We start from the raw sequence: 45,773 nt of genomic DNA, 5'->3' as shown, positions 1-45,773 counted from the left end.
GTATGAGCAGCGAATAACTTATGCGATACTAGCTCAGTTGGTAGAGCGCAACCTTGCCAAGGTTGAGGTCATCGGTTCGAACCCGATGTATCGCTCCAGCTTTCTTCTAAAAAAGCTAATAAGTACTTTAAACCTCTGTGTTTAAAGGCGACCGCAAAGGTCACGCTCTTTCTTTAATGCTGCGAAGCATAATCCCCCAAAAAAGCAAATAATCCTCCATCATGGTGGATATTTTTTTGTCTTAAATTTTTCTTAGCAACTGAAATGCTAGTAAATATCAGGTCTCTGAAGCAGACACTTGAGGTTTTTCACATCTATAAACAGACTTATCCACAAAATGTTAGGTGTGGATAACTTGGTTGATAAAGTTGTTTCAGGCTTAATTCTTTACCTATCCCTAAAAGATCTTTCTTGTTTTCAATATATTAGATGAATTGCAGCGATCGTAACTTGTTGTTTTTTATCAAGTTGGATGCCTATCTTGGATTTAATAAAAGATCGTTAACTTGTTGTTTTTTGATCTTAATCATTTATCGGTACTGTGTTTAACTTTGCTCGGGTGTCGGAAGTTTACGAGAGTTCTGAATTTTTTCCACATTGTTAGAATTGAGAACAAGGTCAAACATTGTTCTAAAATTATGTGCAACGAGTTGTCTTAAATATTGGACTATCGATGTGGGTGTCGCTGTCAATCGTTGATACCAAAAGGGCTAGGCGTCTCTTGGTAGTCCTTTCTCTACTATACGTATCAGTCTGTGCTTTTTGGTGGAGATTTTGCTGTTACTTTTTTGCACACAGCTATTTTTCTGCGTAGAGCTATCTTCTTGCACACTGCTAGCGTTGGGTAACTGCTGTAGTTGTTTATTCAAAGCCCACTCAATATGCACATCAAGCATTTCGTTTTTGCCTTGATGAGACTCCAGGGTTTCAATAATGCGTTGTTGAAATGGTGCATTGCCCATCGCAACAAAGATATTGCGTAACCACTGGGTGTGGCCGATACGTCTGATTGCTGAGCCTTCCATTTTCTTTAGGAAGGTTGCTTCGTCCCAACTTGAAAGTGAAACCAGATCGGCTTCTTGGAAATCTTCTCTGCGGTGAAAGTCTGTTTGCTCTGTGAGTTCGGCATGACGATTCCACGGGCAAACTAACTGACAATCATCGCAACCGTAGATACGGTTACCAATGGCATCTCTATACTCTTCAGGGATCACACCATCATATTCAATGGTTAAGTACGAAATACATTTGCGCGCATCAACCACGCCATCAGCAATAATGGCACCCGTTGGGCAAGAAGTGATACATGCGGTGCATTTGCCGCACTCATCAACACTGGGTTCATCCGTGGGAAGAGGGATGTTAACTAACAGCTCCCCTAGAAAGAACCAAGAGCCAGCGTCTTTATCAAGAATTAATGAGTGTTTACCTGTCCAGCCCAACCCTGCTTTTTGAGCGAGTGGTCTTTCCAAAATGGGCGCTGAATCGACGAAAGGGCGTGAGTCTAAACCCTCGACCTCTTTTTCAATTCTTTGTCCTAGCTTTTTCAACTGGTTACGGAACAATTTGTGATAGTCGCGGCCTAAAGAATAGCGGCTGATGTAGCCTTGAGTGGTATCGCTTAGGTTAGAGGCGAACTGAGCTTCTGGTGGTAGGTAGTTCATTCGAGCGCTGATCACTCGAATTGTGCCTGGGTGAAGTTCATCAGGACGTGCACGCATCATCCCATGTCGAGCCATCCAATCCATTTCGCCGTGGTTGCCAGCATCTAGCCATGCTTGAAGAGGGGCTTCGTGTTCACTTAAATCAATATCGCAGATGCCAACTTTTTGAAAGCCCAGCTCTTTTCCCCAGATTTTAATTTTTTCAGCAAGATGGTCTAGATTCATGGCTTATTTCTTATTTTCTCTGTTTTACAATTAGAGATAAGGCTAATTAAAATTAGGTTCGGCAAAAATGGGGGCGGATCTTAACGGATCTTAGTGGTGTTGACCAGAACAGACGCGTTTTGAGCAGTATTTTTCATAGAACTTACACTTGAGTGCTTGTCTCCCAAAAGCATCACGGTTTACTATTCTTGTTCTTTTGATTTTTATATAGTCAACGATCGATTTTTAGAGAACGTATTCATGAGCACGAAACAATTTACTTTGAAAGATGAACAAGCAACGATTCAATTAGGAACGGAGCTTTCGAATCTTTGCTCACAGCAGACGACTATTTATCTGCATGGTGATCTTGGCGCAGGTAAAACGACTTTCAGTCGTGGCTTTGTAAAAGCACTTGGCCATCAAGGAAATGTAAAGAGCCCAACGTATACTCTAGTTGAACCTTATCAACTTGCAGATTGGCAGGTGTACCACTTTGACCTTTATCGCCTAGCCGATCCTGAAGAGTTAGAGTTTATGGGAATTCGTGACTACTTTACTCCGGATGCTATCTGTTTGGTTGAATGGCCTGAGAAAGGTTATGGGATGCTACCAGAAGCCGATTTGGATATTGATATTCGTTACCAAGACGATCACCGTATTGTTTCTTTAACCGCTAATAGTGAATACGGACAGCGCTTACTTAGTCAGTTGGAGTTATGTTGATTTCTAAACGCCTTATTTCAACAGTGGCCATGATGGCTGCTGTTTTTTCTATACTGTTTTCTTCACTTGTTTCTGCAAACTCACTGAAAAGTTTAAGGGTTTGGCCTTCTCCAGAAGAAACTCGTGTGGTTATCGACTTAAAATCAGAAGCGGACTTTAGCTATTTCACCCTGAGTAGCCCGAGTCGCTTAGTGGTTGATTTAAAAAATACCAGTCTTGCGACTAAGTTACCGGTCGAGGTGAAAGACAGCCCTGTTCTATCTAAGATTCGTAAGAGCTCACCGCCAGACAAAAACACCTATCGCTTGGTTTTTGAGTTAAAGAAGTCGTCTAAAGCAGAATTATTCAAACTGAGCCCGACCCCAGGTGGTCAGTATGGACACCGTTTGGTGATCGACTTACCTCATGGTGCGGCAAGTAAAGCGACATCGACACCGAGTAAGCCAACGGTAAGTAAGAACATTAATCAGGTTAAGCGCCAGAAAGATATTCTAATTGTGATTGATCCTGGCCACGGTGGTGAAGACCCAGGTTCGATTGGTCCTACGCGTAAATACGAAAAAGACGCGACTCTGAGTATTTCTAAGAAGTTAGCAGCTCAACTGAATGCGGTCCCGGGGATCAAAACTCGTATGACTCGGAATGCTGATTACTTTGTGAACCTGAATCGACGTGTTGCGATTGCTCGAGAGAATGAAGCTCACCTGTTGATCTCTATTCACGCCGACGCCTTTACGACGCCTCAACCAAGAGGTGGTTCAGTGTTTGTATTGAACACTCGACGCGCAAATACAGAGATCTCTCGTTGGATTGAGAATAAAGAGAAACAGTCTGAATTGCTTGGTGGTAGCGGTGCAGCGTTCACAAGCAATATTGATGATAAGAACGTAAACCAAACCCTGCTTGATTTGCAGTTTAGCCACTCTCAAAAAGAGGGCTACAAACTGGCAACGGCAATTCTGTCTGAAATGGGTAAGGTTGCGAAACTGCACAATAGCAAGCCGATTAACACCAGCTTAGCAGTATTACGTTCACCACAGATCCCATCAGTACTGGTAGAGACAGGTTTTATTTCGAATCCGACGGAAGAGAAGCTTCTTTTCCAACGTTCGCACCAAGATAAATTGGCACGAGCAGTGACTAAAGCGGTGGTTAAGTATTTGAAGGCTAACCCGCCTGAAGGGATTATCTTGTCTAACGCAACGTCATCAACGGGCAGCGTGAGCCAACATAAAGTCTCTCGTGGTGAGTCTTTGTCTGTGATTGCGAGCAAGTATGGTACGTCGACACAGACGTTGATGAAGTTCAACAATCTGAAATCGAGCAGCCTAGCAATTGGTCAAGTACTTAAGATTCCAGGCAGTGCTTCAACTTCATCATCAAGCAGTGCGGTTAAAACGAAGACCATCACTCACACGGTTAAGTCTGGAGAGTACCTAGGTAAGATCGCCAGCCGCTATAAAGTGTCGGTGGCTGATATTAAACGTGAGAACCGTTTGAAATCAGAGACGGTGAGAGTAGGCCAAAAGTTACGTATTACGGTTGAAGTTAAAGATGTTCCTCTGCGCAAACACAAAGTTGCAAGAGGTGATTACCTTGGCAAGATAGCTTCGAAATACGGCGTGAGCGTCAACAGCATTCGCCAAGCGAATAAGCTAAGATCTGACAGTCTAGCTATCGGCCAAGTGTTGATTATTCCTCACAAGTAGTCTTGGGAATGCTAAACAGCTTCAGGTATATCAATGATAAAAAATAAGAACTAGTGCAAACGTAGCAGCGTTTCCATCAATGGCAGTAAGGTAGCTATAAATATGACGATCAAAATACTGCCAGCTCGGTTAGCTAACCAAATCGCAGCGGGTGAGGTGGTAGAAAGACCCGCTTCTGTTGTAAAAGAGTTGGTTGAGAACAGTTTGGATTCTGGTGCGACACGTATCGATATTGATATCGAGAAAGGTGGCGCCAAGATGATCCGCGTTCGTGACAATGGTAAAGGCATCGTAAAAGATGAGCTTGCCTTGGCACTGAGTCGTCATGCTACCTCCAAAATCCACACTCTTGATGACCTAGAGGCGATCGTCAGCCTCGGTTTCCGTGGTGAAGCGCTGGCGAGTATTAGCTCGGTTGCGCGCTTAACCATGACGTCACGCCCTGCCACTCAAGATCAAGCTTGGGCAGCACACAGTGAAGGCCGTGATATGCAGGTGAAACTGCAGCCTGCGGCGCATCCTATTGGCACTTCGGTTGAGGTGTTGGACCTGTTCTTTAATACGCCAGCACGCCGCAAATTCTTACGCACCGAGAAAACTGAATTTACTCATATCGATGAACTGTTGAAGCGCATCGCATTGAGCCGTTTTGATGTGACGATCAATCTTCGTCATAACGGTAAGATGATTCGTCAGTACCGCGCTGCAAAAACACAAGTTCAAGCAGAAAAGCGAATCGCTGCGGTATGTGGCAATCCTTTTGTTCGTCATATGCTTAAGATCGAACTTGAGCATCAAGGCCTAAAACTTCATGGCTGGATCACCACGCCAGAAGGAGCAAGACAACAAAGCGACCTGCAATACTGCTATGTGAATGGTCGTATGATGCGTGACAAGCTGATCAATCATGCGATTCGTCAAAGCTACGAAACCAGCCTGCGTCCAGACCAATTCGCGACGTATGTGTTGTTCATTGAACTCGACCCACATCAGGTGGACGTGAATGTCCACCCTGCAAAACATGAAGTGCGTTTTCATCAAGCGCGCCTTGTGCATGACTTTATTTACCAAGCATTGAGCGATGGTTTAGCGCAGAGCAAGCAGATCGATGCTGTACCAATCAATCAGTCGGCTTTTCATCAGTCAGAAGTGATTCATCATCAGCAAGATAGTACGAGCTCTGCAGTTGATGGTGTTGCAAGTTTCGCTGAGCCAGAAAGCGTAATGCCTAGCAGTTCGGATCAAACCCAAGTTTCGGATAGGGTGCGACACGCTATTGAGCAAACGCCTGCCTACCCGAGAAAAGCAGAATCAGAGCACGCTTTTGATAAGCCTCAACACAGCGTTAATGATGGTGGGCGACATTATGTTTCATCAATTAGCCCAAGCTCATCAACCAGTCCAAGTTCATCTGCTGGCCGAAGCTCGGCTACTAGTGACAGCAGTTTTACCGGTTCCTCTCGCCAAGAGTGGATAGAGTCTCGACCTGAACCTAAAAAAGAGAAAGAGCCACACCAACATCATGGTGAACCCGCGCCATCTAAGCGAGAAGTGAAAGCCTATAAAGAGCTTCTGAAAACGCCAGATTTTGATGAGCAAGTTGTACAGCCTTCACTTTCTCAAGAGCATGTGGCACCAGTAGAAACCAGAGACAACTTAGAAAATAAAGATAATAAAGAAAATAAAGAAAATAAAGAAAATAAAGAAGCTAAGCCTGCTCAACAGAATCCTGTTCATTTAAAGCCAAGAGCAGCAGTGACGGATTTGGGGAAAGCGGTCTCGGTTGTTGAACGTCAATATCTCGTGATGGGCAACAAGAATGGCTGTGTTTTGGTTTCCTTAGCTAAGGCTGAATTATTACGTGTTGTTGGTCAGCTTGATACTCGAGGTGGCGCGTTAAAAAGCCAACCGTTATTGGTGCCTTTATCGATTAAGCTGGGTAGTGAACTTGTCGAAGTTGCTAAGGCGCTGAGTCAAACTCTGGCATTACTGGGGATTGAGCTTAAGGCGCGAAACAGCGAGGCGGTAATGGTGATGGGCGTGCCTTCTCCTTTAAGGCAGCAAAACTTACAAATTTTGATCCCAGATCTGTTATCTTACGCGGCTTCAATAAATGCCCAGGGTGCAGTGAAGCAACCTAATGACATGTTGTCAGCTTTGGTTAACTGGATCGGGATTCAAACCGCACAAGTAAAAAGCGACTACACTTTATCTGAAGCGGTTCAACTAGTTGGGGAACTAGAACAACTTTGGCATGGTCTACTTCCATTAGATGATCCAGAGTTTGTTAATCCTATCGACTTTTCAGCGACTATAGCCGCGTTTACGGTTTAATTTTTTCGCGACGACCTTTGTCTTTTTAGCTGAATACGTCGCGACACAAAGCCCTTTGCTAAAAAGCGCTAAAACAGAGAAGCAAATACAAAATATCATGACTGAAAAATTACCTTTAGCGTTGTTTTTAATGGGCCCAACGGCGTCAGGAAAAACAGATTTAGCTATCCGCTTACGTCAGAAATACCCTGTAGAGATCATCAGCGTCGATTCGGCATTGATCTACAAAGACATGGATGTTGGTACCGCTAAACCGGATGCGGAAGAGCTTGAGCTCGCGCCTCATCGCTTGATTGATATTTTGGATCCAAGCGAAGCGTATTCTGCGGCAGATTTTCGTCGTGATGCGATCAATGAAATGAATAAGATTGTAGCGGAAGGCAAAATCCCGTTACTTGTTGGTGGCACAATGCTGTACTACAAAGCATTGTTGGAAGGTTTATCGCCATTACCAGCCGCGGATCAAGAGATTCGTAAGCAGATTGAAGCGGAATCTATCGAACAAGGTTGGCAGGCATTGCACGATCAATTAAGAGAGATAGATCCCGTATCCGCTGAAAGAATACACCCAAATGATCCACAAAGGCTTTCAAGGGCATTGGAAGTTTACCGAATTTCGGGTAAAACATTAACAGAGCTAACTCAAACGAAAGGCGATAGCCTGCCATTTCGTGTAAAACAATTTGCAATAGCTCCCAAGGAAAGGACTGAACTCCATCGCCGCATTGAGCTGCGTTTCGAGAAGATGATAGAAGCTGGGTTTGAAGATGAAATGAAGGCGTTGTACGCCAGAGAAGATCTTCACCCTGAACTGCCATCGATCCGATGCGTTGGTTATAGGCAGATGTGGGATTATTTAGACGGTAATTGTGATTTAGACGAAGCGGTTTTCCGTGGTGTCTGTGCAACCCGTCAGTTGGCCAAGCGACAAATCACCTGGTTGCGCAGTTGGGATGATTTAACTTGGTTAGATAGCGAAAACATTGATCAAGCGTTAGAAACTCTTTCAGATGCAATAGCATCTGATTAGTATTGCTGTGTATAATGTGATCGCTTTTGCGTGAATATACTCTGGAAAGGATCCGTTATTGAGGCTTTTAAAAATCACAGCCTTTCAATAACAACGGAGTTTTTTTATTCATTTAGCTCAGATGCAAAGGCCGCACCTTTTTGTGCACCACTAGCTAAATAATTACAACAAAATACAAATAAGGAAAATAAAATGGCTAAGGGGCAATCGCTACAAGACCCATTCCTAAATGCACTCCGTCGTGAGCGCATTCCAGTCTCTATCTATCTTGTTAACGGCATTAAGCTGCAAGGTCAGATCGAGTCTTTCGATCAATTCGTGATCTTATTGAAGAACACAGTAAACCAAATGGTTTACAAGCATGCGATTTCTACTGTGGTACCTGCTCGCGCAGTTAGTCACCACAGCGGCGAGCAACGCACGCCATCTGATCGTCCAGAGAAGACTGAAGATTAATCGTTCAATTTGTACAGCTTGCGCTGTAATAAGGAGTTGGTTGCTTGTTTGACCGTTATGAATCCGGCGAGCGAGCCGTACTTGTTCATATCAACTTCACGCAAGAGGGAGAATGGGAAGATCTAAGCGAATGTGAAATGCTGGTCTCCTCAGCGGGGGTAGAAACGCTACAAGTGATTACTGGTAGCCGACAATCCCCACTCCCTAAATACTACGTTGGAGAAGGTAAAGCCCTAGAAATCGCACAAGCTGTTCAGCTGACCGGTGCTGAAATTGTGATTTTTAACCACTCCCTCTCTCCTGCCCAAGAGCGCAACCTCGAGCAATTGTGTAAATGTCGTGTGATTGATCGCACGGGTTTGATCTTAGATATTTTTGCACAACGTGCGCGAACTCATGAAGGTAAGCTACAAGTTGAGCTCGCTCAGCTTCGTCATATCTCTACCCGATTGATTCGTGGTTGGACTCACCTTGAAAGGCAGAAAGGTGGTATTGGTCTTCGTGGTCCAGGTGAAACTCAACTGGAAACCGATCGACGTTTGTTGCGTGACCGTATAAAGGCAATACTACGTCGTTTAGCGAAAGTTGCTAAACAGCGTGAACAAGGACGACGTGCTCGTAATCGAGCTGAAATCCCAACAATTTCTTTGGTTGGTTATACCAACGCAGGGAAATCAACACTTTTCAATCGCATCACAAGTGCTGGTGTTTATGCGGCAGACCAACTGTTTGCAACCCTAGACCCAACACTACGTAAGATTGATTTGGCAGATGTCGGGCCTGCAATTCTCGCAGATACCGTAGGTTTTATCCGTCATCTACCACACGACTTGGTCGCTGCGTTCAAGGCAACATTACAAGAGACGCAGGAAGCTGACATTTTGTTACATGTTGTTGATGCCAGTGATGACCGTTTTCGTGAGAACATTCAGGCTGTTCATGAAGTATTAGAAGAAATCGATGCTCATGAAGTGCCAACCCTTGTAGTCATGAACAAAATTGACTGCATGGAAGACCAAAAACCTCGAATTGAAAGAGACGAAGAGGGCGCACCTCGCGCTGTTTGGGTTTCTGCAATGGAAGGAGAAGGTATTGAACTGCTGTTTGAAGCTTTAACTGAGCGTTTAGCTAGCCAGATGGTTCAATTCCGGTTGTGTATTCCACATCAACATCAGGGCCGTATTCGCAGCTTATTCTTCGAGATGAAATGTATTCAACAGGAAGAGTATGATGAAAATGGTAACTTGTTGATAGATATCCGAATGCAACAAATAGATTGGTCTAAACTTGAAAAAAGAGAAGGGGCGCTCTTAGGTGACTTTATCGTTACCAAAGAGACTGCTACAGTATAACGTCATATCAAATGATGGAGCTTTCTAATGGCGTGGAATGAGCCTGGAAATAACAACAACGGCGATAATAACGGCCGCGATAATGACCCTTGGGGTAATAAAAATAATCGCGGCGGCCGAGATCAAGGACCGCCAGATCTAGACGAAGTGTTTAATAAACTAAGTCAAAAGTTAGGTGGCAAGTTTGGTAAAAAGGGTGGCAACGGTAACGGGCCATCTATTGGTGGTGGCGGTGCAATTGGCTTTGGTGTCATTGCCGTTATTGCTATTGCTATCTGGTTCTTCGCTGGTTTCTACACCGTTGGCGAAGCAGAAAGAGCAGTAGTACTTCGACTGGGTCAGTTCGACCGTATCGAAGAACCTGGTCTTAACTGGCACCCACGCTTCATCGATGAAATCAGTGATGAGCAACTAGTAAACGTTCAAGCGATTCGTTCTCTACGTGCTGCTGGCACGATGCTAACGAAAGATGAAAACGTTGTGACCGTTGAAATGGGTGTTCAATACCGTGTTTCTGACCCATACAAGTACTTGTATCGTGTAACGAATGCAGACGACAGTTTACGCCAAGCAACCGATTCTGCGCTTCGTGCGGTAATTGGTGACTCACTAATGGATAGTATCCTGACAAGTGGTCGTCAGCAGATTCGTCAAAGCACTCAAGAAACGTTGAACCGTATTATTGATAGCTACGATATGGGTATTCTGATTGTTGATGTGAACTTCCAGTCAGCACGTCCACCTGAGCAAGTGAAAGATGCATTTGATGATGCTATCGCGGCTCGTGAGGATGAAGAGCGTTTCGAGCGTGAAGCTGAAGCTTACCGAAATGACATTCTTCCAAAAGCAACAGGTCGTGCTGAGCGTTTGAAGAAAGAAGCGGTGGGTTACTCAGAGCGCACAGTTAATGGTGCTCTAGGTCAAGTTGCTCAATTCGAGAAACTGCTACCTGAATACCAAGCTGCTCCTGAAGTAACACGTAACCGTATGTACCTAGATACAATGGAAAAAGTGTACTCAAGCACATCGAAAGTCCTGATTGATTCTGAATCAAGCGGTAACTTGCTATACCTACCAATTGATAAGCTAGGCGCACAAGGTGGTTCTCAGTCGGGCTCTCGCCCTGCAAAAGCATCATCAACTTACGATCAAATTGAGTTAGAAACTCAAGCGGATCCAAAGCCTAGCACTCAAACTCGTTCAGACAGTTCACGCCAAGGGAGATACTAATAATGCGTAAATTAATGATCCCTGTATTAGTTGTGACGATTGCCCTTCTATTGATGTCAGTGTTTGTGATTCAAGAAGGTGAGCGTGGCATGGTAATTCGTTTTGGTCGAGTTCTCGATGACAACGGCGTATCACGAATCTATGAACCAGGTCTGCACTTTAAACTACCGATGTTTGATCGCGTAAAAGTACTTGATGCTCGTATTCAAACGATGGATGGCCGTTCTGACCGTTTCGTAACATCAGAGAAAAAAGACGTTCTAATTGATACTTACGCAAAATGGCGTATTGCTGATTTTGGACGTTTCTATCTGAGTACCGGTGGCGGTAATATCATGACGGCAGAAGCACTTCTTGAGCGTAAAGTGACAGATGTTCTTCGTTCTGAAATTGGTTCTCGTGAAATTAAGCAGATCGTGTCAGGCCCTCGTAACAAGGACATCCTGCCAGACTCTGCTGATAGCGAAGTCGTCACAACGGTAGCGGCTGCAGAAGCACTAGAAGTTGATGGCGAACGCGATAAGATCATGGAAAACGTTTTGTCTGGAACGGCAGAAAGTGCGATGGCTGATTTAGGTGTTGAAGTTGTTGATTTTCGTATGAAGAAGATTAACCTTCCTGACGAAATCAGTGAATCTATCTACCGCCGTATGCGTGCAGAACGTGAATCGGTTGCTCGTAGACACCGTTCTCAAGGTCGTGAGAAAGCGGAAGTTATCCGTGCTCAAGCTGAGCTAGAAGTGGCAACAGTTCTTGCTGAAGCTGACCGTACAGCTCGAATCACTCGTGGTGATGCGGATGCAGAAGCAGCGAAGATCTACTCTGATGCGTTCAGCAAAGATCCTGAGTTCTACGGCTTCATGCGTTCATTGCAAGCTTATGAGACATCATTTAGCGATAAGAGCGACATTCTAGTACTGGATCCGAAGACTGACTTCTTCCAATACATGAATCAAGCAAGCGGCGCTCCAGCAAAATAAGCTGATGCGTTAGCGAATGCTTAGCTTAATAAGCAAAATACGTTAAAACTTAAAAGGCTCCCATTGTGGGAGCCTTTTTGTTTTCTATGACTTCTTTCAGGAGGAGACATGTTTGTGGATTCACTATTGGGGCGCGAGGGAAGGCGCTTAACAGAGTGGTACTTATAAACAGATTAGTACTTATAGGAACCTAACGGTAGGTCATGAAAGCGATAACGGCGCCAGCGACCACAAGACAGCCTCCAATGCGGCGCAGTTGCGTGTCTGGTTGCTCGCTCAGTTGCGCGACCATGTTTCTCCAGCCATTGGGTGCAATCAAGGGGCCGAGCCCTTCCACAATAAGTACGAGCCCAATAGCGAGCCAAATTGATTGAGACATGGTTCTGCCTTTTGTCTGTAAAAAAGCAATGATATCAGTATCTTTACACATCTGTCCCCAGTTATGGCTGGTTTATTTTTGTACAGCGTTAACGTTTATGAACAAAAAGTGACTGCAAGAAGTGTGATTCAGTGCTAGAATCCATTTTTAATTAGCAACAGAAATTGGAAAGATGGGAAATAACGTAGTCGTTCTAGGCACCCAATGGGGTGATGAAGGTAAAGGTAAAATCGTTGACCTTTTAACTGAAGATGCAAAATACGTGGTTCGCTACCAAGGCGGTCACAATGCAGGTCACACACTTGTAATTGACGGTGAAAAAACCGTTCTTCACTTAATTCCATCAGGCATCCTACGTAATAACGTTAAATGTGTTATTGGTAACGGTGTAGTATTATCGCCTGACGCACTTCTAAAAGAAATGAAGCCTCTTGAAGATCGCGGTATTCCAGTACGTGAACGTCTTTTCATCTCTGAAGCTTGTCCTCTAATTCTTCCGTACCACATTGCAATCGACAACGCGCGTGAAATCGCTCGTGGCGCTAAAGCTATCGGTACAACGGGTCGTGGTATCGGTCCTGCTTACGAAGATAAAGTTGCTCGTCGCGGTCTACGCGTTGGCGACCTTTTCGATAAAGAAGCATTTGCTGAGAAGCTAAAAGAAGTGATGGAATTCCACAACTTCCAACTAGAGCACTTCTACAAAGCTGAAACAGTAAGCTACGAAGAAGTTCTTGAGCAAGCGATGAGCTACGCAGACATGTTAACTGCGATGGTTATCGACGTAACTGACGAACTAGACGCAGCACGTAAGCGCGGCGACAAGATCATGTTCGAAGGTGCTCAAGGTACGCTACTAGATATCGACCACGGTACTTACCCATACGTAACGTCTTCTAACACGACTGCTGGTGGTGTTGCTGCAGGTTCTGGTTTCGGTCCTCGTCACATCGGTTACATCCTTGGTATTACTAAGGCTTACTGTACTCGTGTTGGTTCAGGTCCATTCCCTACTGAGCTATACGATGGCCTTGAGAAGCAAGACCCAGTTGGTAAACACCTAGGCGATGTTGGTCACGAGTTTGGCGCAACAACTGGTCGTCTACGTCGTACTGGTTGGTTTGATGCTGTTGCTATGCGTCGTGCAATCCAAATCAACTCTCTATCTGGTATGTGTCTAACTAAACTAGACGTTCTAGATGGCCTAGAAGAACTAAAAATCTGTACTGGTTACAAGATGAAAGATGGTTCTATCCTAGAAGTTTCTCCAATGGCTGCTGAGTCATTCGAAGAAGCGACGCCAATCTACGAAACAATGCCTGGTTGGTCTGAAAACACATTTGGTGCTAAATCTATCGACGCGCTTCCACAAGCTGCTCTAGATTACATCAAGCGTATCGAAGACCTAACTGGCGTTCCAATTGATATCGTATCAACTGGCCCAGATCGTAACGAAACTATCATCAAGGTTCACCCATACGGCGCATAATGCCTGCTGAGTGATTACCAGGCACGAACAGTGCTTTGATAATAAAATAGTTTTCTAAAAGCCGACTTTATTAAGTCGGCTTTTTAATACCTGCAATTTAGCCGTTCACTCTTTGATGGTGATCTTTTAAGCGTCATCAGGCAAAATATTGCCCATTAGCGGCAAGTTTTGTCTAAAGCCGTCGGGGTTATTGCCGATACAGATATCATGGAAAGTGAAGTTCACCCTGTTTTGTGCGTGTAGAAATCCTCTGCATTCCTCAATAGATAACTTTAGCGACAGATAATAGAGTGCAGGTATGAAGCTACGAATTGTGGCAGCTTCATTAATAATGGCGCTGAGCTCACCCTTGAGTCATGCTAATTTGGCTGATGTGGGAGAGCCCGTTCCAATATATACAGAAGCTGAACTGATTAATTTAATCGAAAATAATCAACATCTAGAGCGAGTGAAAGCTGATAAGTGCCAGTTAGTTGAAGATATCGTTGCTCGTGCAACGCGTATTAGCTTGCCTTCTTATGAGTTTTTATACGGTGATATGTTGGCTTGGGGTGTGTGTGTTCCACAAGATGTAGAGCTTGGCCTTTACTATATGGAGAACGCGGCACATCAAGGTTTACCCGCTGCATTAGAGCAGTTAGGTCGTTATTACTCTCGTGGTACTTTGGTACAACAAGATCAAGAGCGTGCGATTCCGTATCTACGTGAAGCGGCCTCTATGGGTAACTTAAGTGCGAGCATTCACTTAGCGGAACTCTTGTTACGTGACTACGGTAGCCCATTGGATTATGAAGATGCTTACCGTTGGTTGTATAACTCGGTAACCGCAGACCAAAGACAACACAGACGTATCACTGTGCTTCGTAGCGGCCTGGAACAGAGAATGCCAGACAATATTATTGCTCGAGCAAAACGTCGAGACGTGTTCTGGTAATACCGAGCAAGAAGCCTGTAATGATCCCTGCACTCATTGTTACAGGAAACAAGACTTAAAAAGCCCCGCCTAATTTAGTTAGTGCGGGGCTTTTTACGTTTAGGAGGTCATGCTATTCGATTGCGAGTTTATTGAACAACCTCACCAGACTCAATTACCGTTTCACGAACAACCTTAGTGAAATCGAGTGCTTCTTGGCGGATCTTATCTTCGTCTACCGTTAGCATGTCGCGATCTTGCATGATGATCTTGCCATCAACGATGGAATGACGAACATTGCCTGAGTTAGCTGAGTACACCAGTGCTGAGTATGGGTTGTAGACCGGAACCATGTTTGGCGCCTTAGTATCGATCACTATGATGTCAGCCAGTTTGCCTGCTTCAAGAGAGCCGATCTTATCTTCCATGTGCAGCGCTTTTGCTGCGCCCATGGTCGCCATGTCGATCACTTTGATCGGCGGCATCGCAGCACGATCTTTGTTAACTAACTTGTGAACCTTAGCGACTTGGTTGAATTCATCAATGGTGCTCAGTGTGTTACCAGACATTGGGCCATCAGTACCTAAACCAATACGAACATTTTCGTCATACATCTTAAGTGCAGGAGATACGCCTTTTGCTGACTTGATGTTGGCACTCATGTTGTGAGCCACACCCATATCCGATTTTTTCACCAGCTCGATATCATGATCGTCAACAAGGATCATGTGTGCACCCACCAAGTTTTTGTTGAGTGCGCCAATGCTGTCCATGTATTGAACCGGTGATAGCCCATCTGAACGCTCGGCGATTTTCTCTTCTTCACGGTGTGATTCTGCTAGGTGAATCATTACTGGTACATCGAGCTCTAGAGAGAGCTTAGAGATCTTCTGCAGGATCTCTGTGGTGTTGGTGTAAGGCGCATGCGGTGCAAACGCTGGTGTGATTCGCGGGTGATCTTTGTATTCTTCAATGAAGTTCAACGCGTACTTAATGCCTTCTTCGGCGTTGGCCGCATCGGCTACAGGGAACTTAATCACCGTTTCACCTAGGATGGCACGCATACCGATCTTATCGACGGTTTTTGCGACTTCATCTTCGAAGTAGTACATGTCGGCGTAAGTTGTCACACCGCCTTTCACCATTTCAACGTTACCTAGGTTCGCACCAATGCGTACCATGTCTCGCGATACTAGCTTCTTCTCTAGCGGAAAGATGTAACGGTGCAGGCGATCTGGCACATCATCGGCTAACGAACGGAAAACTGTCATTGATACATGAGTATGGGTATTGATGAGACCTGGCATAACGATATCGCCATCAACGTCTAACACTTGCTTAGCTTGGTACTGCTTCTCTAGTGAAGCATCACCAACCGCAATGATTTTGTTGTCTTTGACGACAACAGTACCGCTTTCATAAACCGTTTTGTCTTGGTTCATGGTTAGAACCATCGCATCGGTAATCATCAGGTCAGCCTTTTCCATTGCCGAACTTGCGAATGGGAACAGCGCTAGGCTCGCCATAGCTGAAGCCAATAAAGTGCGTTTTAGTTTCATATCATACCCAGAACAGGAGTTGGTAAAGTGCGTGGATAATAGTGTATTTCATTCATGGCGCAAACGTTTGTTTTATCGTTTGCTTGAAATTTTGATGATAATCCACGTCTATGAAGCGATGTTTCACAAAGTGAAGATATGTATCAATCTGAGGTTATTTGAGTGTTTTCTAAAGCATATCTGTAGCTTACCCCTAGCATCAGATATACTAGGGGTATATACCTTCCTTGCTTAAGCAGGCCCGCCTATGTCAAAAAACACACCAACGTCAGAAAATACGACAGCGACAACCACTGTTGATCCTTTTGCCGACCGAGAGTCGAAAAATTACGATAACCCAGTACCAAGCCGAGAGTTCATTATTTCGTTTCTAACAGACGCGAATATTCCGATGAACCGCAACGATCTATTCGAAGCTTTGGGTCTTGCTGGAGAGGAACAATATGAAGGGCTGCGTCGTCGTTTGCGTGCAATGGAGCGTGATGGACAGCTTATCTTTACTCGTCGTCAGTGCTACGCATTGCCTGAGAAGATGGAACTGATCAAAGGCTATGTGATTGGTCATAAAGACGGTCATGGTTGGGTTCGCCCAGACGGCAGTGTGGGTAAAGACAATGATATCGTGCTGCCGCATCATCAGATGAAAACCATCATGCACGGTGATTACGTATTGGTTCAGCCTACTGACAACAGTAAGCGTGGCCGTCGTGAAGGTCGCTTGGTTCGTGTGCTTGAAGAGCGTAAAACGCCACTTGTTGGTCGCTTCTTCCTAGAGTACGGCCATTCTTACGTTGTTGCTGATGATTCGCGTATTAGTCACGACATCCAGATCCCTACTGAGCATAAAGGCGGTGCTCGAATGGGTAATGTGGTTGTGATTGAAATTACGGATCGCGGTGGTCGTTCTCGTAACATGATGGGGAAAGTAACCGAAGTTCTTGGTGAAAACATGGCGCCGGGTATGGAAACGCAGATTGCGATCCGTACTCACCAGATCCCACAAGAGTGGCCTGAAGCGGTAGATAAGCAAATCGAAAACCTAGGTGAGCATGTTCCTGAAGAAGCAAAAGAAGGACGTGTAGACCTGCGTAAACTGCCATTGGTTACCATTGATGGTGAAGATGCGCGTGACTTCGATGATGCGGTTTACTGTGAAGCGAAGAAAGGCGGCGGCTGGCGTCTATGGGTAGCGATTGCTGACGTAAGTTACTACGTTCGCCCAGATACAGCGCTAGACAAAGAAGCGATTAACCGTGGTAACTCGGTATACTTCCCGTCACAAGTCGTGCCAATGCTGCCAGAAGTGCTTTCAAATGGTTTGTGTTCATTGAACCCTCAGGTAGACCGTTTATGTATGGTGTGTGAGATGACTATCTCAGACAAAGGTAAACTGTCAGGCTACAAGCACTACGAAGCGGTAATGAATTCTCATGCTCGTCTTACTTATAACAAAGTAGGCGCGATCTTAGATGGCAATGAAGAATTACGTGAGCGTTACGAACCTGAAGTACCACATCTTGAAGAGCTTCATAAGATGTATAAGGTGCTTAAGAAAACGCGTGACGAACGTGGTGCGATTGAATTTGAAACGGTAGAAACTAAGTTTATCTTCAATGCGGATCGTAAGATTGACCGTATTGAGCCAGTAATTCGTAACGATGCACACAAGATCATCGAAGAGTGTATGATTCTGGCGAACATCGCATCGGCATCTTACGTAGAGAAAGCGAAAGAGCCTGCTCTGTACCGTGTTCACGAAACTCCGGGCGAAGAGCGCTTAATGGGCTTCAAGAGCTTTTTAAGTGAATTAGGTTTAACACTGGAAGGTGGTTTGTCGCCATCACCAGTAGACTATGCACAACTGATGCAACAGATTAATGAACGTGAAGATCGTGAATTAATCCAAACCATGCTGCTACGCTCAATGAAGCAAGCGGTATACAACGCGGATAACGCGGGTCACTTTGGTTTAGCTCTTAAACGCTATGCTCACTTTACCTCGCCAATTCGTCGTTACCCAGATTTGCTATTGCACCGTGCGATTAAGTACCTTATTGCGAAAGAAGAAGGTCGTAACAGCGAACGTTGGACGCCAACTGGTGGTTACCACTACACTTTCGATGATATGGACTTCTACGGCGAGCAGTGTTCAATGACTGAACGTCGTGCTGATGACGCAACGCGTGAAGTAAACGACTGGTTGAAGTGTGAATACATGCAAGACCATGTCGGTGAGGTGATGGATGGTGTGATTGCCAACGTGACTGGTTTTGGCTTCTTTGTTCGTCTAACTGAACTGCACATTGATGGCTTGGTACACATCTCAGCGCTAGCGAATGATTACTACCAATTTGATGCTGTTGGTCAGCGTCTAGTGGGTGAAAGCTCAGGTAATATCTACCGCTTGGGTGATTCGGTTAAAGTGAAGGTTTCTGCGGTTAATTTAGAAACTCGCCAAATCGACTTTGACTTAGAAGACACTGATCGTCAGCCGCGTGGCAAAGGCAAAACAGCCAAGAAGCGTGCAGCAGAAGCGATGAAAAAGGCGAAAAGCAAGAAGCGCTCAGCAGTGAAGAGTAATAAGCCAGGTGTATCAGCGAAGCCTATGGTTGAGCCAACTAAGCGACCTGACGGAAGCAGCGAAGGCCCTGCTAAGAAGAAAAAGCCAGCGAATAAAACCGGTGCTGCTAAAGCTCGCGCTAAGAAAAAGCGTGCTGCAAGCCGTAAGCCAAAGGCTGATAACTCTTAAGACTGATAGATCTTAAGGCTAAATAAGGCGCTCTGCTAATCAGGTTTAGCGCCTAACTGATTTAATTTAATGCGAGAGTATCAGGCGTAAGACGCTACTCTCGAAATGAACAACACAGAGAGGGATGCATCGGCATTGATGTCATTCTTCTCTGAGCAATAAGAGTAACTTGAGACAATGAGTAACGAATTTATTTACGGTATTCACGCGGTGAAAGCCGTACTAGAAAAAGATCCTGCACGTTTTATCGAAGCGTATGTATTGAAAGGTCGCCAAGACGAGCGTCTTCTTCCATTACTGAACCAACTGCAACAGTTTGGTGTGTCGATTCAACAGATGGGTCGTAAGCCGTTGGATGAAAAAGCACAAGGTGCGAATCACCAAGGTCTTATTGCTAAGGTGAAGCCTGCTAAGCAGCTTAATGAAACTCACCTAGACGATATCCTAGCGCAGCACGAACAGCCTTTGCTGTTGGTTCTAGACGGCGTAACAGACCCTCACAACCTAGGTGCTTGTCTGCGTAATGCGGATGCCGCGGGTGTTGCTGCTGTTATCGTACCGAAAGACCGCTCTTCGCCGCTAACGGCAACGGTAAGCAAGGTAGCGTGTGGTGCGGCTGAAACCGTTCCTCTAGTACGTGTAACCAATCTCGCTCGTACAATGCGTGCTCTGCAAGAGCAGGGTGTATGGTTTGTGGGTACCGCAGGTGAAGCAACGCATGATATCTACCAAGCGAAGTTAACAGGCCCTCTTGCTGTGGTTATGGGTGCTGAAGGTGACGGTATGCGTCGTCTAACGCGTGAAACCTGTGATGATCTGATTAAGATCCCAATGGCTGGTAGCGTGTCGAGCCTGAACGTTTCAGTGGCGTCGGGTATTTGCCTGTTCGAAGCGGTAAGACAGCGTTTAGCTCAGTAATGCGTTAACGCTGCTTTAAGTCTATGAATTTATTAGCGCTCACCACTTGCTGGTGGGCGTTTCTTTTTAGGCTGTTATAGCAAAATCCATCGGTTTGTCGGATGGCTAGATGGCGACAGAAAAACTGTTTCATTATTCACCAAATAGCGCTTGCCAATACCGGGTTCTTTCTATAACATTTGCCGTCCTTAAAACTCGGTCATTTATCTTTAGTTCCTTGCTTCCTCTGGACGACCGGGCCACTCGTGGAAGCTAATAATCCGTAAGGAGCAACCAAATGCGTCATTACGAAATCGTATTCATGGTTCACCCTGATCAAAGCGAGCAAGTTGCTGGCATGATCGAGCGTTACACTGGTTCTATCACTGAAGCTGGCGGTACTATCCACCGTCTAGAAGACTGGGGTCGTCGTCAAATGGCTTACCCAATCAACAAGCTTCACAAAGCTCACTACGTTCTTATGAACGTTGAAGCTGGTCAAGAAGTGATTGACGAGCTAGAAACTGCTTTCCGTTTCAACGATGCAGTTCTACGTAACATGATCATGCGCACTAAAGGCGCTGTGACTGAGCAATCTATTATGCTTAAGCAAAAAGAAGAGCGTGCAGAGCGTGCTCCTCGTCGCGAAGAGCGTACAGAAGCTAAACCAGAAGCAGCTGCTGAGTAATTCTTTTTTGGCTTAACGCCTTAAAAAATTCTCAACTTGTTTTAGGTCATTGATAGTTATTTCGATAATTGTGAAAGACCGCTTTACTAAATTTAAGATCAGGAGATAGCCCATGGCTCGTTTCTTCCGTCGTCGTAAATTCTGCCGTTTCACTGCAGAAGGCGTACAAGAGATTGACTACAAAGACGTAGCAACTCTTAAAAACTACATCACTGAAGCTGGTAAAATCGTACCTAGCCGTATCACTGGTACAAGCGCTAAGTACCAGCGTCAACTAGCTCGCGCTATCAAGCGTTCTCGTTACCTAGCTCTACTACCGTACACTGACAAGCATCAGTAATCGGTAATAGTTAATAATAGTTTAAGAGGACTAAGATAATGCAAGTTATTCTACTTGATAAGATCGGTAACCTAGGTGGCCTTGGCGACCAAGTAAACGTTAAATCTGGTTACGCTCGTAACTTCCTTATCCCACAGGGTAAAGCAGTTATGGCAACTAAAGACAACGTTGCTATGTTCGAAACTCGTCGTGCTGAACTAGAAGCTAAAGTTGCTGAGCAACTAGCTGCTGCTGAAGCTCGTGCAGAGAGCGTTAACACTCTAGAAGGCGTTACAATCGCTTCTAAAGCTGGTGACGAAGGTAAACTATTCGGTTCTATCGGTACTCGTGACATCGCTGACGCTATTACAGCGGCAGGTGTTGCAGTAGCTAAGAGCGAAGTACGCCTACCTGAAGGCGCTCTACGTAACATCGGCGAATTCGAAGTAAGCATCCAACTTCACTCTGAAGTTTTTGCTACTGCGAAAATCGCTATCGTTGCAGCTGAGTAATTTCAGTACCAAGACGAATTCTTTCTTTTGAAAGTTTTAAACACCAGCTTCGGCTGGTGTTTTTTTATGTCTGGAATATAGGAAAGTACAAGGAAGGGCTACAGTAGGTAAAAAGCTTACGGTGATCCATAAGCTGTTATTGCTGAACAAGTTGTTCTCAAGGTTAGAGGTGGCCTAAGATTAGAACTGGAAGAGCAAGTTGATCGATAGAACAGAGTCTTGTTTGCTTAAGCCTTCAGGCACTTTATCGTGGTACTGGCGAGAGTGAGCGATCTTCAGCGCGATATTGTCAGTAATATCGTTGATGGCTTCTAACTCAGTATCAAACTTTAGGTTACTGTGACCAGAGACAAGCGTCACATCTGCCTTGAGCTGCAAATTCTTCAACACCTGCCATGACGTATTCACGTTGCCACGGAAAATTGCCTCTTCAACAATCTCTGGGAAGATGATGTCATCATCGTCGATCTCATCGAGGTTTGGCTCTTGGTAACGAAAACCTGGGCCCACTTCGACTTCCAATACAAACTCTTCGGTATTCGAAAACTGGTAACCCAGACCACTCGAAATTGTGTAGTCCTTAAAGTAAGCACTGTATCTCGAGTCGACTCCTTTGAAACTGCCGTAAAGGTAGGTTTTAGGGCTTAACTTGTAGTCACTCTGAGCTGAGTAAGTCGATTGCCTTTTATCTTCTTCGCCATCTTTGTAGAGGTTGTAGTATTTCCATTCACCACTGGTTCTATGACGGCCAGCCGTGTACTCACCGTTAAGGCGTGCGTTAAGCGCTCGTGAATCAGAGTTACCAGTATGCGACTGATATCCAAATTCGACTTCCGTTTTTAGCGGGCTCGGTAGTTCTGTATCACTTGTATCACTCGGTGCGATATCCAACTCTTTTTCTTCAGGTGTCGGTGCAACGACGATCGGCTCAGAAGTAGGTTCTGAAACTACTATAGAGTCGAGAATAGAATCAACAGAGGTATTAGCATCAACAGAGGCTTTAGCATCATCAGCTAAGGCCAACGGAGCGCTCAGGAGACCGATGCTTAGAAGACTAGAGCTTAGAAGACCAGTGCTCAGAGCCAATAATTTGGACACGCATACCTCTAGTTATACAGTGAGTGAATGGCAGGATCGTAATGCTACCCTTGGTTAATTCCGTCAGCAATAGGTAAATTCTTCCTGAAGAATAAAACAAACTCATAGGATCGGATTACAAACGGATGTTCTTGGGTATAATGAACGATCATTATTAGTTATTGAGTGTAGTCATAGTGGATACCAAAAGTCAGAAATCAGCCAACGATCAGGTGGACGCCATCAAGGTCCCGCCACATTCATTAGAAGCTGAGCAATCTGTTATTGGCGGTTTGTTATTAGATAACGAACGCTGGGATACAGTTGCCGAAAAGGTTGTGGCCAAAGACTTTTATAGCCGTCCTCACCGTCTGATCTTTGAAGCGGTAAAGGATATCCTTGAAGAAAGTTCTCCTCTGGATCTTATTACACTCTCTGAACATTTAGAGCTGCGTGAGCAACTTGAAGAAGTGGGTGGCTTTGCTTACCTTGCTGACTTAGCGAAAAACACACCAAGTGCCGCAAACATCAATGCGTATGCGGATATCGTAGCGCAACGTGCACTTGTTCGTAGCCTGATTGGTGTCGCGAATGAGATTGCTGATTCTGGTTATGACCCTCAAGGTCGTACTTCGGAAGAGCTGGTTGATCTTGCTGAAAGTAAAGTCTTCGCGATTGCCGAAGGCCGTGCAAGTGAAAACGAAGGTCCACAAAACGTTGATAGCATTCTAGAGAAGACGCTAGAACGTATCGAGATCCTATACAAAACGCCGCAAGATGGTGTGACAGGTGTCGATACTGGCTTCAACGACCTCAACAAGAAAACAGCAGGTCTACAAGGCTCTGACTTAATTATTGTTGCTGCTCGTCCATCGATGGGTAAAACCACATTTGCGATGAACTTGTGTGAAAACGCGGCGATGAAGCAAGACAAACCGGTTTTAATCTTCTCGCTAGAGATGCCAGCCGAACAGCTGATGATGCGTATGCTTGCGTCACTTTCTCGCGTAGACCAAACCAAGATTCGTACTGGTCAGCTAGATGATGAAGATTGGGCTCGTATCTCGTCGAGTATGGGTATTCTGATGGATAAGAAGAATATGTATATCGATGACAGCTCGGGTCTAACGCCAACAGAAGTGCGTTCTCGTGCTCGACGTATCGCTCGTGAACACGATGGTATCTCTATGATCATGATAGATTACCTTCAATTAATGCGTGTACCTTCGTTATCTGATAACCGTACTCTTGAAATCGCCGAGATTTCTCGCTCATTGAAAGCGTTAGCAAAAGAGCTCAACGTTCCGGTTGTGGCACTTTCTCAGCTTAACCGTTCCCTAGAGCAACGTGCTGATAAGCGCCCAGTAAACTCGGATTTGCGTGAATCAGGTTCGATTGAGCAAGATGCCGATTTGATCATGTTCATCTATCGTGATGAGGTTTATAACCCAGATAGTTCCTTGAAAGGCATTGCTGAGATCATCCTTGGTAAGCAACGTAACGGTCCGATCGGTTCTGTTCGTCTTACGTTCCAAGGCCAACACTCCCGATTTGATAACTATGCAGGCCCTGCATTTGATGATGAGTAATCGCTAATGACTTACATGAAAGCGGCGACGGCGAGCATTGACTTAAACGCGCTCGAACATAACCTGAACCAGATAAAGTCGAAGGCTCCTCAGTGCAAGGTCATGTCTGTTGTGAAAGCCAATGGCTACGGACACGGCTTACTGCATATAGCCAAGCATTCAAAAAGCTCTGATGCTTTTGGTGTGGCGCGTATTGAAGAAGCGTTACAACTTCGTGCTGGTGGCATTGTTAAACCTATTTTGTTGCTGGAAGGATTTTACTCTTCGGGCGATTTGCCAATCTTGGTGACCAATAACATTCAAACGGTGGTGCATTGTGAAGAGCAATTAAGCGCGCTAGAGAATGCGGATTTGGAAACACCCGTTGTGGTATGGCTAAAAGTCGACAGTGGTATGCACCGATTAGGTGTTCGCCCTGAGCAATACCAAAACTTTGTTGAGCGTTTGCATCAATGTGCGAATGTTGCCAAACCTCTACGTTACATGAGCCACTTCGGTTGTGCTGATGAACTGGATAGAGCAACCACCGTTGAACAGACAGAGCTTTTCTTGTCGCTTACTGAAGGTTGTGAAGGGGAGCGTTCACTTGCTGCCTCTGCGGGTTTACTCGCTTGGCCAGACAGCCACCTTGATTGGGTTCGTCCGGGAATCATATCTTACGGTGTCTCTCCGTTTGTTGATAAATCAGCGCAAGAGCTTGGATTTTTGCCTGTGATGACCCTGACCTCACACCTAATTGCCGTTCGCGATGTGAAAGCCGGTGAAAGTGTGGGTTATGGCGGAAACTGGACCAGTGAACGTGATACCAAGGTTGGTGTTATCGCGATTGGTTACGGTGATGGTTATCCTCGTACTGCACCTAACGGTACTCCAGTGTTCGTTAACGGTCGAAAAGTACCGATCGCAGGACGTGTATCAATGGACATGCTAACGGTTGATCTAGGCCCTGATGCGGCAGATAAAGTGGGTGATGAAGCGACTCTGTGGGGTAAAGATTTACCTTCAGAAGAAGTGGCTGAACATATCGGCACTATCGCTTACGAGTTAGTCACTAAGCTGACTTCGCGTGTTGCGATGGAATATGTGAAGTAATCATGGATCTTGATAAGTAAATTATGTTCAAGCGAACGACTCGAAACTGGCTAATGTCTGCAATGACATTACTCGGTGTCAGCTTTTCTTCTTCCGCTGCGAGTGAAGAAAAAGATTCAGCTTTTGTCCCTTTCTACTTCAGCACCGAAACCATGGGTAACACCTTTGGGGTTGCGGGTGTCGCAAAGGGTGTTTGGCAACCTCAAGCCGCTCTGTTTGGTATGGCACTCTATTCAGACAAAGACAGTTACGTCGGTTTTCTATCGGCTTTTAACTATGCCTTGTCTGAGAACGTATTGTTTAGCACTCAGATGTATCAAGCGCGCTTCAACGACAACCCGTATTACATTGGTTCTCAAGGCGATAATGATTCATCTATCGATGACAAAACCATTGCTGATGGCTTAGAGCAAAACTATCAGTTTGAGTTTAAGTATTTGCTACCTTGGGGCAACGTTGCAGAACACGGTTTACTCGGTGCTTTTCAGCCAATCAAAGATGTGAGCTTTGCTTCGCCAATCGAATCGGGTGTCAGTTCGATTCTATTTACGCCTTTTTATACTGCTCGTGAGTTGGAAGGTTTAAATAATACCGAGGAGGCAACAGGCTTTAGTTTGGCGTTTGATTGGGATAACAGTGATAGCACACGCAACCCGACCAGAGGTTCTCACACTAACCTTGAGTTCACCACTGGCGCAGAGAGTTGGTCTAACGATGACTTGTGGCTTAAGTGGACCTTCCAAAATAGCCAGTACTTTGCTTTAGGTCCTTTAGGGGACTTATTCGATCAACAAGTTTTAGCATTTGATTTCTATACCGCTGACACGCCAACGTGGGATAACTGCTCTGGGCAAGATTGTGCTCGCCCACCAGAAACGGAGCAAGCTCGATTGGGTGGCTTGTATCGTTTACGAGGTTATACCGGAGGTCGTTATCACGGTCGCTCTGCAGTTCATTATTCTGCTGAGTACCGAGTACTTCCTGACTGGCAACCACTTGGCGATATCCCACTGATAAACTACTACGATTTGCCTTGGTGGCAATGGGTAGCGTTTGCTGAATTAGGGCGCGTTGCCGATGAGTACGACATCAAAACACTGCACTCGGACATGAAATGGAGCTTAGGTGGCGCGGTGCGTTTCCAAGTGGAAGGTATTGTTGTACGTGCTGAGTTGGCGCGAGGTGGTGACGAAGGGGCCTTTAGGGTTATGATAAACCAGCCCTTCTAAACCTTTCGGCCTACAGTAGGCCAAATACTATTTTTATAAGAGTGGTCGTGGAAACACATCACTCTTTTTTATTAACAAGATATTGTTTTTATTAAGGAGATCTTGTTTTCAAGCAGTCTACTCACCTTGCATCGTAGCAATCACAGTTCGGCTTCCACCACAATCTCGGTGCTCTCCTAAGTAAATACCCTGCCATGTTCCTAAAGCTAAACGACCATTGCTAATTGGTATTGTCACACTGGTGCCAAGTGTCGATGCTTTAATGTGGGCAGGCATGTCATCATCACCTTCATAGGTGTGTCTGTAGTAGGGCGCTCGCTCTGGGACAAACTTATTAAAGTGCGACTCCATATCGGTACGGACGGTAGGATCAGCGTTCTCGTTTAGCGTGAGGCTGGCAGAGGTATGTTGGATAAAAAGATGTAATAAACCAACAGATAGAGAATTGATATCGTGTATCTGTTGTTCAATTTCATCAGTAATGAGATGAAATCCACGCTTTCGTGCATTTAGGTGTATAGTCTTCTGAATCCACATACGCCATCCTTTATAATGTATTTGGAAAAAAAGTGGTTTAACGCTATCTTTTGAACTTGAATTTATCAGGTATCGCTCACATTTAATTATGTTAGAGCTAGAGTCTGTACCGATTCTTCTGTCAGGAAATCTAATCCTGATTTATCTCAAGGTACAGCTCTTCATATGCGGCATAATACGTCGTGAAAAAAAATTACAAAGAATCTTTCAGTGGTGACGCGGTTTGGTCATCACAGAAAAATATAAACTTTCGCCTAATCGGGGGTTCTATTCATCACCCAGGTGACGTTTAGAATAAAACCTACAGTAACATCGGGATAGATACCATGTTGAAAAATATCAACCCAACGCAAACACAAGCGTGGAAAGCTCTAACGGCACATTTTGAGTCTGCTCAAGATATGGATATGAAAGAGCTGTTTGCTCAAGATGCAAAGCGTTTCGAGAGCTTTTCTACTCGTTTCGGTTCTGACATCTTAGTGGATTACTCTAAGAACCTTATCGATGCTGAAACTATGCAGCACCTATTTGCTCTTGCGAACGAGACTGAAGTTAAGTCTGCAATCGAAGCAATGTTCGGTGGTGATGCAATCAACAAGACTGAAGGTCGTTCAGTACTTCACACTGCTCTACGTAACCGTAGCGACAAGCCAGTAATGGTTGACGGCAAAGACGTAATGCCAGCAGTTAACGCTGTACTAGCAAAAATGGAACTGTTCACACACCGCATCGTTTCTGGTGAGTGGAAAGGTTACACAGGTAAAGAGATCACTGATGTTGTAAACATCGGTATCGGCGGTTCGGATCTTGGTCCATACATGGTGACTGAAGCACTAACGCCATACAAAACTCGCCTAAACATGCACTTCGTTTCTAACGTAGATGGCACTCACATCGTTGAGACACTTAAGCCTCTTAACCCAGAAACAACGCTATTCTTAGTGGCATCTAAAACATTCACGACTCAAGAAACAATGACTAACGCGCACTCTGCACGTGATTGGTTCTTGGCTGAAGCGGGTGACAACGCACACGTAGCTAAACACTTCGCAGCACTATCAACTAACGCAACTGCGGTCGCTGAGTTTGGTATTGATACTGACAACATGTTCGAATTCTGGGACTGGGTTGGTGGTCGTTACTCACTATGGTCTGCAATCGGTCTTTCTATCTCACTATCTGTTGGCTTCGATAACTTCGTTGAGCTACTAGAAGGTGCTCACGAGATGGATAACCACTTTGCTTCAACTGAGTTTGAAAGCAACATTCCAGTAATCCTTGCGCTTATCGGTATTTGGTATAACAACTTCCACGGCGCTGAGTCAGAAGCAATTCTACCTTACGATCAATATATGCACCGTTTTGCGGCTTACTTCCAACAAGGCAACATGGAATCGAATGGTAAATTTGTTGACCGTGACGGCAATCCAGTAGAATACCAAACTGGTCCTATCATCTGGGGTGAACCAGGTACAAACGGTCAGCACGCTTTCTACCAACTGATTCACCAAGGCACTAAGCTGATCCCATCAGACTTTATTGCTCCTGCTATCAGCCACAACCCAGCATCTGATCACCACCAGAAGTTGATGTCTAATTTCTTTGCTCAAACTGAAGCACTAGCATTCGGTAAGACAAAAGAGACAGTGGAAGCTGAATTCCTAGCGGCTGGCAAAACAGCTGAAGAAGTGGCTGAGCTTGTACCTTTCAAAGTATTTGAAGGTAACCGTCCAACGAACTCTATTCTTGTTAAGCAAATCACCCCTCGCTCTTTAGGTAACCTAATCGCGATGTACGAGCACAAGATCTTCGTTCAAGGCGTTATCTGGAACATCTTCAGCTTCGACCAATGGGGTGTAGAACTTGGTAAGCAACTAGCAAACCAAATTCTTCCAGAGCTTGCTGACGATGCTCAAGTAACGTCTCACGACAGCTCAACTAACGGTCTAATCAACGCATTTAAAGCGCTTAAAGCTTAATTGAGTTGATAGCACCAAAAAAACGCCAACCTTCGGGTTGGCGCTTTTGTATCTGTATAGCAAGCATTGGTTAAATCGCAGGTAATAAAAAAGGCTGGCATGATGCCAACCTTCTTTGAGTTGATACTCAGTACTGCTAGAAATAAACAGCTGTTATTCGAAACAGATCTCGATGAAAGCATTACCCCATTGAGATGAGAAAGGCATGATGATGATTGCCCCATCACACTTGTGACGAATCGTATGACCTTTACCGGAAACCACGATTGGTGTTGCCATATCGAAGTCAAAACCGCTTTCCGCAAGAATACGTTTCGCACCGCCAGTCACCATGTTAGTGATTTCACCCACCATATCGGTCACTTCTTCGTTGAGGCCGTTTGGTCGTTCACCAAGCATGTTTTCCATGATTTCGAGAGCGAGACCTTCATCAAAGGTGATCGACATAGAGCCACGAGATTGTGTACCCACCATACCAATTAGGCCGGATACATCACCACGAGCGATTTCATCTTTCTTAACTCTCGGTTTTTGTGGCTTCAATTCTAGAGAAGCCATCGTTTTTAATACGTTCATCAAAGAAGCTAAAAACGGGTTTACAAATTCAGCGCGCATAATGTTCTTCTATAATCTTATTCTTTCATCTCGGAGGAGCAAGATTGGCAAATGCCATGCGATTCAATGACATGATTCGTCAATTGAAAGCCATGCTTCTCAGCGTTACTGGCGAGTAGGGTGACAAGCGCATCGTCCTGCAGTTCTATCACAGTGCCACATTTATCGCAGATCAGTAGTTGGGAGAAATGTTTGTTGGCATTGCAAGAGCAGCAGCATATGAAGCTATTGGTTGACTCAACTCTGTGAATGAAACCTTGCTCCAACAAGAAATCCAAAGCGCGATATACTGTAGGTGGCTTGGCTTGCGGTTCACTGACTTTCAACTGCTCTAATAATTCATAAGCACTGGAGGCTTTTTTATTAGAGAGGATGAGCTCAAACACTCGCTTTCTTTGAGGTGTTAATCTAACGCCTCGCGATGCGCATATCCCTTCAACTTGCTCTATTAATGTGTGGTCCAAATTTTTCACCATTCAATCGGACATCCCTAATCAAACCTTATTTCTAGGTTACTACGTTTTGGGAGCCAATGATTTCTATTAAAGTCAGGTACAGAGCGTATTGTGACCCACGACTTTGAATAAGACAAGGTAACTCAAAATGACAGTGTGACTCAAGGCATAACTGATTAATGAGGTTGAATTAGAGATCTGGTGAATAGGTTTATAAAAAAGTATGAGGTAAAGTTGATATGACATCTTCATTTGAGTTCAATTTAGCTCAATTAATTTTTCTTACAATAATGTGCTGTTTTAAATCACATTTCTTATCGCATATTGTTCCTTATTCGCTAAAATCGATGCCTAATATAGACTAGAAGAAGACTATTGACCCCTCATGTCAACATGAGCTTGTCATGGTGTATTGTAGTTTTAGTCTTTAATTTCAAATGCTTGGAGTTAAGCTGTGGAGCAAGTAAACAAAGAATCATTTCTGAAACTGTTGTCCATCTATAATCAAAGAGAAAAACGTTATCAACAACGTTTGGATGACTTTAAGGCCATGAGGGATAAGCTTGAAGAAGTGGAAGAACCAAGAGTTAAAAAAAATGAGCTATACATCAAACTGGCTATAGCCGCAGCTATTATTTTAGTCATCGCCTTTATCTTTATTTAAGTCGTCAAATTGGAAGGGAATAAAATGAAAAAGCATTTTGACGCTTTGGCTAAAGCTTCATTAGAAAGTAGTCATCTTAACCTTGGTGAATGGTATGAAAGCTATGGTTTAGCACTGCACTTATTCAAGTCTGATAGCAAAATTTACACAAAGGCGATGAAAAAGCGAGACGGTCATAAAAAGCACATTGCAAAATATATTGAACCTAAGTTACTCACCACGGAAGGAGTAACTGAGGAGTTTAAAAAAATAATGCGTTGGAAGACCTTTGTTGAACGATGGGACGCATATTACGAACCTATTGCAAAGCCTCAAGATCGCGTGCATCACTTGTCTGCAGTATTGGAGGCTTTGTCCGATGAAGATGTTCCACGAGCTTTAATTGAAATCGATAATTTGCCGGTTGACTACTTGATCAACGATACTTTTTGGGGCGAGGTCATTCTCTTTATCGTTGCCGCAAGATCAGGAGATCAAGAGCAAGCCCGATCAATAACGCAAGAACTGTACAACATGGCGCAGAGCGATCACAACACAGCGTTACTTAGCCATTTGTTACCAGCTTTATGTAAGAAATATTTAGATGAAGAGTATTATCCATGGCAAATGAAGGCTCGTGTAGTGAACTGGAATGGAGAAACTTATCATTGTGTTCCGGTATTAATACACAACTTTGATGCTTTTGGTGGTCAAGAGTACATAAACCATACTCCTGTCAGACAACGTGCTCGCGTTGAAAGAAAACATAGCGTGGATTACGTGTATTCTACAGACCGTTATGGAAACCGAGGTCAAAGCATCGCGAGTGCGACTGCTAATGTTGGAATCGCCGTAGCGAGTGCGACAGGTAAAGTTATCGGCCATACTTTGCTTTTGGGCGCCGCAGGGGCGATATATCTAGCGTTAGCCGGTAAGATTCGAGTAAATCACTACAATAATTCCAATCATAAGATAGTCTTAAATCGTAAGACCGAGATGCCTGTCAATTCGTGTGGTTATATCGTGACTAAACAGAACAGTACTATTGAACCATGGCAGGATGAAGAGGGGAGCGAAAGCATAGACAATAGCTTTTCGTTTTTGAACTTCACAGATGGTTTGGCTTATCCATGTCGAAAGGGGTATGACATCCCAGATGAACAAGGGCTTATTCAATTATTATTTGATGAAATAATGTAATCATGATTTGTATTTATGAGTTTTTGAGCCTTTGCTTTCAATCAAATTGAACCATTAAATACGTCCACTCCAACAACATATCAACAATCGAAATCAATGGTTGGAGTCATCATATATTAGCACTTTGCGGTCTCCGTGCTTGGAGGCCGACTTTGTCGTGCTCAGCGTGTGAAACCCAGTTATGTCACATATAAGCTACCAACGGATAAGGATCTCATGTTTTCACCACCTTCACGTGTAACCACGCTTTCAAGAGGGCTGCTTGTCACTACTATTGCTCTTATTCAGGGATGTTCATCTACAGATAAAGTAACACCACCACAACCAACCTTGGAGCGAGGGCTTGGATTACCTGCAGATGCAAAACTAATCTCGAATCATAACTCAGCAGAGGGGCGAGAAATGTTTCGTGATATGCAGTTGGCGTTAAAATCGCGCAATCTTTATCAAACCATGGGAGGGGATATCTCTTACATCAAAGGACAGTGCCCTATTGATGTTATCGCCCACCGTGGCAGCTCTAATTATGCTGAAAACTCTCGTAATGCGATTCAAATGGCGGCGGTAAGTGGTTTTGATGGAGCAGAAATTGATGTGATGCTGACGCGTGATAAAGATTGGGTTGTACATCACGACATAGAAACAGGAAGAGCAACCGCTCGTAGTGATGGTAAGCGATATCGCGTGAGTCGTATGAAGAGTAGTGAGTGGAACTCTCTGAGTGGAAGGAGCCCTGACGGAACATTAGATGGGTATCGTCCCGCTTATTTCAATGAAGCCGTGAATGATTGGTACCATTACGCAACGATTGAACAACCCCTTAATATTGAAATAAAAACATCAGATGGCTCCATGGAAGATTTGTTTAAACTCGACGAAATGGCCAGACAAAGTCTCCCCTATAGAAACTATTTTTATTCATCAATGGATATGGACGTTCTGAAAAAAATGCGGGAAATCAATTCAAGTGTTTATCTTGGGTATGTATGGGAGCCTCATTCGGCGTCGGTTGCTCAGTTTAAGCGGGATGCAAAACGAGGCATGGGTTCTGATGATTATTATCAGGAAAATAAAAAGAATATCGATCGCGCCTTTGCTATGGAGGGGCGTTATCGTAAGCATAAGCCCAAACATTCCGCTAAAACGGTAAAACGAATACTTGGCCCCAATAGTGGATTACATGTTGATATAAGAAGTTACCGACAATATGCGACAATTTACAGCCGTGCGAAAGCGCAAGGCATGAAGGTGGTGACTTATACGATTAACGGAACGGATTACCACCAAGATCAATTGGTCTCGTTAGCTAAGGCAGGTCGACCTCTGCCAGATGAGGCGATCATGGATACCAGTAAGTTCTCTATTTGTCAGCAGCTTGCTCCACAGCTTGTCGTTCAATCAAATGGCTACCAACCCACAACGTTAGCAGGCGAAACCGTTGCTGGCCTACCCAATGACGCTGATTTTCACCGACTCTATGAACAAATAGATTACCTCAAAGATGGCCATTACATCACTAACCGAGGTCTCATTAGGAGTGTGTCATATTCCAAGCCTGCTAGCGTGAAAGGTGTGAAAAAAAGAACGCAAACAACGCAGAGCGCGAAGCCAGCAGTGCTGTTTGATATTCAAGATGAAGATTTAAATTTAAGTAACGATGCGATCAGCATTTCGATGCCGACAGAAAAATGATGTTTGATGAGAACAGGGATAGACAAATTTTGGAAGCGTTAAGATGAAACCAGTTCCTAGCCAGGACGTAATAACCACAAATAATAAGAAGCCGAAATGGTTGGCTATTTTGTTGTTTTTTTGTTCACTTCTTTATCTTTTTCCTGAAGTCGCTTTCAACGCCAAGTTGGTTGAAATTGCGGGTGGAATCGATGTTAGTGATGCTCAATTACATAAAACGGAGCTATTTGGCCGAACCATCTCAGGGATCGGGGTGACTTTAATTGTTGCGGATTTTCTACTTAAAGGATGGCTGACCACGACGAAGTTTCGCGCTATTTCATCGTTGGTCGTGATTACAGCTTTGGTTTGGCCAACGGTTTTTTTTGGTCAAAAGGCGGTAATAGATAAATGGTTGATTGAACCGAGTAGTGCAAAGCAGAGACAGGAGGCTTTCTTTTCCTCTGTACTGCGATCTAGTTTAGCGATGAATGCGATTAATATCGAAGGGATCCCTTATAACTCAGAGGCGAGTACCGAGTCGTCAGAAATGACTTTTCTCGCTTTGATCGGTGGGTTGGTTTACAGCAATGATGCATTCTTAAGTCATATTGATGATAAGAAAGTTCAAATTTTGGATCGTTATATTCAAAATCGAGCAAACGCCAATTTCGATGAGCACTATGCGAACTATAAAGTATTACGGAGTGAAGTTCAGCAATCGTGGCATCAATATCAAAAACATGTTGGGGCGTATAATCAGACGGTAGAGTCTCGCCATCAAAAGGCCAATCAAGCGTGGGAAGAGGTCGAGTCGACCGTCGCGACGGGGTATCGTGATTATCAACAGGCGAGTAAGGCCTATTTAACGAGAGCAGAGGCGAGAGCACAAAGAGTTGCACAACCTATTTTTGACCTATTTGATGATAAAGAACGCTGTTATAAACGCAAAGGAAGCTCAAGAGCCAATTGTATCAGCCGCATTGAAGATCGCTATGAACGCTTATTAAAAGATAACTCGATTCCCCACCAACCGATGGATTATTGGTTAGAGAAAACCTTTCGACGAACGAAAGGTGAAACATCTTGGGGGGAAGCATTCGGTTCTCTAGGCTTATCAGTTATCCAAGCCGGTATTGAGCAAGCGACAGGGCAAGCTGGAGAAGCCATTCAAGATAAAACGTATACCAATAGTGTCGCTCATTACACACCACGAATACTGGCAGTGTGGCAAAAACAGTTCTTAAAAGAGACCGGTTATCCTATGGGAATCGACTCTATGTCGGAGTTTCGCTCCCACTCTACAACAGCAAGTAAGGTTCGTACTCAAGTTCATCGAAAGGGGATCCATTTAGACTCCAATTGGCAAATAAACCAAATTAGCGTGTTTAAAAATGCAGTCAGAAACAAAGTTATGAAGGACACCAAAGCTCGTTGGCATGCCGAGGCAAAGCAGCGGGGTTACGACATTGAACCGAACTTATCTTGGAATGATTTTCAAAAAGTAGCCGAAGTTCAGCAACAAATAAAGAATCGTATGGGCGAACGTTATTACGTCGAGCCCATGATGGCGACGTGGAATAATAAGCAATTTTACCAACAGGTTATTGTTCCAAATGTGAGGCGTGAGAGAGATTATTGGCTAGGTTATATTGAGGCGTCACGCGCTCAGTTTGCTGATGATGGCCCTTATGCTGAACAAGGCAAAGCGGCATTGCGTTCTATCATTGTGCCGCCAATATCAATGGGACTATCGCTATTTCTCGTTGTCCTAACGGTGTTTAAGCTGCCAGGAAAATTTATCGTGTTGATGAATTACCATAAACCACGGCCAGCACCGAACTTGAAGAGCAAGGCTCTGAATATAGGCAGCTCGTTTATCGTCATATTCGTTATTCTTGTTGTGCCTGTGAATGTATTTTCATCCAAGTACACTCAAACGGACTCAACGATTGGCTTTTTCTTAGAGCAAGTCAGTGACACACTATCTCCGTCGGCTTCTTATGCCGTTCGTTGGGTGATACATACTCAACCGTTGATTCATCCACTTGGCGCTCAAATAGACAAAAGTATGCGTATTACTGATGGGTTTTCTACCTCTTTGGAGCATTCGGTAGCGGAGTTGGATGGTGTTTTTGCTCGTTATTTAACTCAGCGTGCTGAGAGCGAACCGGTGAGTTCAGCTAAAAACAATAATGAAGCCCAAACGGAGTTTCCTATGTACATCAATTCAAATGCACAGAACCAACCGGGTTTTAAGGTTCGAATAATGAATATTAAGCCTAGGTACCAAGCCGGTATGCGATTGCCAGAGGGTAATTATGATGTTGAGGTCCGTGCCAATGGATACCAACCAAAGCGTTTATGGGTAAAGCACAGTAAAGGAAAAGCCTCTCACCGAATCGAACTTGAAAAGTTGGTTATTTAAGTCCGCGTCATAGAAAGTGAACAGAAGAAAATGATCTGCTCCTTCCACTAAAAAGGGTTTAGCGTTACTTGGTGCGGGAGCTGCTTTGGTAGTGGGTCACCCTGAACTTATCACCGCGAGCGTATCGGCAGACGGTGTTCAATTCGGTGGCATTATTGGCGCAAGTGCTCCAATAGTATTTGGCCTATGGGAAACCCTGCGCAATGAGTTCAAGTAATGGCAGAGTATCAAACAATCATTGTTGCCGTTGTTAGTGCCTTGTCTAGCGGGGTGGGTGTAGGCATTACACTCAAAACTGATGTTAAGTGGTTGCGCTTAATGATGGAAAAGATGGATGAGCGTTTGACGCGGTTGGAAAATAAAAGCCCTAAGTCGTAGGGCTTTTTTGATTTAGGAACGTTGTTCTGACGTTTTCAGTTCTATCCAACCCTTAACCGAGTCTTTCATACTTATTTATACTACTGATGTATGAGTACTTTTTAGAAATGTGTTGTAGTAATATGTGTCTAGTTAAGTATTAAGGGATATCAAAATGAAAGAGCTGGTTTCAGCCTTGTCACAAGCAACAGCAAACAGACTTAAGGCGCCCATTTTAGGTGCGTTCATATTAGCTTGGTTGGCGTGGAATCATATCTATGTAATAGAGTTTTTCTTTAGTGAAAGCAAAGACAAGATAACGTTTGTTAAATCACTAGAGTTTCATTTGTTGTCTGATTTAGTCATTCCTGCAGTTATAGCGGTTTTATATACTTTTGGGTTGCCTTGGCTACAACACCAAGTCGATAAGTTGAAGTATAGCTTCATTGACGACAAACGTATTAGAGCAAAACATAGCCGAGATAAAAGTAAGTATGAAAGTCTTGGTGGGACTGCAAGAGCACAAGCGGAATGCAGTTTGGAATATCAAAAAGAAAAGTTAGGTCGAGATTTAGATCTGTGGGAAGAGCAACGTAATATTCTGAAAGGAAAAATAACTACTCTTAATGACGAAATTGCACACCAAACACAACTAAGACAAGACGCAGAAATTGCAACTAGTAATCTGCAATCTCAACTCGATTTTTCGAATGAAACCCAACAAAGTCAAGGCGAAGAACTTAAATCGCTAAAAGCTGAATTAGAAGACCTTCAAGAAAACAAAGAGAATCTTGAATCACACTATATTGAACTAAGACGTCAGACTAGAAACTTTAAGGGCATTTTGGAGCTGATTGCACAGTTGGATATCGACGAAACAAAAAGCTTGAGAGATCATTACTTAGATAACCCTAATTTCAGAGCACTAGCGCATGCAAAAGATATAAACAGCCCTGAGTATACGAATGAACTAGTTAAAAACGACCATGTAGTCAAAGCCGTGCTCGATAACCTCTTTAGCAGGAACGATGATAAGTTGAATGAAATACTTTCAAAAATGGGGTATGTGTATTCACCTAACCTCTCTTCACCTCAAATATCCATAAGTAGAGGAGAGCCTAGGCTACCACTTGACGATGTATATCAGTTGAAAGGCTAATTACTAAGCCCTTTTGTGTAACTTATGCGGAAATAATTGCGTGTATACTTGCCACAAAATGTTTAGATTTCTATGCCCAGTCACTTGAGCCACCTCTTCAATCGAATAGCCCTTTTCAAATAACCTACTAGCTCCCTCTCTTCGTAAATCGTGATACCTCAAATCTTCAATACCTAATTCGTTCCTAACTTTCTGAAAGCCTGCGCTAACACTGCGTGAGTTGTATGGGAAAATGAGCTCACCTTTGTTCGGTTGCTTTAGTGCGATCTCAAATGACTCACCAAGCAACGGAACAATCATGTGGTTGCCCTCTTTCTTCCTTGGGTCTTTTCTGTCTCTGACGAGTATTGTTTTATGTTCTTGGTTGAGATCTTCCCAACGCAGCTTGCACACTTCACCTATTCGCATACAAGTAAGAATGCTGAACTCAAGAATGTCGGTGAATGGGATTCGAGTTGTGCCGTTTGGCCGGAAAGACTCACGTTGTTCTAATCCAAGCTTTAAGCGTTTTAGTTCTTCGGAAGTTGGGCGGCGTGTTCGTTTCTGGCTTTTACCTATTAGCGTCATATCAATGAGAACCGGAATTGCTTCATCAAATATCAGAAAGTTGGCCGCGATATTGAACACGGGCTTTGCTTTTTTCATTACAGAACGTAGGTAAGCAATATCATGATAAATCGTTGCGGGTTTGGCTCCTGCACCTCTTCTGTTTTTACAGTGCTCGATTAAGTCGCTAGTTCGTAGCTGATTACTCTCAACTTGGGCGATGTCGCAATCCCTAGGCATCTTAATCACATAGCGTTTGGTGCGGCCTGTATTGTCCCAAAGATCTCTTTCGGCCATGAATAAATCGAGGAGTACCGAAAGGGGGACTGTTTTTGGCTGATTTAGTACCCCTTGAGCCTCTAGTTCAGCTACCCTTTTTTTACCCAAAGCTTTAGCGAGCGCTTTCTTTTTTAGAGTTTTGCTTTCCCTGTGTATAATGCGCGAATTCTTTTTAACGATGATTGTTACCTTGAACCTTGGTTCACCGCTTTTTAGCTTTCTGGTCTCGATGGTATAACTTGCCATTGTCCAACTCCTAAAGGGGTACTTGAGGGGTACTACAGGAAGTAATTCCGTTTAATTCTAGGTAATTCACTGTATGTTTGTACAGTATTAATTGAGACTGAATCATGACAAACACTAATAAAACCAGTAAATACGCTAGTAACCGACTTTCTGTTGCACCCATGCTCGATTGGACTGACCGCCACTGTCGTTACTTTCACCGTTTGCTTTCTCAGCAGACTCTTCTGTACACGGAAATGGTAACAACGGGCGCGATCTTACATGGTAAGGGCGACTTCCTAGAATATAACGAGCAAGAACATCCTCTTGCACTTCAACTCGGTGGTTCAAACCCGGTTGATCTTGCTGCTTGTGCCAAGCTTGCTGGTGAACGCGGTTATGATGAAGTGAATCTTAACGTAGGTTGCCCTTCAGACCGAGTTCAGAATGGTCGATTTGGTGCATGCTTGATGGCTGAGCCCGAGTTGGTGGCAGATTGTGTTTCAGCGATGAAAGAAGTCACTGATATTCCAATTACCGTGAAAACGCGTATCGGTATCGATGACCAAGACTCTTATGAGTTTCTAACTAAGTTTGTTTCGACGGTTTCTGAAAAAGGTGGCTGTGAGCAATTTACTATTCACGCGCGTAAAGCGTGGTTGAGTGGCCTTAGCCCGAAAGAGAACCGTGAGATCCCACCGCTAGATTACGATCGTGCATACCAAATCAAGAAAGATTTCTCTGATCTGGTGATTGCCGTGAATGGTGGCATTACTACTCTTGAGCAAACTAAAGAACATTTGCAACACCTTGATGGCGTGATGATCGGTCGTGAGGCCTACCATAGCCCGTTTATCTTGGCTGAAGTCGATCAGCAGATCTTTGGTTTAGACACACCAATTAAGAAGCGCTCACAGGTTGTCGAAGAGATGTACCCGTACATCGAGCGTGAACTTTCAAATGGCGCAAGTTTAGGCCACATCTCTCGTCACATGCTTGGTTTGTTTCAAAGCATGCCTGGTGCAAGACAATGGCGTCGCTACATCAGTGAAAACGCACATAAGAAAGGTGCAGGTATTGAAGTGATGCAAACAGCATTGGCTAAGATCCCTAAAGAGCTAAATGTTTAAGCTCCCTCTAAGTTAAAAACTTAAGGTTAAATTCGCCATTAGAGGCTAAATTTACCACTGTAAGTTTCTGAAAAGCCACGCATGAAGATGTGTGGCTTTTTATTTGTCTGATAAATAAGGGTTTTATTAGTTTGGCACACTTGGTATGGAAGCTGCAATGTTAGAAAGTAGGAAAGATAGGTCATTAACTCATTAGGGAGACCATTATGTTTGAATTAATCTTTGTTCTTATTTTCGTCGCAACTCTACTTGTCACTGGTATCACGTTTATGACGGTATTGGCTGCAACCGGAGTAGCGTTATTAGTCATGTTGGTCTTAGGTATGATGGGGGTCGTGTTTAAGTTACTGCCTTGGTTGATCGTGATTGCAATCGGTGTGTGGTTTTTCAAAAACTTTGTACACAGTTCTAACCAAAGACGTTACTAAGATCATGGTGTCGTCAAATCTTTGATCGTCAGCGGTTTATCGTTTGAGAATTTAAGATGTGTGATAGAATTTTCCCCAATAATCTATGAATGTGCATACAATTAGCACAACGATATGGAATTGGAGCTATCTCAAATGAATAAAATGCCATTAATTGCTTTAGTGGGAATGCTATCTTTAAGCTCGGCAGTGTCTGCTGAAGAAGAGTTTTCTTACACGGCTAAAGTCGGTGCCGATATGTGGTGGGGAAGTACAAAGCTAAACGAAGTTAGACAAGATGATGACTCTAACTCACCTTCGTTGTATTTCGCATTTGAGCATAATGCCCCGATGCTACCAAACGCTAGCTTTCGCTATACTTCTGTTGATGCAGATTCATTGGCTTTCGATAAGTACGATTACACCTTCTATTACACGTTGTTAGATCACAAGCTGATGAACTTCGATGCGGGTGTGACGTTTACTCAATACTCAAACTCGAATTACATTGAACCAAAAGCAACAGGTGCGAAAACATCGACGTTTGATGAGTTCACGTGGAGCTTCTACGGTAACGCAGAGATCAATGTGCCGGACACCAACTTCGATATCATTGGTACGATGGAGTTCGGTGATAGCAGTGGTATTAAGAGCACGGATTTGATGGCGGGTGTTCAGTACCGAATTCCAGTATCAGAATCTGAAATTGCCCTGCGTGGTGGTTACCGTGTTATCGATTTAGATTCGGATGAGTTCTTTAGCTCAGAACTAGGCAAGAGCTTTGTCATGGTCGATGGTTGGTTTGCTGGTGCTGAAGTGCGCTTCTAGGCCATATAAAGCAAATTTAGAACGAATTTTAAGAACGCCACTTTATTAAGTGGCGTTTTTTTATATCTATTGGTTACTTGAGTATATATCTTTCTGGAATTAGTTAGCACATTCATCACTTTCGACCATCCTTAATACAGAGAGCCAATTTGCGTCTATTCTTATAAGGTCTATGTAGTGAGGTCAAAGCAAGGGATGGAATATGACACTCAATGAATTGAGAAATTTATATAGAGAAAACCTGTTAGTTGAAGCCATCATAGAGCCCTCAATTCAAGAAGGGTCTTGGGTTGTGGAGTTTCGTCATATGGGTGGTGGCTTCGTTCTGCTTACTGATGTTCATGGTGAAGAATGTCATTACGCGGATTTAGACTTGGCATCTAAGTCGGCAATGGCGGTTGGCTTTCAGCAAGTACGCATTGAAAACCAGTAAGACAATTTACGTTTCAATCGGTTTTTACTTCCAAAAAGTTATAAAACATACTTTTCTATTCTTTCTTGTTATTAAAAGGAGTGGTTAATCTATCGTCACGCAATGATTAGGGATGTCGTGACCATGTCTTTAAATAAGAAAGAGTCTTCACAAAACAATAATGCACAGTCTGGGGCTAATGAGTTACCTGGGCTAGCAGCACCACTTAATGACCAACAATTAGGTCATCTTCAGCAAACTGTTTCTGAACTGTCTTCACAGCAACTGGCATGGGTCAGTGGTTACCTTTGGGGAGTGAGCCAAGCTCAGCCTGTCGGTGCTGCTGCGCCAATCGCTCAAGCGGCCGCTGCAGTAGCGGCTAAGCCAGCGGGTAAGCTCAGCATTATCTTCGCTTCTCAAACCGGTAATGCTAAAGGCGTCGCTGAATCGCTAGAGGCAGAAGCAAAAGCCTTAGGTATTGCTGTCGAGCTTTTCGATGCAAGTGATTATAAAGGTAAGAACCTAGCCAAAGAGACACACGTCATTTTTGTGGCTTCAACCAATGGTGAGGGCGAAGCCCCTGATAACGCTATTGAGTTGCATGAATTCCTACAATCGAAGAAAGCGCCAAAATTATCAAACCTACAATACGGTGTGATTGGTTTAGGTGACTCAAGCTATGAGTTCTTCTGCCAAACGGCTAAAGACTTCGATAACTTCCTCGCTAAGCTTGGTGCGAAATCGTTTGTCGATCGTCTTGATTGTGATGTTGATTACGAAGAATCAGCAACGGAATGGCGCGCTAAAGCATTAGAGCAAGTAAAAGAGACGCTATCGACAGGCACTGAAGCCGATGTGGTTCAATTACCAGTCGGTCAAGCGGCCGCCGGTCATTCGCAATACACCAAACAAAACCCATACACCGCGACACTATTGACGAGCCAAAAGATCACCGGTCGTGATTCGGGCAAAGATGTTCGTCATATCGAGATTGATCTTGATGAGTCGGGCATTACCTACCAACCCGGCGATGCGCTAGGCGTATGGTATGAAAACAGTTCAGAACTCGCAAATCAGATTCTTTCTAAGGTTGGGTTATCGGGTATCGAAAGTGTCGATGTCGATGGTGAGAATCTATCTATCCATAGTGCGCTAGTGAGTAAATTTGAGATTACCACTTCAAACCCTCAACTTGTGACTAAGTTTGCTGAGTTATCGGGCAGCAAGAAGTTAATCAAGCTGGTGGAAGATAAAGACAAGCTTCGTGAATACGCGGGTAATACTCAAGTTGTCGATGTTTTAGCTGAGAAGAAAACTAAGCTATCGGCTGATGAGTTAATTGGCCTGTTACGTAAGCTGACACCGCGTCTCTATTCTATTGCATCAAGCCAAGCAGAAGTAGATGAAGAAGTTCACTTGACGGTTGGTTTGGTTGAATACCAAAAAGGCGAAGAGTCTCGTTTAGGCGGAGCTTCTAGCTTCTTAGCTCAACGTCTTGAAGAGGGTGGTGAAGTGAAGGTGTTTGTTGAGAACAACAATAACTTCAAATTACCACAAGACGACAATACACCAATCATCATGGTCGGCCCGGGTACCGGTATCGCACCGTTCCGCAGTTTTGTTCAAGAGCGTGAAAACAATGATGCTGAAGGAAAAAGCTGGTTGTTCTTTGGTGACCGTACCTTTACTCAAGATTTCTTATACCAAGTTGAATGGCAAAAGTACCTCAAGTCTGGCGCGCTAACTAAGCTCGATGTTGCCTTTAGCCGTGACCAAAAAGAAAAGGTTTATGTTCAGGACCGTTTAATCGAACAAGCAGAGCAGGTGTGGCAATGGCTGCAAGAGGGCGCGTACCTCTATGTCTGTGGCGATGCGACTCGAATGGCTAAAGATGTTCATGAAGCGTTAGTTTCGATAGCGGAAAAGCATGGCAACCAGAGCCGCGAGCAAGCTGAACAATATATTAATGATTTACGTAAAGCGAAACGTTACCAAAGGGATGTGTACTAATGAGCAAGCAAGTAATAGAGCAAGAAGTGCTAGGTCAAGTACTTGGACCTTTGGCTGACAATGAGCGTCTTAAGCGTGAAAGTAATAACCTACGCGGTACGATTGAACAAGATCTCCAAGACCGCATAACAGGTGGCTTTACTGCTGATAACTTTCAGTTGATTCGTTTCCACGGTATGTATCAACAAGACGACCGTGATATTCGTAACGAACGTACCAAACAAAAGCTCGAACCGTTACATAACGTCATGCTTCGTGCTCGTATGCCTGGTGGCATCATTACCCCTAAGCAGTGGTTGGCGATTGATAAGTTCGCAGACGAAAGTACCTCTTACGGTTCAATTCGTCTAACAACTCGTCAAACGTTTCAGTTCCACGGTGTCTTGAAGCCGAACATTAAGTTGATGCACCAAACGCTAAATAGCATTGGCATTGATTCAATTGCGACAGCGGGTGATGTAAACCGAAATGTTCTATGTACGACAAACCCGGTTGAATCTGAACTTCATCAAGAAGCTTACGAGTGGGCGAAAAAGATCAGTGAACATCTATTACCGAAGACTCGTGCTTATGCAGAAATCTGGTTAGATGGTGAAAAACTAGAAACAACGGATGAAGAACCTATCCTTGGTAGCAACTACCTACCGCGTAAGTTCAAGACGACGGTTGTCATTCCTCCGCAAAATGATGTGGACGTCCATGCTAACGATCTTAACTTTGTTGCTATTGCTGAAGACGGAAAGCTGGTGGGCTTTAATGTGTTAGTCGGTGGCGGTCTTGCTATGACACATGGTGATACCTCTACTTATGCACGTAAAGCTGACGACTTTGGTTTTGTGCCATTAGATAAAACGTTAGATGTAGCAGCGGCGGTGGTAACGACTCAGCGTGACTGGGGTAACCGTTCAAACCGTAAGAATGCAAAAACCAAATACACACTAGACCGTGTTGGTATTGATGTATTCAAAGCAGAAGTAGAAAAACGTGCAGGCGTTGAGTTTTCTGAAAGTCGTCCTTATGAGTTTACTGGCCGTGGTGATCGCATTGGTTGGGCGGAAGGCATTGATGGTAAGCACCACTTGGCGTTATTCATCGAGAATGGTCGTTTACTTGATTTTCCGGGTAAAGCTCTGAAAACAGGTGTTGCTGAAATAGCGAAGATCCACAAAGGTGACTTCCGCATGACTGCAAACCAAAACCTAATTGTTGCGGGTGTGTCGACGAGTCAAAAGGCCAAGATTGAAAAACTGGCGCGTCAATATGGCTTGATGGATGATGCTGTTTCAGAGCAACGTAAAAACTCAATGGCGTGTGTGGCTTTCCCAACATGTCCTTTAGCAATGGCAGAAGCTGAGCGCTTTCTTCCTGAGTTTGTAACGGATGTTGAAGACATTCTGAAAAAACATGGATTACCAGAAGAAGATAACATCATCCTTCGAATCACAGGTTGTCCAAACGGTTGTGGTCGTGCAATGTTGGCTGAACTTGGTTTAGTGGGTAAGGCTCCGGGGCGTTACAACATGCACCTAGGTGGCAACAAGGCCGGAACTCGTATCCCTAAGATGTATAAAGAGAACATCACATCAGCTCAGATCTTAGAAGAGATTGATGCGCTGGTGGGACGTTGGGCTACAGAACGCAACGACAAAGAAGGGTTCGGTGATTTTACAATCCGAGCTGGCATCATCGAAGAGGTGATCATTTCCAAGAGGGATCTGCATGCATAATTCTGTCGCTTCAAAATTGAAGTTAGCAGAGCTACTCGCATTGACTAAGACGGAGCAAATACTTCGTCTTGGACAAATCAACGCAGAGTTAGAGCAGCTAACCGCATTAGAAAGAGTTAAGTGGGCTTTAGATAATTTAGAAGGGACACATGTTGTGTCTTCTAGTTTCGGAATCCAAGCAGCATTGATGTTGCACCTAGTGACCCAAGCAAAACCAGATATTCCGGTTATTTTGACTGACACAGGGTATCTATTTCCGGAGACCTATCGCTTTATTGATGAGTTAAGTCAGAAGTTGACTCTAAACCTTCAAGTCTTTCGCGCCCAACAGAGCCCTAATTGGCAAGAAGCGCAATATGGAAAACTTTGGGATCAAGGTATAGAAGGGATAGAGAAGTACAACAAGCTTAATAAAGTTGAACCGATGAGAAGAGCGTTGGATGAACTAGAGGCAGGCACTTGGTTTTCCGGTTTAAGAAGAGAGCAATCTCAATCGCGTGCAAATTTGCCAATCTTATCTATCCAAAATGGTGTGTTTAAATTTTTGCCGGTAATCGATTGGACGAATAAAGATGTTCACTATTACCTAGAAGAGCATGGTCTCGGTTATCACCCGCTTCGAGAGCAGGGTTACCTTTCTGTTGGAGATACACATACAACTAAGAAGTGGGAACCGGGTATGACTGAAGAGGAAACTCGTTTTAATGGGTTGAAACGCGAATGTGGTCTCCATGAAGATGATGGAGAGCAATATGGTTCTGGGATTTAGACTCGTTGCCATTTAAAAAGCTGCCATGAGGCAGCTTTTTTGTTTTCTAGGATGAAAATCAGAGCAATTGTGGATAAGTCTGTGGTTATTTTGTAAGTACTCTGTAGTTAAACTTGCGCAAATAAGGCTTTGAGTGTTTATTCGCCATGTAATCGTTATTTTTGCATCTTTCTTTAATAAACACTTGCCAATGTGATGAACATCTCTATAATGCCGCCT

General features: G+C 44.1%; 41 protein-coding genes and 1 tRNA gene. 34 read left to right on the top strand and 8 right to left on the bottom strand.

All coding sequences use genetic code 11. The features are described from left to right. The first annotated feature begins 22 nt into the window (after positions 1 to 22). Positions 23 to 98 (top strand) — tRNA-Gly (locus AB4329_RS00780). A gap of 612 nt (positions 99 to 710) precedes the next feature. On the opposite strand, the gene queG is transcribed toward AB4329_RS00780, so the two are convergent. Beyond that, positions 711 to 1,889 carry a tRNA epoxyqueuosine(34) reductase QueG gene (gene queG, locus AB4329_RS00775; protein WP_372137570.1) on the bottom strand — a complete coding sequence of 393 codons (1,179 nt, stop codon included), beginning with the start codon at positions 1,887 to 1,889 and terminating at the stop codon, positions 711 to 713. Between the two features lie 240 nt (positions 1,890 to 2,129). Here queG and tsaE point away from each other — a divergent pair, with 240 nt between their 5' ends. The 8 genes from tsaE (at position 2,130) to hflC (ending at position 11,685) form a co-directional block, all read left to right on the top strand. Beyond that, positions 2,130 to 2,594, top strand: coding sequence for a tRNA (adenosine(37)-N6)-threonylcarbamoyltransferase complex ATPase subunit type 1 TsaE (tsaE, locus tag AB4329_RS00770; RefSeq protein WP_004735870.1), 465 nt, complete (start codon positions 2,130 to 2,132; stop codon positions 2,592 to 2,594). Continuing rightward, positions 2,588 to 4,303, top strand: coding sequence for an N-acetylmuramoyl-L-alanine amidase (locus AB4329_RS00765; RefSeq protein WP_017067933.1), 1,716 nt, complete (start codon positions 2,588 to 2,590; stop codon positions 4,301 to 4,303). The genes tsaE and AB4329_RS00765 overlap by 7 nt, the downstream gene beginning before the upstream one ends. A gap of 102 nt (positions 4,304 to 4,405) precedes the next feature. Beyond that, a complete protein-coding gene (gene mutL, locus AB4329_RS00760; protein WP_372137569.1) occupies positions 4,406 to 6,637 on the top strand; it encodes a DNA mismatch repair endonuclease MutL in 2,232 nt (743 codons plus the stop codon). Between the two features lie 97 nt (positions 6,638 to 6,734). Continuing rightward, positions 6,735 to 7,667, top strand: coding sequence for a tRNA (adenosine(37)-N6)-dimethylallyltransferase MiaA (miaA, locus tag AB4329_RS00755; protein ID WP_102394615.1), 933 nt, complete (start codon positions 6,735 to 6,737; stop codon positions 7,665 to 7,667). A 192-nt stretch (positions 7,668 to 7,859) separates the two neighbouring features. Continuing rightward, a complete protein-coding gene (gene hfq, locus AB4329_RS00750) occupies positions 7,860 to 8,123 on the top strand; it encodes an RNA chaperone Hfq (RefSeq protein WP_017059927.1) in 264 nt (87 codons plus the stop codon). 44 nt (positions 8,124 to 8,167) lie between these two features. Further along, positions 8,168 to 9,475: a ribosome rescue GTPase HflX gene (hflX, locus tag AB4329_RS00745; protein WP_017059928.1), complete on the top strand. Its 1,308-nt coding sequence runs from the start codon at positions 8,168 to 8,170 to the stop codon at positions 9,473 to 9,475. A gap of 27 nt (positions 9,476 to 9,502) precedes the next feature. Beyond that, positions 9,503 to 10,705 carry an FtsH protease activity modulator HflK gene (hflK, locus tag AB4329_RS00740; RefSeq protein WP_017063176.1) on the top strand — a complete coding sequence of 401 codons (1,203 nt, stop codon included), beginning with the start codon at positions 9,503 to 9,505 and terminating at the stop codon, positions 10,703 to 10,705. 2 nt (positions 10,706 to 10,707) lie between these two features. After that, positions 10,708 to 11,685 carry a protease modulator HflC gene (gene hflC / locus AB4329_RS00735; RefSeq protein WP_017059930.1) on the top strand — a complete coding sequence of 326 codons (978 nt, stop codon included), beginning with the start codon at positions 10,708 to 10,710 and terminating at the stop codon, positions 11,683 to 11,685. Between the two features lie 190 nt (positions 11,686 to 11,875). On the opposite strand, the gene AB4329_RS00730 is transcribed toward hflC, so the two are convergent. After that, entirely contained in the window at positions 11,876 to 12,064 is a 189-nt protein-coding gene (locus AB4329_RS00730; protein ID WP_010434105.1) for a DUF2065 domain-containing protein, read from the bottom strand. A 172-nt stretch (positions 12,065 to 12,236) separates the two neighbouring features. On the opposite strand from AB4329_RS00730, the gene AB4329_RS00725 reads away from it, so the two are divergent. Then, on the top strand, positions 12,237 to 13,553 hold the full coding sequence (locus tag AB4329_RS00725; protein WP_010434108.1) for an adenylosuccinate synthase: 1,317 nt from the start codon (positions 12,237 to 12,239) through the stop codon (positions 13,551 to 13,553). Between the two features lie 298 nt (positions 13,554 to 13,851). Further along, positions 13,852 to 14,487: a flagellar protein MotX gene (gene motX, locus AB4329_RS00720; protein WP_017063177.1), complete on the top strand. Its 636-nt coding sequence runs from the start codon at positions 13,852 to 13,854 to the stop codon at positions 14,485 to 14,487. 128 nt (positions 14,488 to 14,615) lie between these two features. Here the strand turns inward: motX and AB4329_RS00715 are convergent, their stop codons facing one another. Then, a complete protein-coding gene (locus tag AB4329_RS00715) occupies positions 14,616 to 16,025 on the bottom strand; it encodes an amidohydrolase (RefSeq protein WP_017063178.1) in 1,410 nt (469 codons plus the stop codon). Positions 16,026 to 16,272: 247 nt separating this feature from the next. On the opposite strand from AB4329_RS00715, the gene rnr reads away from it, so the two are divergent. The 5 genes from rnr (at position 16,273) to rplI (ending at position 21,190) form a co-directional block, all read left to right on the top strand. After that, the gene (gene rnr, locus AB4329_RS00710; protein ID WP_017063179.1) at positions 16,273 to 18,774 is read left to right on the top strand and encodes a ribonuclease R; all 2,502 of its coding nucleotides are present in this window, start codon (positions 16,273 to 16,275) and stop codon (positions 18,772 to 18,774) included. A gap of 177 nt (positions 18,775 to 18,951) precedes the next feature. Further along, positions 18,952 to 19,692, top strand: a complete 741-nt coding sequence (gene rlmB / locus AB4329_RS00705; RefSeq protein ID WP_017063180.1) for a 23S rRNA (guanosine(2251)-2'-O)-methyltransferase RlmB — start codon at positions 18,952 to 18,954, stop codon at positions 19,690 to 19,692. A gap of 277 nt (positions 19,693 to 19,969) precedes the next feature. After that, positions 19,970 to 20,359, top strand: coding sequence for a 30S ribosomal protein S6 (gene rpsF / locus AB4329_RS00700; RefSeq protein WP_004741278.1), 390 nt, complete (start codon positions 19,970 to 19,972; stop codon positions 20,357 to 20,359). Between the two features lie 112 nt (positions 20,360 to 20,471). After that, entirely contained in the window at positions 20,472 to 20,699 is a 228-nt protein-coding gene (gene rpsR, locus AB4329_RS00695; RefSeq protein ID WP_000090472.1) for a 30S ribosomal protein S18, read from the top strand. A 38-nt stretch (positions 20,700 to 20,737) separates the two neighbouring features. Beyond that, a complete protein-coding gene (rplI, locus tag AB4329_RS00690) occupies positions 20,738 to 21,190 on the top strand; it encodes a 50S ribosomal protein L9 (RefSeq protein WP_010434182.1) in 453 nt (150 codons plus the stop codon). A gap of 180 nt (positions 21,191 to 21,370) precedes the next feature. On the opposite strand, the gene AB4329_RS00685 is transcribed toward rplI, so the two are convergent. Continuing rightward, positions 21,371 to 22,288 (bottom strand): DUF481 domain-containing protein, encoded by a 918-nt coding sequence (locus AB4329_RS00685; RefSeq protein ID WP_372130422.1) that lies wholly within the window; start codon positions 22,286 to 22,288, stop codon positions 21,371 to 21,373. Between the two features lie 176 nt (positions 22,289 to 22,464). On the opposite strand from AB4329_RS00685, the gene AB4329_RS00680 reads away from it, so the two are divergent. The 3 genes from AB4329_RS00680 to AB4329_RS00670 are packed head-to-tail and all read left to right on the top strand — an operon-like array spanning position 22,465 to position 26,177. Continuing rightward, positions 22,465 to 23,856, top strand: coding sequence for a replicative DNA helicase (locus AB4329_RS00680; protein ID WP_016767560.1), 1,392 nt, complete (start codon positions 22,465 to 22,467; stop codon positions 23,854 to 23,856). A gap of 6 nt (positions 23,857 to 23,862) precedes the next feature. Beyond that, complete coding sequence (gene alr / locus AB4329_RS00675; RefSeq protein ID WP_017065624.1) at positions 23,863 to 24,948, top strand: alanine racemase; 1,086 nt, start codon at positions 23,863 to 23,865, stop codon at positions 24,946 to 24,948. 23 nt (positions 24,949 to 24,971) lie between these two features. Then, positions 24,972 to 26,177 (top strand): BamA/TamA family outer membrane protein, encoded by a 1,206-nt coding sequence (locus AB4329_RS00670; protein WP_372137568.1) that lies wholly within the window; start codon positions 24,972 to 24,974, stop codon positions 26,175 to 26,177. A 117-nt stretch (positions 26,178 to 26,294) separates the two neighbouring features. Here AB4329_RS00670 and AB4329_RS00665 read toward each other — a convergent pair whose 3' ends face one another. After that, entirely contained in the window at positions 26,295 to 26,714 is a 420-nt protein-coding gene (locus AB4329_RS00665; RefSeq protein ID WP_017059938.1) for a secondary thiamine-phosphate synthase enzyme YjbQ, read from the bottom strand. Between the two features lie 326 nt (positions 26,715 to 27,040). Here AB4329_RS00665 and pgi point away from each other — a divergent pair, with 326 nt between their 5' ends. Next, complete coding sequence (pgi, locus tag AB4329_RS00660; protein WP_372137567.1) at positions 27,041 to 28,693, top strand: glucose-6-phosphate isomerase; 1,653 nt, start codon at positions 27,041 to 27,043, stop codon at positions 28,691 to 28,693. Positions 28,694 to 28,846: 153 nt separating this feature from the next. On the opposite strand, the gene AB4329_RS00655 is transcribed toward pgi, so the two are convergent. Together AB4329_RS00655 and zur are read right to left on the bottom strand one after the other, a co-directional pair. Beyond that, positions 28,847 to 29,308, bottom strand: a complete 462-nt coding sequence (locus AB4329_RS00655; protein WP_017059940.1) for a chemotaxis protein CheX — start codon at positions 29,306 to 29,308, stop codon at positions 28,847 to 28,849. A 17-nt stretch (positions 29,309 to 29,325) separates the two neighbouring features. Continuing rightward, on the bottom strand, positions 29,326 to 29,784 hold the full coding sequence (gene zur / locus AB4329_RS00650) for a zinc uptake transcriptional repressor Zur (RefSeq protein WP_017059941.1): 459 nt from the start codon (positions 29,782 to 29,784) through the stop codon (positions 29,326 to 29,328). 433 nt (positions 29,785 to 30,217) lie between these two features. On the opposite strand from zur, the gene AB4329_RS00645 reads away from it, so the two are divergent. The 7 genes from AB4329_RS00645 to AB4329_RS00615 all read left to right on the top strand — a co-directional run bounded on the left by AB4329_RS00645 (position 30,218) and on the right by AB4329_RS00615 (position 37,221). Beyond that, the gene (locus AB4329_RS00645) at positions 30,218 to 30,427 is read left to right on the top strand and encodes a hypothetical protein (RefSeq protein ID WP_017059942.1); all 210 of its coding nucleotides are present in this window, start codon (positions 30,218 to 30,220) and stop codon (positions 30,425 to 30,427) included. 24 nt (positions 30,428 to 30,451) lie between these two features. Next, on the top strand, positions 30,452 to 31,606 hold the full coding sequence (locus AB4329_RS00640; protein ID WP_017059943.1) for a hypothetical protein: 1,155 nt from the start codon (positions 30,452 to 30,454) through the stop codon (positions 31,604 to 31,606). A gap of 216 nt (positions 31,607 to 31,822) precedes the next feature. Next, positions 31,823 to 33,298: a glycerophosphodiester phosphodiesterase gene (locus tag AB4329_RS00635; RefSeq protein WP_372137566.1), complete on the top strand. Its 1,476-nt coding sequence runs from the start codon at positions 31,823 to 31,825 to the stop codon at positions 33,296 to 33,298. A 43-nt stretch (positions 33,299 to 33,341) separates the two neighbouring features. Beyond that, positions 33,342 to 35,705 (top strand): hypothetical protein, encoded by a 2,364-nt coding sequence (locus tag AB4329_RS00630; RefSeq protein ID WP_102398012.1) that lies wholly within the window; start codon positions 33,342 to 33,344, stop codon positions 35,703 to 35,705. A gap of 85 nt (positions 35,706 to 35,790) precedes the next feature. Further along, a complete protein-coding gene (locus tag AB4329_RS00625; protein WP_277871672.1) occupies positions 35,791 to 35,922 on the top strand; it encodes a hypothetical protein in 132 nt (43 codons plus the stop codon). Then, positions 35,922 to 36,083, top strand: coding sequence for a hypothetical protein (locus AB4329_RS00620; protein WP_170962468.1), 162 nt, complete (start codon positions 35,922 to 35,924; stop codon positions 36,081 to 36,083). The genes AB4329_RS00625 and AB4329_RS00620 overlap by 1 nt, the downstream gene beginning before the upstream one ends. A gap of 154 nt (positions 36,084 to 36,237) precedes the next feature. Next, a complete protein-coding gene (locus AB4329_RS00615; RefSeq protein WP_136979803.1) occupies positions 36,238 to 37,221 on the top strand; it encodes a hypothetical protein in 984 nt (327 codons plus the stop codon). A gap of 3 nt (positions 37,222 to 37,224) precedes the next feature. Here AB4329_RS00615 and AB4329_RS00610 read toward each other — a convergent pair whose 3' ends face one another. Next, on the bottom strand, positions 37,225 to 38,292 hold the full coding sequence (locus AB4329_RS00610; protein WP_136979801.1) for a site-specific integrase: 1,068 nt from the start codon (positions 38,290 to 38,292) through the stop codon (positions 37,225 to 37,227). A 104-nt stretch (positions 38,293 to 38,396) separates the two neighbouring features. Here AB4329_RS00610 and dusA point away from each other — a divergent pair, with 104 nt between their 5' ends. From dusA to AB4329_RS00575, 7 genes are all read left to right on the top strand, one after another. Beyond that, the gene (gene dusA / locus AB4329_RS00605) at positions 38,397 to 39,401 is read left to right on the top strand and encodes a tRNA dihydrouridine(20/20a) synthase DusA (RefSeq protein ID WP_019822275.1); all 1,005 of its coding nucleotides are present in this window, start codon (positions 38,397 to 38,399) and stop codon (positions 39,399 to 39,401) included. A gap of 206 nt (positions 39,402 to 39,607) precedes the next feature. Next, the gene (gene pspG, locus AB4329_RS00600; protein ID WP_017059950.1) at positions 39,608 to 39,829 is read left to right on the top strand and encodes an envelope stress response protein PspG; all 222 of its coding nucleotides are present in this window, start codon (positions 39,608 to 39,610) and stop codon (positions 39,827 to 39,829) included. A gap of 135 nt (positions 39,830 to 39,964) precedes the next feature. Beyond that, positions 39,965 to 40,636, top strand: coding sequence for a TIGR04219 family outer membrane beta-barrel protein (locus tag AB4329_RS00595; protein WP_017059951.1), 672 nt, complete (start codon positions 39,965 to 39,967; stop codon positions 40,634 to 40,636). A 202-nt stretch (positions 40,637 to 40,838) separates the two neighbouring features. Further along, positions 40,839 to 41,069: a hypothetical protein gene (locus tag AB4329_RS00590; protein WP_004735813.1), complete on the top strand. Its 231-nt coding sequence runs from the start codon at positions 40,839 to 40,841 to the stop codon at positions 41,067 to 41,069. Positions 41,070 to 41,192: 123 nt separating this feature from the next. Further along, entirely contained in the window at positions 41,193 to 43,058 is a 1,866-nt protein-coding gene (locus AB4329_RS00585) for an assimilatory sulfite reductase (NADPH) flavoprotein subunit (RefSeq protein ID WP_102394623.1), read from the top strand. After that, the gene (cysI, locus tag AB4329_RS00580; RefSeq protein WP_065584776.1) at positions 43,058 to 44,785 is read left to right on the top strand and encodes an assimilatory sulfite reductase (NADPH) hemoprotein subunit; all 1,728 of its coding nucleotides are present in this window, start codon (positions 43,058 to 43,060) and stop codon (positions 44,783 to 44,785) included. Before AB4329_RS00585 ends, cysI begins: the two co-directional genes overlap by 1 nt. Beyond that, positions 44,778 to 45,554 carry a phosphoadenylyl-sulfate reductase gene (locus AB4329_RS00575; protein ID WP_017059954.1) on the top strand — a complete coding sequence of 259 codons (777 nt, stop codon included), beginning with the start codon at positions 44,778 to 44,780 and terminating at the stop codon, positions 45,552 to 45,554. The genes cysI and AB4329_RS00575 overlap by 8 nt, the downstream gene beginning before the upstream one ends. The last annotated feature ends 219 nt before the right edge of the window (positions 45,555 to 45,773 follow it).

It is taken from the genome of Vibrio sp. 10N.261.54.A5, assembly GCF_041471145.1.
GTDB lineage: Bacteria > Pseudomonadota > Gammaproteobacteria > Enterobacterales > Vibrionaceae > Vibrio > Vibrio crassostreae_C.
The sequence above is the reverse complement of the archived record's forward strand: the minus strand, read 5'-3'. Positions and strand labels throughout refer to the sequence as shown.

Bases quoted from the DNA above. Each gene is read 5' to 3' on its own strand.
- queG (WP_372137570.1), bottom strand. From the start codon at position 1,889: ATGAATCTAGACCATCTTGCTGAAAAAATTAAAATCTGGGGAAAAGAG.
- tsaE (WP_004735870.1), top strand. From the start codon at position 2,130: ATGAGCACGAAACAATTTACTTTGAAAGATGAACAAGCAACGATTCAA.
- AB4329_RS00765 (WP_017067933.1), top strand. From the start codon at position 2,588: ATGTTGATTTCTAAACGCCTTATTTCAACAGTGGCCATGATGGCTGCT.
- mutL (WP_372137569.1), top strand. From the start codon at position 4,406: ATGACGATCAAAATACTGCCAGCTCGGTTAGCTAACCAAATCGCAGCG.
- miaA (WP_102394615.1), top strand. From the start codon at position 6,735: ATGACTGAAAAATTACCTTTAGCGTTGTTTTTAATGGGCCCAACGGCG.
- hfq (WP_017059927.1), top strand. From the start codon at position 7,860: ATGGCTAAGGGGCAATCGCTACAAGACCCATTCCTAAATGCACTCCGT.
- hflK (WP_017063176.1), top strand. From the start codon at position 9,503: ATGGCGTGGAATGAGCCTGGAAATAACAACAACGGCGATAATAACGGC.
- hflC (WP_017059930.1), top strand. From the start codon at position 10,708: ATGCGTAAATTAATGATCCCTGTATTAGTTGTGACGATTGCCCTTCTA.
- AB4329_RS00730 (WP_010434105.1), bottom strand. From the start codon at position 12,064: ATGTCTCAATCAATTTGGCTCGCTATTGGGCTCGTACTTATTGTGGAA.
- AB4329_RS00725 (WP_010434108.1), top strand. From the start codon at position 12,237: ATGGGAAATAACGTAGTCGTTCTAGGCACCCAATGGGGTGATGAAGGT.
- motX (WP_017063177.1), top strand. From the start codon at position 13,852: ATGAAGCTACGAATTGTGGCAGCTTCATTAATAATGGCGCTGAGCTCA.
- AB4329_RS00715 (WP_017063178.1), bottom strand. From the start codon at position 16,025: ATGAAACTAAAACGCACTTTATTGGCTTCAGCTATGGCGAGCCTAGCG.
- rnr (WP_017063179.1), top strand. From the start codon at position 16,273: ATGTCAAAAAACACACCAACGTCAGAAAATACGACAGCGACAACCACT.
- rlmB (WP_017063180.1), top strand. From the start codon at position 18,952: ATGAGTAACGAATTTATTTACGGTATTCACGCGGTGAAAGCCGTACTA.
- rpsF (WP_004741278.1), top strand. From the start codon at position 19,970: ATGCGTCATTACGAAATCGTATTCATGGTTCACCCTGATCAAAGCGAG.
- rpsR (WP_000090472.1), top strand. From the start codon at position 20,472: ATGGCTCGTTTCTTCCGTCGTCGTAAATTCTGCCGTTTCACTGCAGAA.
- rplI (WP_010434182.1), top strand. From the start codon at position 20,738: ATGCAAGTTATTCTACTTGATAAGATCGGTAACCTAGGTGGCCTTGGC.
- alr (WP_017065624.1), top strand. From the start codon at position 23,863: ATGACTTACATGAAAGCGGCGACGGCGAGCATTGACTTAAACGCGCTC.
- AB4329_RS00670 (WP_372137568.1), top strand. From the start codon at position 24,972: ATGTTCAAGCGAACGACTCGAAACTGGCTAATGTCTGCAATGACATTA.
- AB4329_RS00665 (WP_017059938.1), bottom strand. From the start codon at position 26,714: ATGTGGATTCAGAAGACTATACACCTAAATGCACGAAAGCGTGGATTT.
- pgi (WP_372137567.1), top strand. From the start codon at position 27,041: ATGTTGAAAAATATCAACCCAACGCAAACACAAGCGTGGAAAGCTCTA.
- AB4329_RS00655 (WP_017059940.1), bottom strand. From the start codon at position 29,308: ATGCGCGCTGAATTTGTAAACCCGTTTTTAGCTTCTTTGATGAACGTA.
- zur (WP_017059941.1), bottom strand. From the start codon at position 29,784: ATGGTGAAAAATTTGGACCACACATTAATAGAGCAAGTTGAAGGGATA.
- AB4329_RS00640 (WP_017059943.1), top strand. From the start codon at position 30,452: ATGAAAAAGCATTTTGACGCTTTGGCTAAAGCTTCATTAGAAAGTAGT.
- AB4329_RS00635 (WP_372137566.1), top strand. From the start codon at position 31,823: ATGTTTTCACCACCTTCACGTGTAACCACGCTTTCAAGAGGGCTGCTT.
- AB4329_RS00630 (WP_102398012.1), top strand. From the start codon at position 33,342: ATGAAACCAGTTCCTAGCCAGGACGTAATAACCACAAATAATAAGAAG.
- AB4329_RS00620 (WP_170962468.1), top strand. From the start codon at position 35,922: ATGGCAGAGTATCAAACAATCATTGTTGCCGTTGTTAGTGCCTTGTCT.
- AB4329_RS00615 (WP_136979803.1), top strand. From the start codon at position 36,238: ATGAAAGAGCTGGTTTCAGCCTTGTCACAAGCAACAGCAAACAGACTT.
- AB4329_RS00610 (WP_136979801.1), bottom strand. From the start codon at position 38,292: ATGGCAAGTTATACCATCGAGACCAGAAAGCTAAAAAGCGGTGAACCA.
- dusA (WP_019822275.1), top strand. From the start codon at position 38,397: ATGACAAACACTAATAAAACCAGTAAATACGCTAGTAACCGACTTTCT.
- pspG (WP_017059950.1), top strand. From the start codon at position 39,608: ATGTTTGAATTAATCTTTGTTCTTATTTTCGTCGCAACTCTACTTGTC.
- AB4329_RS00595 (WP_017059951.1), top strand. From the start codon at position 39,965: ATGAATAAAATGCCATTAATTGCTTTAGTGGGAATGCTATCTTTAAGC.
- AB4329_RS00590 (WP_004735813.1), top strand. From the start codon at position 40,839: ATGACACTCAATGAATTGAGAAATTTATATAGAGAAAACCTGTTAGTT.
- AB4329_RS00585 (WP_102394623.1), top strand. From the start codon at position 41,193: ATGTCTTTAAATAAGAAAGAGTCTTCACAAAACAATAATGCACAGTCT.
- cysI (WP_065584776.1), top strand. From the start codon at position 43,058: ATGAGCAAGCAAGTAATAGAGCAAGAAGTGCTAGGTCAAGTACTTGGA.
- AB4329_RS00575 (WP_017059954.1), top strand. From the start codon at position 44,778: ATGCATAATTCTGTCGCTTCAAAATTGAAGTTAGCAGAGCTACTCGCA.